This window comes from Streptomyces sp. NPDC006261 (genome assembly GCF_040613515.1).
Taxonomy (GTDB): Bacteria; Actinomycetota; Actinomycetes; order Streptomycetales; family Streptomycetaceae; genus Streptomyces.
Genome location: NZ_JBEXSI010000012.1, coordinates 57360 through 115030, shown reverse-complemented (window position 1 = coordinate 115030; position 57671 = coordinate 57360). Strand labels below are relative to the sequence as shown.

General features: G+C 70.9%; 44 protein-coding genes, 2 tRNA genes and 2 pseudogenes (2 of these 48 cut by a window edge). 20 read left to right on the top strand and 28 right to left on the bottom strand.

Annotated elements, in window-relative coordinates; translation table 11 throughout:
- Positions 1–731: the end of a heavy metal translocating P-type ATPase gene (locus ABZ154_RS10320; protein ID WP_356830916.1), read on the top strand. Its footprint begins 1252 nt before the window's first position; the window shows 731 of its 1983 coding nt (coding positions 1253–1983); the start codon falls outside the window, past its left edge; it ends in the stop codon at positions 729–731.
- 203 nt (positions 732–934) lie between these two features.
- On the opposite strand, the gene ABZ154_RS10315 is transcribed toward ABZ154_RS10320, so the two are convergent.
- The gene (locus ABZ154_RS10315) at positions 935–1462 is read right to left on the bottom strand and encodes a MarR family transcriptional regulator (protein WP_356830914.1); all 528 of its coding nucleotides are present in this window, start codon (positions 1460–1462) and stop codon (positions 935–937) included.
- A gap of 132 nt (positions 1463–1594) precedes the next feature.
- Between ABZ154_RS10315 and ABZ154_RS10310 the strand changes: the two genes are divergently transcribed.
- Both ABZ154_RS10310 and ABZ154_RS10305 read left to right on the top strand, forming a co-directional pair.
- A complete protein-coding gene (locus tag ABZ154_RS10310; RefSeq protein ID WP_356830912.1) occupies positions 1595–2584 on the top strand; it encodes an ABC transporter ATP-binding protein in 990 nt (329 codons plus the stop codon).
- The gene (locus ABZ154_RS10305; RefSeq protein WP_356830910.1) at positions 2581–4233 is read left to right on the top strand and encodes an ABC transporter permease; all 1653 of its coding nucleotides are present in this window, start codon (positions 2581–2583) and stop codon (positions 4231–4233) included. Before ABZ154_RS10310 ends, ABZ154_RS10305 begins: the two co-directional genes overlap by 4 nt.
- Positions 4234–4526: 293 nt before the next feature.
- Here the strand turns inward: ABZ154_RS10305 and ABZ154_RS10300 are convergent.
- The 7 genes from ABZ154_RS10300 to galU all read right to left on the bottom strand — a co-directional run bounded on the left by ABZ154_RS10300 (position 4527) and on the right by galU (position 10077).
- Positions 4527–4600 (bottom strand) — tRNA-Ala (locus ABZ154_RS10300).
- An 87-nt stretch (positions 4601–4687) separates the two neighbouring features.
- Positions 4688–5923 carry a gephyrin-like molybdotransferase receptor GlpR gene (gene glpR / locus ABZ154_RS10295; RefSeq protein WP_356830908.1) on the bottom strand — a complete coding sequence of 412 codons (1236 nt, stop codon included), beginning with the start codon at positions 5921–5923 and terminating at the stop codon, positions 4688–4690.
- A gap of 124 nt (positions 5924–6047) precedes the next feature.
- Positions 6048–6695 carry a GNAT family protein gene (locus tag ABZ154_RS10290; protein ID WP_356830906.1) on the bottom strand — a complete coding sequence of 216 codons (648 nt, stop codon included), beginning with the start codon at positions 6693–6695 and terminating at the stop codon, positions 6048–6050.
- 17 nt (positions 6696–6712) lie between these two features.
- A complete protein-coding gene (locus tag ABZ154_RS10285) occupies positions 6713–7264 on the bottom strand; it encodes a MogA/MoaB family molybdenum cofactor biosynthesis protein (protein WP_356830904.1) in 552 nt (183 codons plus the stop codon).
- Positions 7261–7761: a cyclic pyranopterin monophosphate synthase MoaC gene (moaC, locus tag ABZ154_RS10280; RefSeq protein WP_356830902.1), complete on the bottom strand. Its 501-nt coding sequence runs from the start codon at positions 7759–7761 to the stop codon at positions 7261–7263. The genes ABZ154_RS10285 and moaC overlap by 4 nt, the downstream gene beginning before the upstream one ends.
- A gap of 98 nt (positions 7762–7859) precedes the next feature.
- A complete protein-coding gene (glp, locus tag ABZ154_RS10275; RefSeq protein WP_356830900.1) occupies positions 7860–9170 on the bottom strand; it encodes a gephyrin-like molybdotransferase Glp in 1311 nt (436 codons plus the stop codon).
- A 4-nt stretch (positions 9171–9174) separates the two neighbouring features.
- Entirely contained in the window at positions 9175–10077 is a 903-nt protein-coding gene (gene galU / locus ABZ154_RS10270) for a UTP--glucose-1-phosphate uridylyltransferase GalU (protein ID WP_356830899.1), read from the bottom strand.
- A gap of 94 nt (positions 10078–10171) precedes the next feature.
- Between galU and ABZ154_RS10265 the strand changes: the two genes are divergently transcribed.
- The gene (locus tag ABZ154_RS10265; protein WP_356831006.1) at positions 10172–10789 is read left to right on the top strand and encodes a 5-formyltetrahydrofolate cyclo-ligase; all 618 of its coding nucleotides are present in this window, start codon (positions 10172–10174) and stop codon (positions 10787–10789) included.
- 36 nt (positions 10790–10825) lie between these two features.
- Here ABZ154_RS10265 and ABZ154_RS10260 read toward each other — a convergent pair whose 3' ends face one another.
- The gene (locus tag ABZ154_RS10260; RefSeq protein ID WP_356830898.1) at positions 10826–13576 is read right to left on the bottom strand and encodes a penicillin acylase family protein; all 2751 of its coding nucleotides are present in this window, start codon (positions 13574–13576) and stop codon (positions 10826–10828) included.
- Between the two features lie 297 nt (positions 13577–13873).
- On the opposite strand from ABZ154_RS10260, the gene ABZ154_RS10255 reads away from it, so the two are divergent.
- The 6 genes from ABZ154_RS10255 to ABZ154_RS10230 all read left to right on the top strand — a co-directional run bounded on the left by ABZ154_RS10255 (position 13874) and on the right by ABZ154_RS10230 (position 19967).
- Positions 13874–15448, top strand: coding sequence for a potassium/proton antiporter (locus ABZ154_RS10255; RefSeq protein WP_356830896.1), 1575 nt, complete (start codon positions 13874–13876; stop codon positions 15446–15448).
- Between the two features lie 318 nt (positions 15449–15766).
- On the top strand, positions 15767–17047 hold the full coding sequence (locus tag ABZ154_RS10250) for an MFS transporter (RefSeq protein WP_356830894.1): 1281 nt from the start codon (positions 15767–15769) through the stop codon (positions 17045–17047).
- A gap of 66 nt (positions 17048–17113) precedes the next feature.
- Positions 17114–17479, top strand: a complete 366-nt coding sequence (locus ABZ154_RS10245; protein ID WP_356830892.1) for an FmdB family zinc ribbon protein — start codon at positions 17114–17116, stop codon at positions 17477–17479.
- 140 nt (positions 17480–17619) lie between these two features.
- On the top strand, positions 17620–18504 hold the full coding sequence (locus ABZ154_RS10240) for an S-methyl-5'-thioadenosine phosphorylase (RefSeq protein ID WP_356830891.1): 885 nt from the start codon (positions 17620–17622) through the stop codon (positions 18502–18504).
- A 198-nt stretch (positions 18505–18702) separates the two neighbouring features.
- Positions 18703–19314, top strand: coding sequence for a hypothetical protein (locus ABZ154_RS10235; RefSeq protein WP_356830889.1), 612 nt, complete (start codon positions 18703–18705; stop codon positions 19312–19314).
- A gap of 113 nt (positions 19315–19427) precedes the next feature.
- Positions 19428–19967 carry an MscL family protein gene (locus ABZ154_RS10230; protein ID WP_356830887.1) on the top strand — a complete coding sequence of 180 codons (540 nt, stop codon included), beginning with the start codon at positions 19428–19430 and terminating at the stop codon, positions 19965–19967.
- A gap of 16 nt (positions 19968–19983) precedes the next feature.
- Here the strand turns inward: ABZ154_RS10230 and ABZ154_RS10225 are convergent, their stop codons facing one another.
- The 6 genes from ABZ154_RS10225 to ABZ154_RS10200 form a co-directional block, all read right to left on the bottom strand.
- Entirely contained in the window at positions 19984–20208 is a 225-nt protein-coding gene (locus ABZ154_RS10225) for a hypothetical protein (protein WP_356830885.1), read from the bottom strand.
- Positions 20209–20332: 124 nt separating this feature from the next.
- The gene (locus ABZ154_RS10220; RefSeq protein ID WP_356830883.1) at positions 20333–20728 is read right to left on the bottom strand and encodes a hypothetical protein; all 396 of its coding nucleotides are present in this window, start codon (positions 20726–20728) and stop codon (positions 20333–20335) included.
- Positions 20725–21441 (bottom strand): Rieske (2Fe-2S) protein, encoded by a 717-nt coding sequence (locus ABZ154_RS10215; protein WP_356830882.1) that lies wholly within the window; start codon positions 21439–21441, stop codon positions 20725–20727. The genes ABZ154_RS10220 and ABZ154_RS10215 overlap by 4 nt, the downstream gene beginning before the upstream one ends.
- Complete coding sequence (locus ABZ154_RS10210; protein ID WP_356830880.1) at positions 21438–22040, bottom strand: 4Fe-4S dicluster domain-containing protein; 603 nt, start codon at positions 22038–22040, stop codon at positions 21438–21440. Before ABZ154_RS10210 ends, ABZ154_RS10215 begins: the two co-directional genes overlap by 4 nt.
- A 7-nt stretch (positions 22041–22047) precedes the next feature.
- Positions 22048–24375, bottom strand: coding sequence for a molybdopterin oxidoreductase family protein (locus ABZ154_RS10205; protein ID WP_356830878.1), 2328 nt, complete (start codon positions 24373–24375; stop codon positions 22048–22050).
- On the bottom strand, positions 24372–25514 hold the full coding sequence (locus ABZ154_RS10200) for an MFS transporter (RefSeq protein ID WP_356830876.1): 1143 nt from the start codon (positions 25512–25514) through the stop codon (positions 24372–24374). The genes ABZ154_RS10205 and ABZ154_RS10200 overlap by 4 nt, the downstream gene beginning before the upstream one ends.
- A 391-nt stretch (positions 25515–25905) precedes the next feature.
- Here ABZ154_RS10200 and ABZ154_RS10195 point away from each other — a divergent pair, with 391 nt between their 5' ends.
- Together ABZ154_RS10195 and ABZ154_RS10190 are read left to right on the top strand one after the other, a co-directional pair.
- Positions 25906–27036: a P1 family peptidase gene (locus ABZ154_RS10195; protein WP_356830875.1), complete on the top strand. Its 1131-nt coding sequence runs from the start codon at positions 25906–25908 to the stop codon at positions 27034–27036.
- 220 nt (positions 27037–27256) lie between these two features.
- Positions 27257–28003: a DUF6227 family protein gene (locus ABZ154_RS10190; RefSeq protein WP_356830874.1), complete on the top strand. Its 747-nt coding sequence runs from the start codon at positions 27257–27259 to the stop codon at positions 28001–28003.
- 164 nt (positions 28004–28167) lie between these two features.
- On the opposite strand, the gene ABZ154_RS10185 is transcribed toward ABZ154_RS10190, so the two are convergent.
- Positions 28168–29715, bottom strand: a complete 1548-nt coding sequence (locus ABZ154_RS10185) for an MFS transporter (protein ID WP_356830872.1) — start codon at positions 29713–29715, stop codon at positions 28168–28170.
- Positions 29716–29777: 62 nt separating this feature from the next.
- Here ABZ154_RS10185 and ABZ154_RS10180 point away from each other — a divergent pair, with 62 nt between their 5' ends.
- Entirely contained in the window at positions 29778–30791 is a 1014-nt protein-coding gene (locus ABZ154_RS10180; protein ID WP_356830870.1) for a YafY family protein, read from the top strand.
- A 199-nt stretch (positions 30792–30990) separates the two neighbouring features.
- On the opposite strand, the gene ABZ154_RS10175 is transcribed toward ABZ154_RS10180, so the two are convergent.
- Positions 30991–31992: a sigma-70 family RNA polymerase sigma factor gene (locus tag ABZ154_RS10175; protein WP_356830868.1), complete on the bottom strand. Its 1002-nt coding sequence runs from the start codon at positions 31990–31992 to the stop codon at positions 30991–30993.
- 588 nt (positions 31993–32580) lie between these two features.
- Here ABZ154_RS10175 and ABZ154_RS10170 point away from each other — a divergent pair.
- Positions 32581–33047 (top strand): annotated as a pseudogene (locus tag ABZ154_RS10170) (hypothetical protein); the annotation flags it as partial.
- Positions 33048–33083: 36 nt separating this feature from the next.
- Here ABZ154_RS10170 and ABZ154_RS10165 read toward each other — a convergent pair.
- On the bottom strand, positions 33084–33866 hold the full coding sequence (locus ABZ154_RS10165) for a class III extradiol ring-cleavage dioxygenase (RefSeq protein ID WP_356830866.1): 783 nt from the start codon (positions 33864–33866) through the stop codon (positions 33084–33086).
- 200 nt (positions 33867–34066) lie between these two features.
- Here ABZ154_RS10165 and ABZ154_RS10160 point away from each other — a divergent pair, with 200 nt between their 5' ends.
- Positions 34067–34588 carry a MarR family transcriptional regulator gene (locus tag ABZ154_RS10160; protein WP_356830864.1) on the top strand — a complete coding sequence of 174 codons (522 nt, stop codon included), beginning with the start codon at positions 34067–34069 and terminating at the stop codon, positions 34586–34588.
- Between the two features lie 53 nt (positions 34589–34641).
- Here the strand turns inward: ABZ154_RS10160 and ABZ154_RS10155 are convergent, their stop codons facing one another.
- Together ABZ154_RS10155 and ABZ154_RS10150 are read right to left on the bottom strand one after the other, a co-directional pair.
- Positions 34642–36198 (bottom strand): MFS transporter, encoded by a 1557-nt coding sequence (locus tag ABZ154_RS10155; RefSeq protein WP_356830862.1) that lies wholly within the window; start codon positions 36196–36198, stop codon positions 34642–34644.
- A 149-nt stretch (positions 36199–36347) separates the two neighbouring features.
- Positions 36348–37013, bottom strand: a complete 666-nt coding sequence (locus ABZ154_RS10150; protein WP_356830860.1) for a helix-turn-helix domain-containing protein — start codon at positions 37011–37013, stop codon at positions 36348–36350.
- Between the two features lie 300 nt (positions 37014–37313).
- Between ABZ154_RS10150 and ABZ154_RS10145 the strand changes: the two genes are divergently transcribed.
- A complete protein-coding gene (locus tag ABZ154_RS10145; RefSeq protein ID WP_356830858.1) occupies positions 37314–38591 on the top strand; it encodes a M6 family metalloprotease domain-containing protein in 1278 nt (425 codons plus the stop codon).
- Here the strand turns inward: ABZ154_RS10145 and ABZ154_RS10140 are convergent.
- Positions 38578–40323 carry a class I adenylate-forming enzyme family protein gene (locus tag ABZ154_RS10140; RefSeq protein WP_356830856.1) on the bottom strand — a complete coding sequence of 582 codons (1746 nt, stop codon included), beginning with the start codon at positions 40321–40323 and terminating at the stop codon, positions 38578–38580. The genes ABZ154_RS10145 and ABZ154_RS10140 overlap by 14 nt on opposite strands.
- A 598-nt stretch (positions 40324–40921) precedes the next feature.
- Between ABZ154_RS10140 and ABZ154_RS10135 the strand changes: the two genes are divergently transcribed.
- Together ABZ154_RS10135 and ABZ154_RS10130 are read left to right on the top strand one after the other, a co-directional pair.
- The gene (locus ABZ154_RS10135; protein ID WP_356830854.1) at positions 40922–42370 is read left to right on the top strand and encodes an alanine/glycine:cation symporter family protein; all 1449 of its coding nucleotides are present in this window, start codon (positions 40922–40924) and stop codon (positions 42368–42370) included.
- Positions 42371–42703: 333 nt separating this feature from the next.
- Positions 42704–42776 (top strand) — tRNA-Arg (locus ABZ154_RS10130).
- A gap of 384 nt (positions 42777–43160) precedes the next feature.
- On the opposite strand, the gene ABZ154_RS10125 is transcribed toward ABZ154_RS10130, so the two are convergent.
- Both ABZ154_RS10125 and ABZ154_RS10120 read right to left on the bottom strand, forming a co-directional pair.
- A complete protein-coding gene (locus ABZ154_RS10125) occupies positions 43161–43904 on the bottom strand; it encodes a hypothetical protein (protein WP_356830852.1) in 744 nt (247 codons plus the stop codon).
- Positions 43901–48016 (bottom strand): CHAT domain-containing protein, encoded by a 4116-nt coding sequence (locus ABZ154_RS10120; RefSeq protein WP_356830850.1) that lies wholly within the window; start codon positions 48014–48016, stop codon positions 43901–43903. The genes ABZ154_RS10125 and ABZ154_RS10120 overlap by 4 nt, the downstream gene beginning before the upstream one ends.
- Positions 48017–48348: 332 nt before the next feature.
- Here ABZ154_RS10120 and ABZ154_RS10115 point away from each other — a divergent pair, with 332 nt between their 5' ends.
- Positions 48349–48915 carry a Uma2 family endonuclease gene (locus tag ABZ154_RS10115; protein ID WP_356830848.1) on the top strand — a complete coding sequence of 189 codons (567 nt, stop codon included), beginning with the start codon at positions 48349–48351 and terminating at the stop codon, positions 48913–48915.
- Positions 48916–49394: 479 nt separating this feature from the next.
- Here ABZ154_RS10115 and ABZ154_RS10110 read toward each other — a convergent pair whose 3' ends face one another.
- The 5 genes and pseudogenes from ABZ154_RS10110 to ABZ154_RS10090 form a co-directional block, all read right to left on the bottom strand.
- Positions 49395–50975, bottom strand: coding sequence for an alpha/beta hydrolase (locus ABZ154_RS10110; RefSeq protein WP_356830846.1), 1581 nt, complete (start codon positions 50973–50975; stop codon positions 49395–49397).
- Between the two features lie 172 nt (positions 50976–51147).
- Positions 51148–51438, bottom strand: a pseudogene (locus ABZ154_RS10105) (phosphotransferase); the annotation flags it as partial.
- A 27-nt stretch (positions 51439–51465) separates the two neighbouring features.
- Positions 51466–52407 (bottom strand): adhesin, encoded by a 942-nt coding sequence (locus ABZ154_RS10100; protein ID WP_356830845.1) that lies wholly within the window; start codon positions 52405–52407, stop codon positions 51466–51468.
- Positions 52408–52547: 140 nt separating this feature from the next.
- Positions 52548–54443 (bottom strand): MFS transporter, encoded by a 1896-nt coding sequence (locus tag ABZ154_RS10095; protein ID WP_356830843.1) that lies wholly within the window; start codon positions 54441–54443, stop codon positions 52548–52550.
- A 231-nt stretch (positions 54444–54674) separates the two neighbouring features.
- Positions 54675–57266 carry a serine hydrolase gene (locus tag ABZ154_RS10090; protein ID WP_356830841.1) on the bottom strand — a complete coding sequence of 864 codons (2592 nt, stop codon included), beginning with the start codon at positions 57264–57266 and terminating at the stop codon, positions 54675–54677.
- A 193-nt stretch (positions 57267–57459) separates the two neighbouring features.
- Here ABZ154_RS10090 and ABZ154_RS10085 point away from each other — a divergent pair, with 193 nt between their 5' ends.
- Positions 57460–57671, top strand: the 5' portion of a protein-coding gene (locus ABZ154_RS10085; RefSeq protein ID WP_015609174.1) for a GPP34 family phosphoprotein. 508 nt of this gene lie beyond the right edge of the window; the window shows 212 of its 720 coding nt (coding positions 1–212); its start codon is at positions 57460–57462; the stop codon falls past the right edge of the window.

Genomic DNA, 57671 nt, shown 5'->3' with positions numbered 1-57671 from the left:
TCGACGGGCACACCATCGCGGTCGGCACCCCCGCCCGCCTCCTGAGCGGGACCGGGGCCGCCTGCGCCAAAGCCGCGGCCTTGGCCGAAACCCTGGAAAGCGACGGCCGCACCGCCGTCCTCGTCCAGCGTGACGGCACACCCGTCGGCGTCCTGGGCATCGCCGACCGGCTGCGCCCCGACGCCACCGCCACCGTCGCCGCCCTCACCGCCCTGACCGGACGTGCGCCGATACTGCTGACCGGCGACAACGCGCGGGCCGCCGCCCGCGTGGCCGAAGAGGTGGGCATCAGCGACGTCCGAGCCTCGCTGCTGCCCAGGGACAAGGTCACGGCCGTCCGAGAAGAGGCGAGTAGCGGCCGCAAGGTGCTGGTCATCGGCGACGGTGTCAACGATGCCCCGGCACTCGCCGCCGCCCACACCGGCATCGCCATGGGACGGGTCGGTTCCGACCTCGCTCTGGAAACGGCCGACGCCGTCATCGTCCGGGACGAACTCGCCACCGTTCCCGCAGCGGTGAACCTGTCGAGGGCCGCCCGGCGCCTGGTGGCGCAGAACCTGGTGATCGCAGGCGTGTTCATCTCCGTTCTGGTCATCTGGGACCTGGCCGGGCACCTGCCCCTGCCGCTCGGCGTCCTCGGCCACGAAGGCTCCACCGTCATCGTCGGCCTCAACGGCCTGCGCCTGCTGCGCGAAGGGGCCTGGAACCGCGCAACCCTGGCCCGGCGGTGAACCCCGGCCCGGCGGTGAGCACTGGACCGGCGGTGAGCACTGGACCGGCGGTGAACCCCGGCCCGGCCGGGGCCGTCCCAGCAGCTGCGTCGACGCGGCCGCCCGCCGTCATCGTCCGCCGCGGCTGCCGCAGCAGCAGGCCCGCCGAGGGACAGCGGCCGAACAGGACACGGGCAGCGGTCCCCCGAGACGAGGGCGTGGGGTCAGCGGCCGAGATGCTGGGCCCTGTGCGTGGCCCAGCGTTCCATCAGCGACCCCAACTCCTTCTCCAGGAACTGGAAGAACTCCAGCGTCTCGTTGAGCCTGCGCCCCTGAGGGGTCTCGAGCCCGAAGTGGCTCACGCCCTCCCGCAACGTCGCCTGCCAGCTTCTCAGCGTGGCGTCGCGCTCCGTCAGAGCGCTGTACCACTGATCACCCTGTACGCGGTAACGCTCACGCCGCGAACCCGGCTCCCTCTCACGGCTGACCATGTTGACCTGGGCGAGATAGCGGACGGCTCCTGATACGGCTGCCGGGCTGATCTTGAGTTGTTCGCCCAGTTCGGCGGAGGTCAGGTCCCCCCGCTCGGAGGAGAGCAACGCCGCGAAGACCCTGGCCGGCATGCGGGTCATCCCGGCTTCGACGAGCTGGGCGGCAAAGCGCTCGATGAACCGTGAGGCGGTGGCCTCGCCCTCGGTGGCCTCCTCTCGACCGCCGTCCGCACGGCCGCCTTCCCTCCGCCGCTCACTCATGCCCTGACCTCAGTTCTTGTGATTCGGCGCCCCGACGCCCCTGACGCCTCCGACGCCCCGCAGAAGCCTATCGAGTGATTCATACGGTTCCTTAACTTCACAGACTTCTGAAGAAAGTGTACGTTCGGCATCATGAAGAAGGCAATCACTGTGGCCGGACTCCACAAGTCGTTCGGCCGGACACACGCCCTCGACGGCCTGGACCTCTCCGTCGACGCCGGCGAGGTCCACGGCTTCCTCGGTCCCAACGGCGCAGGCAAGTCCACCACCATCCGTGTCCTGCTCGGGCTGCTGCGCGGCGACTCCGGCTCCGCACAACTCCTGGGCAAGGACCCGTGGAAGGACGCCGTCGAGCTGCACCGGCGGCTCGCCTACGTACCCGGCGACGTCGAACTGTGGCCGAACCTCACCGGCGGGGAAGCCATCGACCTGCTCTCGAAGCTGCGCGGCGGCCTCGACCGGCAGCGGCGCGACGAGCTCGTCGAGCGGTTCGACCTGGACCCGACCAAGAAGGGCCGCGCCTACTCCAAGGGCAACCGGCAGAAGGTCGCCATCGTCGCCGCGCTCGCCTCCGACGCCGAACTGCTGCTCCTGGACGAGCCCACGGCGGGCCTCGACCCGCTCATGGAGGTCGTCTTCCAGGACGTCATCCTTCAGGCGAAGGCCGCGGGCAGGACCGTGCTGCTCTCCAGCCACATCCTGGCCCAGGTCGAGAAGCTCTGCGACCGCGTGAGCATCATCCGGCAGGGCCGCAACGTGCAGTCGGGCACGCTGAGCGAGATGCGCCACCTGACGCGCACGACCGTGGAGGCCGAGACCGAGCGCCCGGCCACCGGACTCGACAGCCTGCCCGGCGTCCACGGGGTCCGGGTGAAGGAGCATCGGGTGAACTTCGCCGTCGACGGAACACACCTCGACGCCGCCATCCGCAGGCTCGGCGAGTTCGGCATCCGCAGCCTGATCAGCCATCCGCCGACGCTGGAGGAGCTGATGCTGCGTCACTACGGCGATGAGCTCGCCGCCAACGGCGGTCAGGGGTACACCGAAGGCTCCGCCGTCTCAGGGGACACAGGCTCCGGCGCGATCACTCCGGTCCACGGCGGCGACGGGGCGGCCCGATGACCACCACCGAGGCAGCCCCCGGGGTCCGCAGCGCGTCAGGACCCGGTCCAGGTGCCTTCACGGGCACCGCGACCCTCATCCGGTTCGCCCTGCGCAGGGACCGTGTCCGTCTCCCGGTCTGGCTGCTCGCGCTCGTCCTGGGCACGGTCGCCACAGCGAGCGAATACGCGACCCTGTACGCCACCGCCGAGAAGCGGGCCGGGGTCGCCGCCACCATGGACAGTCCCGCCGCGCTCGCCATGACCGGCCCGCGCCGCTATCTCTCCGACTACGACGTCGGCGCGATGCTCGGTCATCAGATGCTCGGCTTCATGGCCGTCCTGGTCGGCCTGATGAGCGTCCTGATCGTCACCCGGCACACGCGGAACGAGGAGGAGACCGGCCGGGCCGAGCTGGTGCGCTCCACCGTCGTCGGGCACCATGCCCAACTGGCCTCCGCGCTGGCGGTCGCCGCCGTCGCCAACATCGCCCTCGCCGTCCTCGTGGCCCTGGCCCTCGTCTCGACCCGCATCGACGGCATCGGCACCGGCGAAGCACTGCTGTACGGGCTCACGCACACCGTGATCGGCCTGGTCTTCGCCGGCGTCGCCGCCGTCACCGCGCAGGTGACCGCCCATGCGCGCGGCGCCTCCGGCATGGCGCTCGCACTGATCGGTGTCGCCTACGTGCTGCGCGCCTCCGGCGATGTCGGCAACGACGCCCTGTCCTGGCTCAGCCCGATCGGCTGGATCCAGCGCACCTACGTCTTCGTCGACAACCGATGGTGGCCCCTGCTGCTCTGCCTGGCGACGGCCGCACTCACCGCCGCCATCGGCTTCGTGCTGAGCACCCGGCGTGATGTCGGCGCCGGCCTGCGCCCTGCCCGGCTCGGCCGCCGTACCGCGTCCGAAGCCCTCACCCGGCCCTTCGGCTTCGCCCTGCGGCTGCACCGGGCGACCCTGGTGGGCTTCGGCGCCGGGCTGTTCCTGATGGGCGTCATGTACGGCTCCATCCTCGGCGACGCCGCCGACATGGTGAAGGACATCGAGCAGGTCCAGGAGGCGCTGGCCGAGATCGGCGGCAGCTCCGTCGCCGAGTCGTTCGCGTCGATGGTGATGGTCGTCATCGCGGTCGTCGCCGCTGTGTACGTGGTGATGGCCTCCCTGCGACCGCGAGCCGAGGAGAGCGCCGGCCGCGCCGAACCGCTGTTGGCCACCGGTCTCTCGCGCCATCGCTGGCTGGGCAGCCATGTCGCCGTAGCACTGGCCGGCGGCACGGCGCTGCTGCTGGCGGCCGGGCTGGGCTTCGGTCTCGCGGGCGCCGCGTCCACCGGTGACACCGCCCTCGTGGGGGAGCTGCTCGGGGCCGCTGTCGCGTACGCGCCCGCACTGTGGGTGACCGTGGGCGTGGCAGTCGTGCTCTTCGGCTGGTGCCCTCGCGCCGGTTCGGCGGCCTGGGTCGTACCCGTGTACGCGTTCGTTGTCGGGTACCTCGGGGCGATCCTCCGCTTCCCCGACTGGATGAACAGCCTCTCGCCCTTCGGCCACGTTCCCCGCCTTCCGGCCGCCCAGATGAGCTGGACTCCCGTGCTCGTCCTCACCACCGTCGCGGCCGGACTGATCCTGCTGGGGCTGGCGGGCTTTCGCCGACGGGATCTGGAGACGAAGTGACGGGCAGGTGACCGGACCTGCCCCGAGGAGCGAGCCTTACTCATCCGGTGGCACGCACCGCTTTGTCGGGCCGGTCATCCGGCACCACGAGCGCCGGTCCACAGCCCGGGAGTTGGGCGCGGCCCAGCGGTCGTGGGGCCGGCTCCGCTCACCGTGCCCACGGCGCCGAACCGGGCTTCCCCGAGCGGCATCCGCGTCGTACCAAGCCTGAGAACCACGAAATCCCGCCCAGTTGAAGTAACTGGACGGGATTTCATGAACCGATCCCGAGCTAACTCGTGAACGGCCCGTTGTGGACCTGTGGGGATTTGAACCCCAGACCCCCTCGATGCGAACGAGGTGCGCTACCAGACTGCGCCACAGGCCCTTGCAACGAGTGAAACTCTAGCACCCTCACCCGGGTGCTTGGAAATCCGTTCCTCCGCTGGTCAGCGGTGTCGGAGTTCCGCCGGTCTCACTCGTTGGCCGCGCGCGGCCGGTCCTCGTCGTCGTACTGGTCGAAGAGGGGGGTGCGACCCCGGTCGCGGCTGCGGCGGGACTGGCTGGTGCGCTGGCGCGGCGCCGCGTCCGCCGCGGGGGTGGTGGGGTGCGACGTGCCGGTCTGGGTGGGTTCGGCGCTACTGGAGCGGGCAGCGCTCCAGGTCTCCGGGTCACCGACCTCGACACCACCCGTTGCCCGGGGGGCGACGGGGGCGGTGACATAGGTGGGGAGCGGTACGGGGACGGGCTCCCAGCTGTCGCCCTGGACCCGGCCTCGTTCGCGCTGCTGGTCCACCCACTCCGCGTGGTCCGTCTGCTCGACGAGGGCGCGGCGGCCGGCCTCCTGCGGGGAGACCGTGGGGGCGGGTTCCGGCTCCGGGTGGTGGGCTTCGGAGTCGTCGTCCTGCTCGGCGGGGGCGGAGGTCGCGGGCTGGTGCCTGCGGGGGCGGTTCTCGCGCAGCCGCTGCGCGGCGACCTCGGCCCGGCGGCGGTCCATGGTGAACGCGAACCGGCGCCGTTCCTGGGCGCGCAGATGCACGATGTACGTGCTCAGCAGGACAGCGGGGGCGGCCGGCGCCCAGAGGAAGCCGAGTCCGCCGACCGCGGCCACGACCGTGCCGAGGGTGAAGGCCAGGAAGAGGACGACCGTCGTCCGCCTGCGCCGGGCCAGGACCTGGGAGCGCTGGGCGCGCCGGGCCCGCTCGGCGTCGCCGGCTTCGGAGCGCGGGCGGCGCTGACCCGGGGGGCCGCCGGCTGTCGCGGGGCGCTCGCCTGGTCGGCGGTCGTACGCCTGGCGGTCCGGTGACTGATGTGCCGGTCGTCTGTCGTACGCCTGACGGTCGGAGGCCTGGGGAGCCGGAGCGCGCTCCGGGTCGTGCACCCTGGCTTCCGTATGCGCCGGAGGCGCGGCAAAGGCCCGGACGTCGACGGAATCCATACGGTCCGTTTCGGCGTCCGGGTCGACGTCGGGCCCCGCCTCCTCGGCGTCGCGCTCCCGCAGCTCCCTGGCGTACCGGCGCTCCATCGCCGCCCGTCCGGACAGCAGCCGGATGGCGGTGCTGAAGCGTTCCGTAGGACGGGCTTCGTTGAGCTCGTCCTGCCTGCGGAGCCACATCGGCACCAAGTAGGCGGCCCAGGCCCCGACGATGACTGCGTAGATGAGGCCGCTGCTGCTCACGCTCACACCGTAGAGGGGTTTACGCGGAGGCATCCGCCAATTGGCCCGGTGTGTCGCACGATCCGGCTGATATCACGGACTTTTTTTGTGATTGATCGGATCAGCAGTCACCGATAGTGCGACCCATTGCTGCCATCTGCCGATCAGATTCGAACACTTATTTTATTTTACCGCCCGGCCGGGACTCTCCGGACTCTCCCGGGCTCCGCGGCGTCACCGACCGCGTGCGGCGCCAGCGCCGGAGCATGCCGTCGGGCACCTCCTCCGCCGTCAGCGCGAAGATCAGGTGGTCCCGCCAGGCGCCGTCGATGTGCAGATAGCGCGGGCGCACGCCCTCGGAGCGGAACCCGAGCTTCTCCACCACCCGGCGGCTCGGCGCGTTCTCCGGGCGGATGCAGACCTCGACGCGGTGCAGCCCCACCGAGCGGAAACAGTGGTCGACGGCGAGCGCCACGGCCGTCGGCATCACTCCGCGCCCGGCGACGCCCTGGTCGACCCAGTAGCCGATGTGTCCCGAGCACATCGAACCCCAGGTGATCCCCGCGACGGTGAGCTGGCCGACGAGCCGGCCCTCGTACTCGATGGCGAACGGCAGCATCCGCCCGGCGTGCGCCTCGGCGCGCAGGTGGCGGACCATCTGCCGGTACGTGGGCCGCTGTGCGACCGGGCCGCCGGGCGCGGGCGGCGGGACGGTGGCCTCCCAGGGGCGCAGCCACTCGCGGTTGCGCCGGTTGACCTCACGCCACACCCGCTGGTCGCGCATCTTTATCGGGCGCAGGACGATCTCGCCGTCGGTCAGCGTCACCGGCCAGGTCGCGATGTTCAGCTCGGGCTCCCCGGTCGGGGATGGTCGCCGCCGCGGAGCTGGTCGACGGCGTGCACCAGGAGCCGGGCGAGGACCGCGAGGCCGTCGCGGACCCCGCCGGTGGAGCCGGGAAGGTTGACGATCAGGGTGCGGGAGGCGACGCCGGCCAAGCCCCGGGAGAGCGCGGCGGTCGGGACCTTGGCGAGACCCTCCGCCCGGATCGCCTCGGGGATGCCGGGGATCTCGTGGTCCAGGACGCGGCGGGTGGCCTCGGGCGTGGCGTCGGTGGGCGAGATGCCCGTACCGCCGGTGGTGACGATCACGTCGTACCCGGCGGCCACTGCGGCGCGCAGGGCCGCCTCGACCGGGTCGCCGTCGGGGACGACCTGCGGTCCGTCGACCGTGAAGCCGAGGGCGGTGAGCCCTTGGGCGATCAGGGGGCCGCCCTTGTCCGCGTACACCCCCGCGGAGGCGCGGTTGGAGGCGGTGACGACCAGGGCGCGGTACGCGGGGGCGGACGCCTGCGCGGGCTCTTCGTGGCCGGGGGCTCCGGACTCGGGCGGCGTCACGCGTCCGGTCCCGCCGACGCGGTGCGCCGGTAGTCACCGGACTTGCCGCCCGACTTCGCCTCGACCCGTACATCGGTGATGACGGCGCTCTTGTCGACGGCCTTGACCATGTCGATCACGGTCAGGGCCGCCACCGACACGGCGGTCAGGGCCTCCATCTCGACGCCCGTGCGGTCGGTCGTCTTCACGGTGGCCGTGATCTCCACCGCGTCGTCGGCCACGCTCAGGTCGACGTTCACGCCGGAGACGGCCAGCGGATGGCAGAGGGGGATGAGGTCGGGCGTGCGCTTGGCCCCCATGATGCCGGCGATCCTCGCGGTGGCGAGGGCGTCGCCCTTTGGGACTCCCCTGCCCCGGAGCAGCTCGATGACGCGCGGCGAGACGAGGACCCGGCCGCTGGCGCGGGCGACGCGCGTGGTGACGTCCTTCTCGGACACGTCGACCATGCGGGCCGCACCCGCCTCATCGATGTGCGTCAGCCTGTTCTGCGTACTCAACTCACTCCGCCTAGCGGTAGGGGCGCCGATCGGCCCGGGCCCGGAGGGGGTCCTCCGGAAGGCACGGCGGCAGATACCGTACCGCCACCGGACGGCGGTCAGCGGAGCAGGATCACGTCCGTCTCCGTGCCGGGCTCGGCGGAGATGGTGTCCTCGGGCAGCACGATCAGCGCGTCCGCCTGGGCGAGAGCGGCGATCAGGTGCGATCCGGAGCCCCCGACGGGGGTGACGGTGCCCGCCTCCTCGTCGTACGTACCGCGCAGGAACTGGCGGCGGCCGGCGGGCGAGGTGAGGGCCTTTTCGACGCTCAGCACGGCCCGGACGGTGGGGCGGTGGAGGTCGGTCAGGCCCATCAGAGCGCGGATGGCGGGGCGGACGAACAGCTCGAAGGATACGTAGCTGGAGACCGGGTTGCCGGGCAGGGCCAGCAGCGGGGTGTGGTCGGGGCCGATCGAGCCGAAGCCCTGCGGCTTGCCCGGCTGCATGGCGAGCTTGCGGAAGTCGATCCCGCTGCCCGGTTCGTCCTCGTCGCCGACGGAGGAGAGCGCCTCCTTGACGACGTCGTACGCGCCGACGCTGACGCCGCCGGTGGTGACGATGACGTCCGCACGGATCAGCTGGTCCTCGATCGTGGCGCGCAGCGTCTCGGCGTCGTCGGTCACCGCGCCGACCCGGTAGGCGATGGCTCCGGCGTCGCGGGCGGCGGCCGTGAGCGCGTAGCTGTTGGAGTCGTAGATCTGGCCGCCCGTCAGCTCCTCGCCCGGCTGGACCAGTTCGCTGCCGGTGGAGAGGACGACGACGCGCGGGCGGGGCCGCACGACGACGGTGGAGCGGCCGATCGCGGCGAGCAGCCCGATCTGCGGCGGACCGACGATCGATCCGGCGCGCAGGGCCAGATCGCCCGGCTTGACGTCACTCCCGCGCTCGCGGACATGGGCTCCGGCCTCGACGGGCCGGTGGACGCGGACCTCACCGGTGGCGCCCTCCGGTGCGTCGGAGTGGGCGCGCATGGTGGCGGCCGGACCTCCGCCCGTACCGCCGTCCGTCCATTCGACCGGAACCACGGCCTCCGCACCGGCGGGCAGCGGGGCGCCCGTCATGATCCGGGCGGCCTGTCCCGGCCCCACCACCTGGTCGTCGGCGAGCCCGGCGCTGCCCGCGGCGACGTCACCGATGACCGTGAGGACGGCGGGGAACTCCACGCTCGCCCCCTCGACATCGGCGGTCCGCACCGCGTAACCGTCCATCGAGCTGTTGTCGAAGGGCGGCAGGGCCACCTCCACGACGACGTCCTTCACCAGGACACAGCCCTGGGCGTCGGGCAGCTGCAGCTCGATGGGTTCGAGCGGCCTCACCGTGGTGAGGATGTCGTCCAGGTGCTCGTCCACCGACCAGATCGTGCTGCTCACGGGGTCACATCTCCTCGGTGACGTACTTACGCAGCCAGGTCCGGAAGTCCGGTCCCAGGTCCTCACGTTCGCACGCCAGTCTGACAATGGCACGCAGATAGTCGCTCCGGTCACCGGTGTCATAGCGGCGGCCCTTGAAGACGACGCCGTGCACGGGCCCGCCGATCTTCTCGTCGGCGGCGAGCAGCTGGAGGGCGTCGGTGAGCTGGATCTCGCCGCCGCGGCCCGGCTCGGTGTGTCGCAGTATGCCGAAGACGGCGGGGTCCAGGACGTACCGGCCGATGACCGCGAGATTGCTCGGCGCATCGGCCGGCTCCGGCTTCTCGACCAGGCCGGTGACGCGGACGACGTCGCTGTCGACGGTGGTGTCCGCGGCCGCGCAGCCGTAGAGGTGGACCTGGGAGGGGTCGACCTCCATCAGCGCGACGACACTGCCGCCCTCACGCTCCTGGATCTCCACCATGCGGGCCAGCAGGGGGTCGCGCGGGTCGATCAGGTCGTCACCCAGCAGGACCGCGAAGGGCTGGTCACCCACGTGCGGAGCGGCGCACAGCACCGCGTGGCCGAGGCCGCGCGGGTCACCCTGGCGCACGTAGTGCATGGTGGCCAAATCGCTGGACTCCTGGACCTTGGAGAGGCGTTCGGCATCTCCCTTACGGGTGAGCGCGGACTCCAGTTCGTAGTTGCGGTCGAAGTGGTCCTCCAGGGGACGCTTGTTCCGCCCGGTGATCATCAGTACGTCGGAGAGGCCCGCCGCGACGGCTTCCTCGACGACATACTGGATGGCCGGCTTGTCGACGACAGGCAGCATCTCTTTGGGAGTGGCCTTCGTGGCGGGGAGGAAGCGGGTTCCGAGACCTGCTGCCGGGATGACGGCCTTGCTGATCCTGGAGGGCGACTGAGTCATGCGCTGCACCTTAACGGGTGCACACACCCAGAAGGTGAGCTTCCGGTTAACTTTGCCCTTAAATATGCCCATACGAGAACCGCGCGAGGCTCTATTGAACCCCGACAAGTCCGGAAAGGTATCTGTGAAGGTGCCCGCAAAAGCCTCTCTGAGGCGCGAACTCCTCGCCGCACGCGCCCTCTTGACCGACGAGGACGTCAAGGAGGCCGCAGCCGTTCTCGCGGCCGGCGCCTTGGCGCTCCCCGAACTGGCTGACGCCCGAACGGTCGCCGCCTATGTCTCCGTGGGGCGCGAACCGGGGACTCGCGCCCTGCTGGACGCGTTGCGCGAGCGGGGCGTACGGGTGCTGCTTCCGGTGCTCCTGGCCGACAACGACCTGGACTGGGCGGCGTACGAGGGCATGGAGCACCTGCTGCCGGCCGGGCGCGGGCTCCTGGAGCCGGACGGCCCCCGGCTCGGCCCCGCCGCCGTGGTGGAGGCCGACGCGGTCCTGCTGCCCGGGCTGGCCGTGGACGGCGCGGGCATGCGGCTGGGGCGCGGCGGCGGCAGCTACGACCGGGTGCTGGCCCGGCTCTCGGCGGCCGGGGCGGACCCGGCGCTCCTCGTGCTCCTGTATGCGAACGAGGTGGTCGCGCGGGTCCCTGTGGAACCGCACGACCACCCCGTGGACGCCGTGGTCACCCCGGCCGGAGCGCGGCGCTTCACCGTCTGACGGCGGATCAAGCGCCGCGAAGGCCTCTACGGGCCTCTACGGCTTGAGCGTCAGCGTGTCGACGGTCGACTCGCCTACGGCCTCCGTTCCGAAGGACCAGTCGAGCAGTTCACCGCCCGCCCACTTGTCGGTCTGGTCGGCGTAGTGCGCGTTGAACGCGTGCCCGGAGGCGCCCGTGAGGTTGATCCAGCGGGACTTGTCCCAGTCCCCCACGTTGACGACCATCCGCATCGAAGGCACCCAGATCACCTCGTAGCCGCTCGCCGCGTTCCAGCCGGTGGCGTTGACCGTCGCCTCGCCGCCGCCGAGGTTCCAGGGGCCGCGGTTGAGCGCCCGCTGGAGCAGATCGGGCCCTTCGGTACCCAGGGTCTGGTTCTTCAGCATCAGCCGGTGCAGCCGGCCCCAGCTCCAGGTGGAGATGTTCTTGCCGAGCTTGGAGGTCAGCTCCCAGCGCGCGTCCTCCATCGCCCGGGCGAAGAGGTCGTCCCGGTTCTCCAGCGCGGCCTCGCGGCCCCTGGCGGGCGCCTTCCACCACTCGTTGTCCTGGTCCTCGACGATGTCGCGGACCACCTGGAACCAGCGGTCCCCGCCGTCCGGCTGCGCGGAGTCGCCGTCGCGCTGGCCGCACTCGCGCACGAGCTTCTTCTGCTGGTCGGCCGGGCCGCTGTTCTTGGCCGGCGGCACGTTGATGCAGTCGCCCTTGACCCGCAGCTCCTTGGGCAGCTTGTTGCCGAAGGCGAGCTTGAGGATGTTGCGCCAGACGCCGTTGAAGTACGCGGCGGCGGCGGAGTCGGGCTCCTGGGTGTAGTCCCAGCCCTCCAGCAGCTTCTGCGCCTCACGCACGCTCGGGTCGGAGACGTTGATCTTCAGCAGCTCGGGCACCAGCAGCGCGGCGATCTCGCTGGTGTTGTCCATCTGCAGCTTCTGCATGTCGTCGGTCGAGACCTTCTCGCCGCCCTTGATCTTCTGGGCGAGGAGGTCGTTGATCCGCTGGCTGCGGGCGCCGTAGCCCCAGTCCTTGGTCAGCAGGTGCGGGTACTTGCTCTCGTCGATCACGGCCTGGTTGGCGGTGACGATGTAGCCGCGCTTCGGGTTGTACTCGTAGGGCAGCTCGTCGAAGGGGACGGCCTCCTTCGCCCAGCCGTACGCCGGGTCCCAGCCGGGGCTGGGCAGCGTGCCGTCGCCCTTGAGGCGGACCGGGATCGTGCCGGGCGCCTGGTAGCCGATGTTGCCCTGGGTGTCGGCGTAGATGAGGTTCTGCGAGGGGACCTCGAAGTTCTTGGCAGCCGCCCGGAAGGTGTCGAAGTCCTTGGCCCGGTTGATCGCGAAGACCGCGTCCATGGACTTGCCCGGCCGCAGGGCGGTCCACTTCAGCGCGACCGCGTACCCGTCGGCACGGTCGGGGGCGGCGTTGGAGACGGGCGCCTTCTGGCCGACCTTGTCCAGTTCCCTGCTGCGGTCGGAGACCAGAGGCCCGTTGTTCGTCTCACGGACGGTGATCTTCCGGTCCTTGCCGCCCGCGACCTTGATCGTCTCCTCGCGGGTGATGAACGGCTTCACCTTGTTGTCGTACAGGTAGCCGTCGCCGGAGACCTTCTCCAGGAAGAGGTCGGTGACGTCCGCGCCGAGATTGGTGAGACCCCAGGCGATGTCCTGGTTGTGGCCGATGATCACACCGGGCATGCCGGAGAAGGTGTAGCCAGCGGTGTCGTACTGGCAGGTCTTCGAGAGCTGCCGGCAGTGCAGGCCCATCTGGTACCAGAGGGAGGGCAGCATCGGCGCCAGGTGCGGGTCGTTGGCGAGCAGCGCCTTGCCGGTCGTCGTGTGGGTGCCCCGGACGACCCAGGAGTTCGATCCGATGCCGTTGCCGTTCGGGCCGAGCAGCGCGGGGATCTTGTCGAGGGTGTCGGAGAGCGCGGAGAGCTGGGTGTTCAGGCCCTCGGTGGCACCCTGCACGGTCTGGGACCCGTTGCCGTCGGACGGGACGGCGTCGAGGTCGTACTTCCCGGTGACTGTGGAGACGGCTCCCCGGTCGACGATCGGCTTGTGGGTGCCGTACGGGTAGTCCGGGTACAGGTCCTGGATCTGGTCGATGTCGAGCCGGCTGGTCAGCAGTGAGCGGTCGATCTCGTCCTGCATGTTGCCGCGCAGGTCCCAGGCCATGGCCTTGAGCCAGGCGACCGAGTCGACCGGGGTCCACTCGCCGGGCTTGTAGTCGTTGGTCAGCCCCAGCGCCGCGTACTCGACCGAGATGTCCCGGCCTTCCTTACCCTTCAGGTAGGCGTTGACGCCGTCCGCGTACGACTGGAGGTTCTTCTTGGTGTCCTCGTCCAGGACCTCCTCGTACTCCTGTTGCGCGACCTTCCGCCAGCCGAGCGTGCGCAGGAAGGAGTCGGTCTCGACCTGCCCGGAGCCGAACATCTCGGAGAGCCGGCCCGCCGTCATGTGGCGCCGGACGTCCATCTCCCAGAAGCGGTCCTGGGCCTGGACGAAGCCCTGGGCGCGGAAGAGGTCGGCGTCGGAGTCCGCGTAGATCTGCGGGATGCCGTAGGAGTCCCGTTTGACCTCGACGTCACCGGAGAGGCCTTCCAGGGTGATCGTTCCGGTGGTCTGCGGGTACGAGGCCCGCACGGTGGAGACGGACCAGTAGGCGCCGAACCCGACACCCGCGACGAGCGCCAGCACCAGGACGAACAGAAGGAGGCGGACGCGACGCCCCTTCTTCTTCCTGCCGGGCTTCTTCGCGTCGTCGGAAGGACCGGAAGAGTCGGTTGTATTGGCGGGCATCGCTGTCCTTCGAGGGGCAGGGTGGTCCTGGGAGTGCAGGAGCAACCATAGGCGCAGCCGAGAAGCCACTCGGACGCGGTATAGGGATGCATCCATTTGCGTATCCCTCGTACGAACGCGCGCAGCTCTTCAGCGAACGCGGAAGCCGTCAAGGAAACGTTAAAGATTAGGTAAGGTAACGAAGTAACTGGCTGCCGGAGGTCGATCCGGCAGGCGCACGCAGGGAAGGAACGGACCCTGACTGTCCACGCGCTCAACGAACTCCTGCTCGTCTGCTCGCTCGTCCTGCTCGTCGCCGTGGCGGCGGTACGGATCTCCTCGCGCAGCGGGCTCCCCAGCCTGCTCCTGTATCTCGGGATCGGGATCGCCCTGGGGCAGGACGGCATCTTCGACGTCAAGTTCGACAACGCCGAGCTGACCCAGGTGATCGGCTACGCCGCCCTGGTCGTCATCCTGGCCGAGGGCGGACTCGGGGCGAAGTGGAAAGAGGTCCGGCCGGTCCTGCCCGCCGCCGCGGTGGTCTCCACCGTCGGCGTCGGCATCAGCGTGGGCATCACGGCCGCGGCCGCGCACTACCTCGTCGGCCTGGAATGGCGCCAGGCCCTCATCATCGGCGCGGTCGTCTCCTCCACCGATGCCGCGGCCGTCTTCTCCGTGCTGCGCAGAGTGCCGCTGCCGCCCCGGATCACCGGTGTACTGGAGGCCGAGTCCGGCTTCAACGACGCCCCCGTGGTCATCCTCGTCGTCGTGTTCTCCGCCGTCGGCCCGGTGGAGCACTGGTATCTCCTGATCGGCGAGATCGCCCTGGAGCTGGCCATCGGCGCCGCCATCGGCGTCGCGGTGGGCTGGATGGGGTCCCTGGGGCTGCGGCACGTCGCCCTGCCCGCCTCCGGCCTCTACCCGATCGCCGTGATGGCCATCGCCGTGATGGCGTACGCGTCGGGGGCCATGGCCCACGGCAGCGGGTTCCTCGCGGTCTACCTGGCGGCCATGATCCTCGGCAACTCCAAGCTGCCGCACTGGCCCGCCACCCGTGGCTTCGCCGACGGGCTGGGCTGGCTGGCCCAGATCGGCATGTTCGTGCTGCTCGGCCTGCTGGTCACCCCGCACGACCTGGTCGACGACTTCTGGCCCGCCGTCGTGGTGGGTCTGGTACTGACCATGGTGGCCCGGCCGCTGTCGGTCTTCCTCAGCCTGGCGCCGTTCCGGCTGCCGGCCCGCGAGAAGATCCTGATGTCATGGGCCGGGCTGCGCGGGGCCGTGCCCATCATCCTGGCGACCATTCCGGTGGTCTCCGGGGTGGAGGGCAGCACCAGGATCTTCAACATCGTCTTCGTCCTCGTCGTCGTCTACACGCTGATCCAGGGCCCGACCCTGCCCTGGGTGGCGGACAAGCTGAAGATCGCCGATCACGAGGCCGAGGCCGACGACCTGGGCGTCGAGTCCGCCCCGCTGGAGCGGCTGCACGGTCACCTGCTGTCGGTCGACATCCCCGAGAAGTCCAAGATGCACGGCGTCGAGGTCGGCGAGCTCCGGCTCCCGGCCGGGGCCGCCGTCACGCTGGTGGTCCGCCAGGAGGAGAGCTTCGTGCCCTCCCCCACCACGGTCCTGCGCCGGGGCGACGAGCTGCTCGTGGTGGCGACCGACCCGGTGCGCGACAAGGCCGAGGCCCGGCTCCGGGCGGTCGGTGAGGGCGGCAAACTGGCCGGCTGGCTGGGGACGGGCGGAGCGTCCGGTACGCCGGGCAATCCCAGGTCCCCGAAAGCCTCGGGGACGGGCGGATCCGCCGTCCGCCAGGCTGTGAAGCCGGTCAGGCCCGTCAAGAAGCTCGGACCGGCCGACGACGCCCCCCGTAGGAACGCGCGTCGCTAGCAGTACGCTCGCGCGTCACCCATAGGGCGCGGATCACAGGCCTACCAGGAAGCTCTGTGCGCATTCACAGGCGCACAGAGCTTCCTGCCTGTACGATAAAGGGCACACTGATCGACCAACTCTGTCTGATGCAGAGCTGGCGCGACCGTATGGCGGTCGTGGTGTCTCTTCGCCCGGCGTTTCTTCGCCGATGGCAGCGAGTCACCCGGCATCTACCGCAGTTCCGCGCGAAGAGGACAGCTCTCGGCCGCTTCCGTCCGGCCCGCCCCACAAGGGCGCCGGGAAGCACTGCCACCAGACGGCAGAAAGGCAAGGACCGTGGCAACCACGGTCACCGACCGCCCCGGATACGGGCAACTGCTCCGCACCCCCGGTGCATGGACCTTCCTCCTTCCGGGCTTCGCCGCACGGCAGCCCTTCGCGATGCTGACCATCGGCATCGTGCTGCTGGTGCAGCACACCACCGGCTCCTACGGAACCGCGGGCGCCGTGGCGGCCGTCGCCGGCGTCTCCATGGCGCTGGTGGCCCCGCAGGGCGGCAAACTCGCCGACCGGTTCGGCCAGCGGGCCGTCCTGCTGCCCGGCGTCCTGCTGCACACCGCCTCCGTCAGCGCCCTGACCGCGCTGGCGCTGGCGGACGCGCCCCTGTGGGCGCTGTTCGCCGCCGCAGTGCCCACCGGCGCCTCGGTCCCGCAGATCGGCCCGATGGTGCGCGCCCGCTGGGCCGCGATGCTGGGAGCCACCCCGGACCGGCCCGCCTCCCCGCTGATGTCCACCGCCGCCGCCTTCGAGTCGGTGACGGACGAGTTCACCTTCGTCCTCGGACCGGTCATCGCGACCGCGCTGTGCACCGGCGTGCACCCGGCTGCCGGGCTGATCACCGAGGCCGCCCTCACTCTCATCGGCGGCCTGCTCTTCGCCGCGCAGCGAGCCACCCAGCCCGCCCCCCGCCCCGCCGCAGCGGCGGACCGGCCGCACACCTCGGCCCTGTCCGTCCCCGGCGTCCGGGTGCTCGTCGTCGCCTTCCTGGGCATCGGCGCGGTCTTCGGCGGCATGCAGGTCTCGCTGACGGCGTTCTCCGAGGAGATCGGCCACCCCGGCGTGAACGGTCTGCTGTACGGGATCTTCGCGGCGGGCAACATGTTGGCCGGCATCGTCTGCGGCGCCATCGCCTGGAAGAGCAGCCCGCAGCGCCGCCTCGTCGTCGGCTACGTGGCCCTGACCCTCATGGCGTCCGGCCTCTGGGCCGTGCACTCCGTACCGCTGCTGGCCGGGCTCGGCCTGCTGGTCGGCCTCTGCATCGCGCCGGCACTGATCAGCGGTTACACGCTGGTCGAGTCGCTGGTCCCCGCCGGCGCCCGCACCGAGGCCTTCACCTGGCTCACGGGCGCGGTGGCACTGGGCCAGGCGGCCGCCGTGACCGTGGCGGGACAGCTCGCCGACGCCCACGGCGCGAGCACCGGCTTCCTGGTCCCGCTGGCCGGTACCGTACTGGCGCTGGCGACCCTGCTGGCCCTGCGCTCGCGGCTGGCACCGAGGTCCGCGGGCCGGACCGTCGCACGTGGGATCGGTCACCGCGAGCCGGTCATGGTGGACTGATCGCGCGGAATACGTCAGTATGGACCGTCGTTAGCACTCATTGAGTGAGAGTGCCAGGAGGAGCAAGTGCCGACCTATCAGTACCAGTGCACCGAGTGCGGCGAGGGCCTCGAGGCGGTGCAGAAGTTCACCGATGATGCCCTGACCGTGTGCCCGAGCTGCGACGGACGCCTGAAGAAGGTGTTCTCTGCGGTCGGCATCGTCTTCAAGGGTTCCGGTTTCTACCGGAACGACAGCCGCGGCTCCTCGTCGAGCAGCACGCCGGCGACGACGGCCTCGAAGTCGTCCGACTCCGGTTCGTCGTCCTCGTCGACGTCGACGGGTTCCGACGCGAAGTCGAGCGCTTCGTCGTCGTCCTCGTCCTCCGCTTCCTCCTCGTCGTCGGCGCCCGCGCCGGCCTCGTCGTCGAGCGGTACGTCGTCGGCTGCCTGAGCCCACGTACGCCCCACACGCAGCACCGGACCCCGCCGATCCAGTCGGCGGGGTCCGTGCGTTTCCGGGTGCCTGGGTTTCCCGGGTGCCTGCTGTTTCCCGCGCGCAACACGTGGCGCTCCCCCGGATACGGTGACCGCATGGTGAACGCACATACGGACACGAGCTCCGGAACAGACATCGCGGGTACGGCGCCGGGGGCGGAGATCGGGGTCATCGGCGGCTCGGGCTTCTACTCCTTCCTGGAGGACGTCACCGAGGTCTCCGTGGACACCCCTTACGGGAAGCCCAGCGACTCCGTCTTCCTGGGCGAGATCGGCGGTCGCCGGGTGGCCTTCCTGCCCCGCCACGGCCGCGGTCACCACCTGCCGCCCCACCGCATCAACTACCGGGCCAACCTCTGGGCCCTGCGCTCCGTCGGGGTGCGCCAGGTGCTTGGCCCCTGTGCCGTCGGCGGGCTGCGCCCGGAGTTCGGCCCCGGCACCCTGCTCGTCCCGGACCAGATGGTGGACCGGACCAAGGCCCGCGTGCAGACCTATTACGACGGTGAGACCCGGGCCGACGGGACCGTACCCGATGTCGTGCACCTGGGCTTCGCCGATCCCTACTGCCCCGAGGGCCGGAAGGCCGCGCTCGCCGCGGCGCGCGGACGCGGCTGGGAGCCGGTGGACGGCGGGACCCTGGTGGTGGTCGAGGGCCCGCGCTTCTCCACCCGCGCGGAATCCCGCTGGCACGCGGCGATGGGCTGGTCGGTGGTCGGGATGACCGGGCATCCGGAAGCCGTACTCGCCCGGGAACTGGGGCTCTGCTACACGACGATGACCCTCGTGACCGACCTGGACGCGGGCGCCGAGGCAGGTGAGGGCGTCTCCCACGAGGAGGTGCTCCAGGTGTTCGCGGCCAACGTGGACCGGCTCCGGTCGGTGCTGTTCGACGCGGTGGGCGGGCTGCCGGCGACGGGGACCCGCAACTGCGCCTGCGCGCACGCGCTGGACGGGATCGAAACGGGGGTCGCGCTGCCGTAGCGGCACCGCGCGCGCAGGTGCGTAGGGCCACTGCGCGGCGGTCGGGGGCACCGGATCGGGTGACGAAGTTATCCACAATCCGGGTGTTGTCCACAGGCCTCAGCGGGATCCGCGCGGCCCGTGGATCGTGAGGGGAGTTCGGCCGGGACCTCCGGTCGGGCTCCCCTCGTCCGTGTGCATCCGATTGCAGGTGACGCCATGTCCTCGCCCCCGTCCCCTTTCGCCGCCCGGCCCCCTGCACCGCCGCCCGCCCCCGGCGGGGTGGGGCCCTTCGCGCCGCTGCGGGTGCGGGGCGGCGGGGCGTACCGGCTGCGGCGGACACTGCGCAGACAGCGGCGTGCGATCGCCGCGGGGATCGCGCTGGCGGGTGCCGCTCTGGCCACGACGGGGCTGGGCAGCGCCGCGTCCGACCCCGCCGCCTCGGACAGCGCCGCCGTATCCGGTACGGCGGCATCGGATACGGCGGCGGGGTCCGGGCGTCCTTCGGGGCGCCTCGTCTCGGCGCCGGTGCGGATCGCGGACGCGGCGACGGTTCGGCTGTTGCGTCCGGGTGACCGTGTCGACGTGATCGCGGTCGGCGAGGCGGGCGACGACGCCCGTCCGGTGGCACGCGGGGTGCGGGTGGCACGGGTTCCGGAACGGATCGCCGATGCCGGCGGCCTCGGGAGCGGCGGTGAGAGGGTGACCGGCTGGGGCGCGGCGCCGGAGGGGGCTCTGGTGATGCTGTCCGTGGAGCGCTCCACCGCTACGGCGCTGCTGGGCGCGGGCGCTTCGGGGCGGCTGGCGGTGGCGGTGTCCGATGCGAACTGACGCGCCCTCAAGTCACTCGTGGGCCTTACCGGATTGGACAGTGTCGCCTTCTCCCGCCTTAGGTGGCGAAGCAGTTTGCTCCCGTCACCGCACATGCGAAAGAAGGCTCACCTGTGAGCGAGAAGAAGGTCAGTCTGCTGGAGGGCTTCAAAGCCTTCCTGACGCGCGGCAATGTGATCGACCTTGCGGTGGCTGTCGTCATCGGGGCGGCGTTCACGAACATCGTGAACGCCGTCGTCAAGGGCATCATCAACCCCCTGGTCGGTGCGTTCGGTACGCAGGACCTGGACAACTACAGCTCCTGCCTCCAGGGCCCCTGCACCACGGACCCGGCCACCGGCCAGATGGACGGGATCGAGATCCTGTGGGGCTCGGTGCTCAGCGCCACCCTCAGCTTCCTGATCACCGCCGCCGTCGTGTACTTCCTGATGGTGCTGCCGATGGCGAAGTATCTGGCCCGGCGGGCGGAGATGCAGGCCGCCAAGGAGGGCGTGCAGGAGACGCTGGAGGTGAGCGAGCTGGAGGTGCTCAAGGAGATCCGCGACGCCCTGGTCGCGCAGCGTGGTGGTGGCGCGGCGGGTGCCGGTGGGTTCGGAGCCGGTGGGCCGGGCGAGGGCGGAGGGGCGCTGCCGGGCCCGGACGGGGAGCGGTAGCCCGCCGATCAGCGGTTCAGATGTGGTGGGGCGGCTTCTCGTCGAGGAAGCGCGCGAGGTCTGCGGCACCGGAGCCGCCGGAGGGCCGCTCGCCCCATCCCCGGTCCGTATCGTCCGCGGACTGCTGGTCCAGCGGATCGTCGAAGATCAGAACCGGCTTGGGCTTCGGCTTCGGTTCCTGCGGCGGCTGTGCCTGCGGCTGCTTCGCGTCTCGCGGACCGGGGGCGGGGGCGGCACTCATGCCTCCAGGGTACGGCGGCCGGCGGCGGGGTGCGGGCCTCCGCCTGGCGGGGCGGCTCCGGCGGCGGAGCGCGGCCGGCTTCCGGGTCCGGCGGACGTCAGCGGTACGCAGGGCCCGGCGGACGTCAGCGGTCTCTCGGGTCCATCAGCCACAGGCCGAGCACCACGAGGAACGACAGGCAGAGGAAACCGGCCCCCCACCAGGCCGTGCCGGTGTTGCCCTCCATCCACTCGTCGATCAGCACGGTCAGGCCCCAGAGCTGGCCCACGACCACGGTCATCGCCAGGACGAGGCGGGCGGTCAGCTTCGAGGAGCGCTCGGGTTCCTGGTCGGTGCCCGCGCCGGGACCGGGCCCGGTGTGGCGGACGCGCGGGTCTCCGTAGCCACTGGTGGGACGGATCTGCGGATACCGCTGATGGACGGGCCGGTTCAGCGCCGGGTCGGCGCTGCCGGGGTGGTACGTCGGGTAGTGGCTGCCCGGGGGCGGCAGCGGCTGCTCGGGGTGCGGGGAATCGGTCATGCCCGCCCGCCGGGGGTCTCGGTGGTGGCATCGGAGGTGGCGGAGGCGCCGGGCCCCGGGGCCCGGGGCGGGGATTCGGCACCGCCGCCGATGTCGGGGCAGCCGATACGGGCGGCGAGGTCGGGGCGTTCGCCGCCGAGCTGGCGGCAGAGGCCCGCCTCGACGCTCTCGCCGGAGCGGGTGGTCCCGACGGCCCAGATACTGCCGTCGGTCTCCTCGATGACCACGACCTTCGGCAGTCCGCGCGGCGGCGGCCCGGCGGTCACCTCACCGGACCTGGCGTCGAAGACGCCTTCGTGGCAGGGGCAGTACAGCTCGCCCTCCCGGCCCCTGTCCTTGCGCCAGAGCACGGCGCAGGCGAGGTGGGTGCAGACGGCGGAGTAGCCGACGAGGGTGCCGTCGTCGAGGCGGACGGCGACGGCCCGGTCCCCCTCGCCCGGGTAGCGGAAGGCGATGGACTCGCCGGGCGGAAGCCGCTGGGCGATGCGTTTCGCCCCAGGTGCCTTGCCCTCATCGCCGTCGCCGTGGCGGTGCAGGATGCCCGCGGCCACCGCGATGCCGCCGACGGCGAGTCCGCCGGAGACGGTGGTGACGATCCGGAGGTAGTCGCGCCGGGAGGTGAGGGAGTCCGCGGCGATCCGGTCCTGGAGCGCCTCGCGTGGGTCTCCCCCGGCCGGGTGGTCCCCGCCCTGCTGCTGTTCGGCGACGCTCATCGGCGGACGTCCTTCCCGTTGATCTCGACGACGGGCAGGCCGCCGGGGACCGGCCACTGCACCTTCTCGGCGGGAACGACCATGGCCACGCCGGTGCGGACCTCGGTCTCGCCGAAGACGAAGGTGTCGGCGACCTGGACGCCGGGGCGCTCAGCCTGGAGCTCCTCGAGCGTCCCGTAGAAGAGCGCTCCGGTCGGGCAGACGGTGGCGCACATGGGGGCGAGGCCGTAGGCGGTGCGGTCGTAGCAGAGGTTGCACTTCAGCTGGAGCTTGGCTCCGAGGTCGATCTTCGGTACGCCGAAGGGGCAGGCGTTGACGCAGTTGGCGCAGCCGATGCAGCGGGTGGTGTCGGCCTGCTGCACCACACCGTCGGCGGTCACCAGGATCGCGTCGGCGGGGCAGACCTCGGCACACGGGGCGACCGGGTCCTCGCAGTGCATGCAGACGGTGGGGAGGGAGGCGACGGAGCGGCCCTCGTCGGTGTAGTCGAGGTGGATCATCGACGTGCCGCGGTGCGAGTCGCATTCGCGGCAGGCGGAGACACAGGCCTGGCAGCCGATGCAGCGCCCCGGGTCGATGAAGATCGTTCTGCCCATCATGGGGGGCTCAGCTCCTCTCCGAGGTGCCACGGCCCTGGGGGGCCGTGGGAGGCAGCGGGTCGGTACGGGAGACCTGGGTCTCCGGGTAGGCGACATGGCCGGGGGCGGCCGGGGGTGCGGGGACCTCGTCGATCCGGTCGGCGTGCTCGATGCGGCAGGCGCAGACCTTGTATTCGGGGATCTTGGAGCGGGGATCGAGGGCGTCGATGGTGAGGGCGTTGGCCGCGGTGGGGACGGGCCAGTGGTAGGGGATGAACACGGTGTCCGGGCGAATCGCCTCGGTGACCAGGGCGGGAAAGACCTCGCTGCCGCGCCGGGTGACGATCCGTACGGGCTCGCCGTTGCGGAAGCCGTGGGAGGGGTGGATCTCGGCCCAGGGGCGCGGGGTCTGCTCCACGAGGGCGCCGAGCCTGCGGGTCTGGTTGCCGGAGAGGAAGTGGGCCACGGTCCGGCCGGTGGTGAGGGACATGGGGTGCTCGTCGTCGTACGGGTCCATCGGCGGGTGCCACTCGACGGCCTGGAGGTGGATCTTGCCGTCGGGGTGGTAGGTCCTGCCGTCCTCGAAGAGGCGCGGGGTGCCGGGGTGGTCGGTGGAGGGACAGGGCCAGGCGATGCCGCCGGTCTCCTCGAGCCGTTCGTAGGTGATGCCGTAGTAGTCGTTGACGGTGCCGGCGGAGGCGAGGCGCAGCTCGTCGAAGACCGACCGGGAGTCGGGGAAGTCGAACTTGTCCCCGGCACCCAGGCGGCGGGCGAGCTCGCACATCACCCAGGTGTCGGTCCGGACACCTGGTGGCGGGTCCTGGGCCTTGTTGTGCTTGACCACGCGGGCCTCGGCGTTGGCCATCACCCCTTCGTCCTCCGCCCAGGTGGTGACGGGGAAGACGACATGGGCGTTGGCGGCGGTCTCGGAGAGGAAGAAGTCGAATTGGGCGTGGAACTCGGTGGCGTCGTACCCCTCCTTGACCACCCGGTAGTTGGGCAGGGAGACGAAGGGGTTGTTGCAGATGCCGATCAGACCGCGGATCTCGCGGCGCTGCATCTGCCAGACCATTTCCATCATGGAGGTCCCGGCGGGCGGGAGTTCGGAATCCTCGATGCCCCAGATCTCGCAGATCTGACGGCGGTGCTCCTCGTTCATGATGGAACGGCCGCCGGGGAGGAGGTCGGACTTCTGGCCGTGCTCGCGGCCGCCCTGCCCGTTGCCCTGGCCGGTGAGGGTGCCGTATCCGGCGCCGGGCTTGCCGATGTGGCCGGTGGCGGCGCAGAGGCTGATCACGGAGAGGCAGTTCTCGACGCCCTGCGAGTGGTGTTCGATGCCCCGGGCATGCCAGGCCATGGCCCTGGGCGCGCGGGCGAAGGTCCGGGCGACCTGGGCGATCTGCTCGGCGGGGATGCCGCAGATCGCGGCGGCGCGGGACGGCGGGTACTCGGCCGCCTTGGCCTTCACCTCTTCCCAGCCGGTGGTGTGGGCAGCAAGGTAGTTCTCGTCGGTGAGCCCTTCCTCGATGACGACGTTCAGTACGGAGGTGAAGAAGGCGGAATCGGTGCCGGGCTTGAGGGCGACGTGGATGTCGGCGGTCCGGGCGATGGCGGTCTCTCGCGGGTCGATGACGATGAGGCTCGCCCCGCGGTCCCGGGCTCCCCAGACGTACTGGGTCATCACGGGGAAGCACTCGCCGACGTTGGAGCCCGCGATGAGCAGGCAGTCGGTGAGGAGGATGTCGGAGAAGGGGTTGCCGGCCCGGTCGATGCCGAAGGCGAGCTTGTTGGCGCCCGCCGCGCTGACCATGCAGAGGCGGCCGTTGTAGTCGACGTGCCGGGACTTGAGGGCGACCCGGGCGAACTTGCCGACCAGATACGTCTTCTCGGAGAACAGGCTGGCTCCGCCGAGCAGCCCGAAGGCGTCGTTGCCGTAGGTCTGCTGGATACGCTTGACCTCGGAGACGGTGAAGTCGAGCGCCTCCTCCCAGGAGACCTCCTGGAACTCCTCGTCGCGGGAGCGGCGCATCAGCGGGGCGGTGAGCCGGTCGGGGTGGTTGACCTGCTGGTAGGCGTTGATGCCCTTGGGGCAGAGCCGCATGCGGTTGATGTCGTGGTTGCGGGGTTCGACGCCGAAGACCTTGCCTCCTCGGTCCACGCGCAGATACATCCCGCACTGGACACCGCAGAAGCAGCAGTGGGTCGGCACGAGCGTCTCGCCGTTCTGGTCGGCGTGCCACTGGTCGGCCGGGATGGAGCCCGCGTCCCGGAAGGCGCGGGTGCCGGGCGGGGTGAGGGAGGGATCGAGGGGGATGAAGGTGCGGCGGCCGGCGGCAGCTCGCGGTTCCGCGGTCACTTGAAGCCCTTCTTCACATGGGAGAGGTAGGCGCTGCCGCGCAGCACCCGCTTGCAGCGCGGGCAGTACTCGGTCCAGGCGTCGAAGTCGAGCCGGAGGTCACGCATGGTGCCCCGCAGGTTCTCGACGTACGGGCCGGTGTCGATGGGTTGCTCGCAGCGGCGGCAGGCGAAGACCTTGTCGTCCTGGCGGCCCGTGTACTTGAACAGCTGCATGCCGACCGCGGCCGGGCGCTGGACGATGTGGAAGAACTTGCCGAACGGGATGTAGATGAGGGTGAAGACCACCGAGACCATGTGGAGGATCGCCAGGAACTGGTAGCCGCCGCCGTGCAGGAAGATCGAGGAGAAGGTGAGCAGCAGCCCGGTCACGGAGATGACGATCAGCGCGATCAGCGGCACCAGGTCGTAGGCGAAGCGCTGGCCGGTCGAGGCTCCGCGGTCCTTCATCCGGCGCCACAGGAAGTACGAGGCACCCGGGATGACGAGGACGGCGGCGATGTCGAGGCCGTGGAACATAAGCCAGCCGAGGAGGGAGAGCGAGTCGAAGCCGAGGATCTTGATGCCCCAGATCCGCATCTCGTAGCCGGGCCCCGAGCCGCTGCCGGAGGTGAAGGTGAACCAGCCCCAGGTGAGCGGGAAGGTGATCAGGGCGGCGAGGATGCAGCCCCAGAAGATCAGCTGGTGGGCGGCCCAGCGGGCGTGTGACCGGGCGCCGAGGAACTTCTGGAAGCCCAGGTAGGTGGCGATCATCTTCGGCAGGGCGGTGGGGGCCTGGCGGAAGTTCTCCATGGAGAAGAGGCTGCGCCAGCCCTGTTCGAAGAGGCGCCGGGCGCCAGGCGCGGAGATCCAGACCGTGTAGCGGTAGGCCACGCCGAAGGCGAGGAACACCGTGGCCACCGCGTACGGGAGGAGCGCCGAGTCGAAGTTGCGCAGCATACGGCTGCCGAGCACGATCGCGAGGATCAGCAGGGCGGAGACCACCACTCCGGCCAGGGTCGCCCGGGCGGTGACCGACCGTGGGCCGGTGGCGGCGGGGGACGCGGCGGCGGAGTCGCCGGGGACCGTGCCCGCGGAGCCCCTGGGCGGATCCGGCTCGGTTGCGGCGGGGGCTGCGGAGGGTTCTGGCGGCTCGGTCACTCGGCCACCGTAGGACCGTTTAGGGCAATTGGACCCGTTTTGGACCGTACGGGGGTGAGCGGGTCGCCCGGACAGGCGCAGGGAGGCCGGAGCGGGGGGCGGCTGCCGGTCCGGGACACGGGGGCGCGCCGGCTCAGGGCCGGAACGCCGGCCCGGGTGCGAGCAGGCGAGGACAAGGCCTGGCAGGCGGACCAGGGCGAGCAGGCGAGCGCAGGGGCGGGGCGTGCACCCGGGGTCACGCAGGCAAGTGCAGGGCCCCGGGTGCACGCCCCGGGCCGAACAGGCGGGTGCAGGGGGGACCGGGCGGACAGGGGCGGGGCCCGCCGGTACGTTCGGAGCCTACGAACACGAGCCTGCGCCTGCTCACGGGCGCCGACCCGAGGAGTGCCCGATGACCGCCGAGGACTCGCGCCCGCCGCTGCCCGACGCTCCGTCACCGCCGAGAGAGGGTGCCCGGTTGCTGGACGCGCTGACCGATGTGGCCGGCATCCGGGTCGGGCACGCGCAGGTGTCCGGGGCCGGGGCGCTGAGCGGGACGACCGTGGTCCTGGCGCCGGAGGGCGGGGCTGTGGCCGCCGTGGACGTGCGGGGTGGCGGGCCGGGGACCCGGGAGACGGACGCGCTGGACCCGCGCAACCTGGTGCAGCGGGTCGACGCGATCGCCCTCACGGGCGGCAGCGCGTACGGGCTCGACGCCGCGTCCGGCGTGATGGCCTGGCTGGAGGAGCGGGGCCGGGGCGTCCGCGTCGGTGCCGGACCCACCCAGGTGGTCCCGGTCGTTCCGGCCGCGGCCCTCTTCGACCTCGGCCGGGGCGGTGACTGGCATGCCCGCCCGGACGCGTCGACCGGGCGGGCCGCCGTGGAGGCGGCGGCCGCTTCCGGCCCCGGGGCGCCGGTCGCCGAGGGGAACGTGGGTGCGGGTACGGGGGCGGTGGCCGGGCAGCTCAAGGGCGGCATCGGCACGGCGAGCGTGCGGCTCGCCTCCGGGGTCACCGTCGCCGCCCTGGTCGCCGTGAACGCGGCGGGGTCGGTGCTCGATCCGCGTACCGGGGTGCTGTTCGGGGAGTACGGGGCCGAGGAGCCGCCCGCACATCCGGCGCCCGCGACGCATGCGGCGGCGGTACGGCGACTGGCGCGGGAGCGGGAGGCAGCGCAGGCGGCCGGGGGCGGGGCGCCGCCGTTCAACACCACGATCGCGGTCGTCGCGACCGACGCGGGTCTCGTCAGGGCCCAGGCGCAGAAGCTGGCGGGCACCGCCCACGACGGCATGGCCCGTGCGGTGCGCCCGGTCCATCTGCTGACCGACGGGGACACCGTGTTCGCGCTGGCCACGGGGCGGGTGCGGGTGGAGCCGGAGAATCCGGGCGCGGTCAACGAGATCCTCGCGGCGGGTGCCGACGTACTGGCCCGCGCGATCGTGAAGGCCGTGCGCGCGGCCAGGTACGTCCAGGGGCCGGGCGGTGCGTTCCTCGCTTACGCCGACCTGTACGGGGAGGGGCCGGACGGCCGGCTCGAAGCGTAGGCCGCCGGGGGCGCGCGGCACGGGTGCAGGGGCGCGCGGACGCCCGACTCGCAACCACGGCAAGGGAGTTCACCCCCAACCGCCCGAAATGTGCCGGGACCAGACGGGGAACTTATCTCGGGCGCCTTACGTTTTTACGAACCCCGGTCACGATGTCAGACCCAGGGACTACGTTGAGCACGCATCAAGTAACACGCGGCGACGGCCTGGAGACAGCACCTTGAGCGATCCGTACGAGACAACCGAGCAGCACCTCGACCGACTCCTGCGACGCGCCCTCAACTCTTTCGAACTTCCCGACAGCACGGTCGACCTGCTCGGTTCGGCGCTGGCGCACAGCAGTTCACTGCACTCGTCGCACCACAGCCCCGTCCTGCACCGGGAGACCTACCGCCACACCTACCTCCTCACCGACGGTTCCGACCTGACCCTGTGGGAGCTGGTGCACAGCGGCGGCCGGGACGAACAGGTCCCCCGCCGCCACGAGCTCTACGCCGACGAGAGCGACGCCCATGTCGCCGCGGCCCGGCTCGCCGGGAGCTTCTCGGACACCCCCGCCTTCGGCGACGAGGCCGGCCGGGGGGACCTGGAGATCCTGACGGTCCTGATGTCCGCTCCCCCGGCCCCGGCACCCCGGACGTACGCCCCCGACAATTCGGCCGACCACGCCCGCCGGGTCCTGCGCCGCGCGGAGAACGACGACCGCCCGGACGAGGCGAAGGCGCGGCTGCTCCGGTCCGCCTTCGCCCACCACATCACCCAGATCTTCGGGCGCCAGTGCCAAGTGGACGGACAGGAGGCCGGGTTCACGCTCTACGAGCACGCCTTCCTGCTGCTGGACGGCAGCGAGACGAGCCTGTGGGAGGTCGAGCACACGGCGACCCCCGACGGCCGCCACATGTGCGAGGTCTACGAGGACGAGCACACCGCCCGTACGGCGATGGAGATCCGCACCAGGATCTGCTGAGGCCGCGCCCCGCGTGTGCGGAGGCGCCTGCGGGCAGAGCTCCGCGCGTACGCGGATGTCCGCCCGTCCCCCGTCAGGGGCGGGCGGGCATCCGTACGGGACCGGCCAGGGAGCACCTGGCCGTTCGGCCGCTCAGCTCTCCGACCGCTCAGCTCTTCAGCCGCTCAGTCCTTCAACGCCGGCACCTTGACGAGCGGACCGTCGCCGGCCGCTTCGCCCTCCACGTGCGCCTTCGGCCGGGCCGGCAGCGCGAACATCAGCAGGAAGATCACCGCGAACACTCCGGCCACCCACCACAGCGACTGCTGGAACGCGTCCACGAAGGCCGGGCCCACCTCCTGCGGTGCCGTCGGGTCACCGACCGCGCCGAAGAAGACCACCGACACCAGGCCGAGGCCGAGCGCGGTGCCCATCTGCTGCACGGTGTTGATCAGCCCCGACGCCGAGCCCGCGTGCTCCTTGGGGACCTCGGAGAGGATCGCGTCGGTCAGCGGTGCCACGATCAGGCCCATCCCGACGCCCATGACGACCAGCGGCACCGCCATCTGCCAGGAGGTGATGGCCATGCCGTAGTGCTGGGCCTCCCAGAGGTAGATCAGCAACCCGGCGACCATCAGGAGCGCACCCGACTGGAGGACCTTGCGGCCGAAGCGGGGCACCAGCTTCTGTACGGAGATCCCGGCGGCCACCGAGACGGCGACGGAGAAGGGGATGCCCGTCGTACCGGCCGCCAGGACGCTCCAACCCAGGCCCATCTGCATGTACAGGGTCCAGACGAGGAAGAAGATGCCCAGGCCGACGCCGAAGGTGAGCTGCACGGCGATGCCCGCCGCGAAGCTCTTGAACCGGAACAGGGACAGCTCGATCAGCGGTGAGCCGTCGATGATGGCCTTCTGCCGCTGGTGCCGGACGAGGAGCCCGAAGACGAACAGGCTGCCCACCATCGAGACATGGCCCCAGAGCGGCCAGTCCAGCTCGTGCCCGCGGGTGAGCGGGTAGATGAGCATCAGCATGGCGAGGGTGACCAGGCCGACGCCCACCAGGTCCAGCCGCATGGCCTTGGGTGCCTTGGACTCGGTGATGAACTTGGCGCCGAGGATCAGGCCGGCGATACCGACGGGCAGGTTGATCAGGAAGATCGGCCGCCATTCGAGCCCGAAGAGGTTCCACTCCGTGAGCAGCGCGCCCAGCAGCGGGCCGGAGACCGCGCCGAGGCCGACGATCGCGCCGAAGAGGCCGAAGACCTTGCCGCGTTCGTGCGCCGGGAAGGTGGCGTGCACGATCGAGAGCACCTGGGGCACCATCAGGGCCGCCGTCGCACCCTGGAGGATGCGAGCGGCGACCAGTATGTCGGAGTCGGCCGCGAGGCCGCAGAGGGCCGAGGCCACCGTGAACCCGGCGATGCCGATGAGGAAGAGCCGCTTGCGCCCGTAGATGTCGCCGAGCCGGCCACCCGTGATCAGTCCGGCCGCGAACGCGAGCGCGTACCCGGCGGTGATCCACTGGATCGCGGAGACGGAGGCATCCATGTCCTGGCTGATGCTCGGGATGGCGATGTTGACGATCGTGACGTCCACCAGGTCCATGAAGGCCGCGGTCATCACGATGGCGAGGGCGAACCAACGGCGCCGGTCGGCGGGGGCGGGCAGGGGCGGAGCGGTGCTCGATGCGGTGTTGTGTGCCGGGTCCGGCAGCGCTGCGGAAGAAGACATGAGAAGAAGGTATGGCCCCATTAGGTCTGATCATGACCTGATGGGGGCGCATCCTGGATCCCATGACCGACACCCCGGCACGACTGCTGAAGCTGCTGTCGCTCCTCCAGACCCCGCGCGAATGGCCCGGCGGGGAGCTGGCCGAACGGCTCGACGTCAGCCCGCGCACGGTCCGCCGCGACATCGACCGGCTGCGCGAACTGGGCTATCCCGTGGAGGCCTCGCGCGGTGCGCTGGGCGGCTACCGCCTGGTGGCGGGCGCCGCCATGCCGCCTCTCGTGCTGGACGACGAGGAAGCGGTCGCCATCGCGGTGGGGCTACGGGCCGGAGCAGGGCACGCCATCGAGGGCGTCGACGAGGCCTCCGTACGGGCGCTGGCGAAGCTGGAGCAGGTGCTGCCGTCGCGGTTGCGGCACCGGGTCTCGGCGCTGCAGAACGCCACGGTGCCGCTGACCCGGGGCGACGGGGCCACCATCGATCCGCAGACCCTGACGACGCTGGCCTCGGCGGCCACCGGGCAGGAGCGGCTGAGGTTCTCGTACCGCAGCGGCGACGGTACGGAGACGAAGCGGCAGGTCGAGCCGTACCGGCTGGTGAGCACGGGGCGGCGGTGGTACCTGGTGGCCTACGACCTGCTGCGGGAGGACTGGCGGACGTTCCGGGTGGACCGGGTCTCCGAGCCGTTCGGGACGGGCGCCCGGTTCACGCCCCGGCCGCTCCCCGTGGAGGAGGGCGGGAGCGCGGAGTCGGGGGACGCGGCGCGATACTTCGCCCGTTCGATGGCGGGGGTGCAGCCGGAGCTCCGGCTCGATGTCCGGTTCCGGGCGCCGGCGGAGTTCGTGGTGGCGCGGCTGCCGTCGACGCTCGGGGTGCCGGAGCCGGACGGGGAGGACGGCTGCCGGCTGCGGTCCTCGTCGACGGACTCGTTGGAGTGGGTGGCGCTGCGCCTGGCGCTGGTGGACTGCGAGTTCGCGGTGCAGGGGCCGCCGCAGCTGGTGGCGCACCTGGAGAGCCTGGGCGCCCGGCTCACCCGCGCTGCCGCGGCCGGACGTGGAGCGCGGAGGCCCGGGCCTTGAGGAGGAGCCGGGGGGAGGCACGGGAGCTTGAGCAGTGGCCCGGACAGGGGCCCGGACATGGATGAGCCCCGGCGCCGGGGGGGGGTGGGCGCCGGGACTCAGTTCCGGGGACCGGTCGGAGAAACCGGTCGGGTGACCGGCATGTCCGGTCGGTCAGCCGGTGCGAACCGGCTTGATGGGGAGGTTACGGGTTATTGGCTCACGCCGCAGCGTCAAAGCCCGTGTCGTGAGCCATTCGCTTCAATTCGAGTAGTGCGTGCTTCTCGATCTGGCGGATCCGCTCCCGTGTCAGGCCGTGTTGCTTGCCCACTTCGGTCAGCGTCCGCTCGCGCCCGTCCTCGATGCCGTACCTCATCTTGATGATGGAGGCGGTCCTGTTGTCGAGCTTGCCGATCAGGTCCTCCAGCTCCTCGCTGCGCAGGAGGGTCATCACCGACTGCTCGGGCGAGACGGCGGAGGTGTCCTCCAGCAGGTCGCCGAACTGGGTGTCACCGTTGTCGTCCACCGACATGTTGAGGCTGACCGGGTCGCGGGCCCAGTCCAGGACGTTGCCCACACGCTCGGCGTTGGAGTCGAGCTCGGCGGCGATCTCCGCGTGCTCGGGATCGCGCCCGTTCTCCCGGTTGAACTCGCGCTGGACCCGGCGGATCCTGCCGAGCTCCTCCACCAGGTGGACGGGGAGCCGGATCGTGCGGGACTGGTCGGCTATGGACCGGGTGATGGCCTGCCGGATCCACCACGTCGCGTACGTGGAGAACTTGAATCCCTTGGCGTAGTCGAACTTCTCGACCGCGCGCACCAGGCCCGCGTTGCCCTCCTGGATCAGGTCGAGCAGGGGCAGCCCCGCACGCGGGTAGCGACGGGCCACGGCAACGACGAGGCGGAGGTTGGAACGGATGAATATGTCCTTGGCGCGCTCGCCCTCGGCGACCAGCGCCTCCAGCTCTTCACGCGTCGCGCCGCGGGCGTCGCTCTCCACCTCGCCGTCGAGGAGCTGCTGGGCGTAGACGCCCGCCTCGATGGACTGGGAGAGGTCGACTTCCTTGGCGGCGTCGAGCAGCGGTGTACGAGCGATCTCGTCCAGGTACATGCCGACCAGGTCGCGATCGGCGATTTCCCCGCCCACGGCGCGAACACTGCTTGCCCGGTCGGTCCCACCGGAGGTGGTGGACGAACGACGGGCGACGGCACGGGTTGCCATGCGTGCTCCCTTGCTGAGTAGGTCGCGACACCTTTTCGGGTGCCCTGCATCCGATGGAAACAACGACTGGAATCCGGACAGAATTCCCATGCCGACCGTTCATTTTCGCGATCATCCAGTACCCTGTCCGGCGCCGACCGCAGGAAACCCCGCGCGGATACCCACGTAAGCGCAGGTCAGCCAGGGCGCCGAGGGGCACCGGCAGCCCTTGCGGGGAGTCGGCGACTCCGTTTCGGTGAGGCCGCGCTGACAGGAGGCCACACCCATGGGCCACGCCCGCCCACGACCGCGCATGCTTCTCGCCTCTACGGAACTACGAACGTCTCCCACAGCTCCGAACGTTCCGGACCTCCGAACGACGTTTCCGGCCTCCGAACGTCTCGAGTCGTTCCCGACCTCGCGTCTACCCCGGAAGACGGCCCGTATCGCCTCAAGGTTGCTCGCGATGTCCGCCGCCGATGGCGATCGAGGCCCTCATGCGGCACGGACAGGCGCCGGCCGCCATCGCTGGCTGGGCAACCGGCCCAAGCTGGCGGACATGCCCGGTTCCGCCGCTTCCCCGGCGGGCCCGGCCAGGCCCCCGCAGAGCCGGAGGCGGCGCGCGCCGCGACCAAGGAGCCCGTAGGGGCCGCCACCCACCGCTACGCGACCCATGGCCACGCCGCACGGATCATGCTCGTCCACGCGGCGACCGCGTCCGACGCGGTCCTGCACACACTGCCCGCGCTCCCCCGTAACCTGTGGCTGCGCACCCACAGGCTGCGCTCCCCCGCACTCTCTGGGCGTCCAGCCTGCACGCGGCCTGGGCGGCGAGCGCCGCGGTGACCGCCGCCTACGGGCCCCGCGAGGCGCTGCCGGTCGCGGAACACCCGACGGCGGCACAGGACGCACGGGGTTCACAGGGCTCACCGGACGCGCACGAGGTGTTCGAGCGGGCCACGGCACACGGGGACGACCACACGATCAAGTTCGCCGGCACTGCACTGGACGCAGGTGACGCGGCCGCCCTCGTCGCCATCGACCGCGCGATCGAGCTGAACACGCCGGCCTGGTGAAACGCCCTCGGCCGAAAGCCGAAAGCCCGAACTTCCTCATCCGAACTGCACCGACCGCTTGGCCAGCCCCATCCAGAAGCCGTCGATGACGCTCCGCCCCCGGTCCAGCTCCTCCTCGGCGGCGCCCAGCGTCACGAAGAGCGGGGCGAAGTGCTCGGTGCGCGGGTGGGCCAGCTTTCCGGCGGGTGACGTGTGCTCGAAGTCGAGCAGGGCGTCGACGTCCTGGGCCCGCAGCGCGCGGTCACCCCAGTCGTCGAACTCCGTCGACCAGCCCGGGACCCCGCCGCCCGGGTGCCGCAGGGCGGCCAGGTTGTGGGTGAAGAAGCCGCTGCCGACGATCAGCACGCCCTCGTCGCGCAGCGGGGCGAGCCTGCGCCCGATGGCCATAAGTCTCTGCGGGTCGAGTGTCGGCATGGAGATCTGGAGTACGGGGATGTCGGCGTCCGGGAACATCTCCACCAGCGGCACGTAGGCCCCGTGGTCGAGCCCCCGGTCCGGCATGTCCTGGACCGGCGTACCGGCGCCGCGCAGCAGCTTGCGGACGCTGTCGGCGAGCTGTGGGGCCCCGGGGGCGCCGTACCGCACCCGGTAGTAGTGCTCGGGGAATCCCCAGAAGTCGTAGACCAGTGGGACCGGCTCGACGGCACCGAGCGCGAGCGGGGCCTCCTCCCAGTGGGCGGAGACCATCAGGATCGCGCGGGGGCGCGGCAGCGTGGCGGACCAGGCGGCGAGCTGGCCGGGCCAGACCGGGTCGTCGGCGAGCGGCGGGGCGCCGTGCGAGAGGTAGAGAGCGGGCATGCGCTCCGCGGTGACAGTCATGGCACTCCCCGTCCACTGGACACTGATCATGGTCCCTGAACCCCGTTCCCGGACCCTGGTGCGGGGAACGGTTCTACAAGGGTCCTGCGAAATCTCTGAAGAGTCCGCGGAATTCCGTCGGCAAGGTCCTTGAATCTTCAAGTTCCTACCTCCAGAGACCTTAGCCCTATCTAGTTAAACTTTCAAGGAAAGGTCGTACAGTGGAGTACATGACCACGGCACCCACGGCATCCACCGGCACGACTCGCTGGCTCACCGACGAGGAGCAGCAGGTCTGGCGCGCCTATCTGCATGCCACGACGCTGCTGGAGGATCACCTCGACCGCCAGTTGCAGCGGGACGCTGGCATGCCCCACATCTACTACGGGTTGCTCGTCCAGCTCTCCCAGGCCCCCCGGCGCCGGATGCGGATGACCGAGCTCGCCAGGAACGTGAAGATCACCCGTTCCCGGCTCTCGCACGCCATCGCCCGGCTGGAGAAGAGCGGCTGGGTGCGGCGCGAGGAGTGCCCCTCCGACAAGCGCGGCCAGAACGCGGTGCTCACCGACGACGGCTACGCGATGCTCGGCCGTTCGGCCCCCGGCCATGTCGACGCCGTACGGCAGGCGCTGTTCGACCGGCTCACGCCCGAGCAGGTGCACAGCCTCGGCGACATCATGCGCGTGCTCGCCTCCGGGCTCGAACCGGAGGGTACGGACGCGGATCTGCCCTGGCTCCGCTGAGCGGCGGAACCAGGGCAGATCTTCGACCGGGGCAGACCTCAAGGGCGGTGGCCTCAGTGGGCGACGACCGGGATCCGGATCTCGTCCTCGGCGCCCTCGGCGTCCCCGCCGGACGCGCTGCCGCTCCCGTCGGGACCCGTTCCCGGGCGGCCGGTGTTGATCAGTACGACCGCGATCGCGGAGGCGACGACGAGGATGCCGACGGCCCACCAGATCGCGCTGGCGAAGCCGCTGACCATGGCCTGGAGCTCCAGGAGCTTCGGGTCCGTGACGCGGGCCGCGTTGTCGGCGATGTAGGCGGTGGTGGCACCCGCCGCGATGGTGTTCAGCAGAGCGGTGCCGATGGCGCCGCCGACCTGCTGCGAGGTGTTGACCATCGCGGAGGCGACCCCCGCGTCACGCGGCTCGATGCCGTGCGTGGCCAGGGACATGGCCGGCATGAACGCCGTACCCATACCGAGGCCGAGCAGCAGCATCCCGGGCAGGATGACGGCGGCGTAGCTGGTGTTCAGGTCCAGCTGGGTGAGGAGCAGCATGCCGAGGGCGGCGACCAAGAAGCCGGGGCCCATCAGTAGCCGCGGCGGGACCCGGGTCATCAGCCGGGTACCGATCTGGGTGGAGCCGGTGATCATGCCCGCGATCATCGGGAGGAAGGCGAAGCCGGTCCTGACCGGGGAGTAGCCCTTCACGATCTGCAGGTAGTAGGTCAGGAAGAGAAACAGCCCGAACATCGCGATGATGGCGAGCCCCAGCGAGAGGTAGACCCCGCCGCGGTTGCGCTCGGTCAGTACGCGCAGCGGCAGCAACGGCGACTTCACGCGCGACTCGGTGACGACGAAGGCCAGCAGCAGCGCGGCGGCCGCGATGAACATGGTGACCGTCAGGCCGTCCGACCAGCCGGCCGACTCGGCGCGGGTGAAGCCGTAGACCAGGGCGACCAGGCCGAGCGTGGAGAGCACGACGCCGGGGATGTCGAGGGGCGAGCGGTTACGGGAGCCGGAGGGCTCACGGATGACGAAGTACGCGCCCGCGGCGGCGACCACGGCGAACGGGATGTTGACGAAGAACGTCCAGCGCCAGTTCAGGTACTCGGTGAGGAAGCCGCCGAGGATCAGCCCGACCGCGCCACCGCCACCGGCGATGGCCCCGTAGATGCCGAAGGCCTTGGCGCGCTCCTTGGCGTCGGTGAACATCACGGCGAGCAGGGAGAGTGCCGCCGGGGCGAGCAGGGCGCCGAAGGCACCTTGCAGGGCCCGGGAGCCGAACATCATCGCCTCGTTCTGGGCGGCTCCGCCGAGCGCGGAGGCCAGGGCGAAGCCGATCAGCCCGACGACGAAGGTGCGCTTGCGCCCCCAGAGGTCGGCGATCCGGCCGCCGAAGAGGAGCAGGCCACCGAAGGCGAGCGCGTAGGCGGTGATGACCCACTGCTTGTTGCCCTCGGAGATGCCGAGGTCGTTCTGGGCGGAGGGCAGGGCGATGTTCACGATGGTCGCGTCGAGCACGACCATCAGCTGGGCGAGCGCGATGAAGGCCAGAGCCTTCCAGCGGCTGGGATCGGGAAGCCCGGTGCCGGCCGTTCTCGACAGCGGGGTGTCAGCGGTTTTTGCCATGGGAGTAGCCACCTAGGGACATGAGGGGGCGCCGAGGACGTCGCGAGGCGAGTCGCCGTACGTGCTGGCGTACGCGTGATGGGAGTACGTGAGTGCGTGAACGTAAAAGGACGTTGATTTACGGGCCGAGGCGATTTACGGGGCAGGCGTCAGCTGTCGCGGCGCCTCAGGTTCCCCAGGGTTGCCGCCGATCCGGGCAGTACGGAACGGGCCGGGGCTTCCAGTCCGTCGAGGAAAAGCTGCAGATGGCGATGGGTGAAGCGGTCGATGTCCAGGCAGGCGGTGCCGGGCAGCGGCCGGGTGAGCTGGGAGAGGGCGACGAGTACGTCACCGACGGCGATGTCGGTACGCAGCCGCCCCGCGGACATGGCGCGCGACACGAGCCCCTCGACAGCCGCTTCGAGGCGGTCGCGCTCCGCCAGCAGGTCGGGGTGGTCCTTGTCGAAGACGCCGGAGAGCATCGGGCACAGGGCGCCGATCCGTTCGTCGGCGGCCGCGTGCACGAAGCGGCTGAGCGCGGCGAAGGGGTCGGCCTCCGCCGCAACGGCCTCTTCGGCCCTCTCGGTGGTGCGGGAGGTGACCGCGAGCACGACCTCATGGGTCAGCGCCGCACGGTCGGGGAAGTTCCGGTAGAGCGTGGCGTTCCCGACGCCCGCCCGCCGTGCGACGTCGTCGAGCGGCACATCCGGCCCGAACTCGACGAACAGCTCACGGGCGGCCGTGACGATCCGCTCGCGGTTGCGCAGCGCGTCGGCCCGCGGGCGGGGCGTACGGCGCTCAGCTGCCGGTGCGGTGGTGTCGGCGGCGGTCTCCACTGCTGCGGACCTTCCCTCTTTCTGATCGGACGCCGATCGAATGCCGACCGGGCGTCGAGTAGCTGGCCGACCCCCACACGTAAGCGGGGACCAGGTCCCCGTTTCAGGGGGACACCGGTGTAAACGGGGAGAGCCTCCCCGGTTATTTCCACTCCCCACCGTGACCTGCGTCACACTGCATGGCGGCGAAAACCCTCCGATCGGCGCACCCCAGCGAGCGCCCGCCGACCGCCCGGCACAGGCTGATCGCCAGAGCGCAGTCAGGGTCGGCCGGCTGCCGCGGACCCCGAAGGCGCCTCTATGCAGCAGCCCCGCCACCGGATACGCAGTCACCGCCGCCCCATCGCCCTCGCGGGAGCGACCGCCCTGGTCATAGCCGCCATGGCGTCGGCGAGCACCACGCTCCCGGGGGCGGGCAGGGCCACGGCGGGCCCGGCAGCCACCGCCCAGGACCCCGCACTCGCCCCCTGCCGGATCTCGGCGGCCATGGGCGTGCAGATGTCGGAGGGCATGCCGACCCCGCCCGGCTACGCCCGCTCCACCGGCGAGGTCAGATCGCTCAACCTGATGATCGACTTCCCGGACGCGGAGGCCACGGAACCGGCGGCGGACCGGTTCGCGGAGTTCTTCCCGCAGACCTCCGACTGGTTCACGACCAGCTCCTACGGCCGCCTCGACTACCGCCCCGAGGCCCCCGTCAAGGAGTGGCTGCGGATGCCGATGCCGTTCGCGGAGTACGGGATAGAGCGCGGCTCACCGTTCGAACCGGGCTACCGCCAACTGGTCGAGGACCTCGTCGCGGCCGCGGACCCGCTGGTGGACTTCTCGGCGTACGACCTGGTCAACGTCCTGGTCACCCCGAACGCCGGCCCCTCCGCCCTGGACACCGTGCTATCGGTCACCTTCTCCGGCAACGACGACGCCCCGTCCGCGGACGGGGTACCGCTCTCGAACACGTCCTTCGTCTACAGCCGCCAGGACGACGGCTCGGGGTCGTACGCGCAGACGGGCTACCGCGTCCTGCCGCACGAGAACGGCCATGTCTTCGGCCTGCCCGACCTCTACACGACGGAGGGCGGCGGCTCTGTGGGGCACTGGGACATCATGTCCGAGGACTGGGGCGCCAACAACGACTTCCTGGGCTGGCACAAGTGGAAGCTCGGCTGGCTCGACAACGAGCAGATCAGCTGTGCCTCCCAGCCCGGCGTCAGCGAACACACACTCGGCCCGCTGGCCGACTCGGGCGGCACCAAGCTCGCCTTCGTCCCGGTCAGCGCCCAGTCCGGCTACGCCGTGGAGGTCCGTACGGCGGCGGGCAACGACGAGGCGGTCTGCCGGCCCGGGGTGCTGATCTACAAGGTCAGCTCCGACGTGGACACCGGCCAGGGCCCGGTCTCCGTCGCCGACGCCACCCAGGACAGCGGCGGCTGCACCCGGCGCCCCAACGTGCACGCGGAACTCTCGGACGCGCCGTTCCGGCCCGGCCAGACGTTCACGGACCGGGCCAACGGCGTACGGATAGCGGTGCTGGACGAGGACGGAGAGGGCAACTACCGGGTCCGGGTCACCCGGCCGTGAGCGGCGCGGGGCCCTCATCGCGCGCGGGGAACCGCTCCCGGAGTTCGCGCTTGAGGACCTTCCCGGTGGCGTTGCGCGGGAGCGGCTCGTCGGTGAGCAGCAGCCGGGCCGGCACCTTGAACCGGGCGAGGGACCGGCCGACGTGCTCGCGCAGGACGTCGGCGGTGACCCCTGCGCCGGTACGCGGCAGGACGACGGCCACGACCTCCTCCCCCAGCACCGGGTGCGGGATACCGAGGACGGCGGCGTCGCTCACCTCTGGGTGGTCGTGCAGGACGCCCTCCACCTCGACGCAGTACACGTTCTCGCCGCCCCGGACCACCATGTCCGTGATCCGGTCGACGACCGCGACCCGCCCCTCACGCTCCACGGCGAGGTCCCCCGTACGGAACCAGCCGTCCCGGAACGCCTCCTCGGTCGCGGCCGGATCGCGCCAGTAGCCGCGGAACAGCGACTGCCCACGCAACCACAGCTCCCCCACCTCCCCCTCGGGCAACTCCTCACCCGCCGCTCCCGCGATCCGTGTCTCGGTCACGGGGGTCGGGCGGCCGACGGCACCGGGGTGGGCCCGGTACTCGGCGCCGAAGTTCGCGAGGACGCCGCCGCTGGTCTCGGTGAGGCCGTAGCCGTTGCGGGGCTCGACGCGTTCGCCGTACCGGGCGGTGAGGCGGGCGACCAGGCGGGGCGGGGCGGCGGCGCCACCGGTGCTGAACAGGGTGAGGCTCGCCGGCGCGTCCCCCGCACGCTCGGCGGCGTCCAGCAGCTGGAGGGCGGTCGTCGGCACCCCCGCGAAGTGCGTGACGCCGTGGGCGCGGATGAGCCGGAGGGCCTCGTCCGCGTCCCACTTGTCCATCAGGACGAGGGTGCCGCCCGCCGCGATCACCCCGTAGAAGCTGGTGAACGCGGCGACGTGGAAGAACGGGAACGTCATCAGGGAGACCGGGGCGGGCCCCATCCCCGGGATCGCCCCCCTCCCCAGCGCGGAGGCAGCCGCCTGGTAGCGGGGGTTGAGCGCGGCCCCGGCCTGGGCGAGATGGGTGGCCACCGCCCCCTTGGGCCGGCCGGTGGTGCCGGAGGTGTAGAGGATCGTGGCGTCGTCCTCGGGCCGGGGCTCCACGTCGGGGGGTGCGGCCAGGGGGTCGGGCGCGGGAAGGTCCTCGTACCGCTCGACCCGTACCCCGTCCGGAAGCAGCCCCTCCCCGTGGCGGCCCTGGAAAAGGACAACGCGCGCCCCGGCCCGCCGAGCCCACCCCGCGACCCGCTCCAGCCGCTCACCGTCGACGAGCAGCACGCCGGGCTCGCAGTCGTCGAGGGCGTGACGGAACTCGTCCTCGGTCCACCAGGAGTTGAGCGGTACGGCGATGAGCCCGGCCAGCTGGACGGCCCAGAAGGCGATCTGCCACTCGGGCCGGTTCCGCATCGCGACCACGGCCCGGTCACCGGGGCGCAGCCCGTACCGCTCGCTCAGCCGGACGGCCAGGGCGGACGCCGCGGCGAAGAACTCCCCGTACGAGTAACGGCGTTCACCGGCGATCAGGAACGGCGCGTCACCGTAGGCCCAGGCCGTCTCCACGAACTCCCGGAGCGTGCGCGGCCCGTCGGCGTACTCCAACGCCCCCTGCTCACCCCGGACCACGGCGAACGGGGCGCCGGGGGCGGTGAGCAGGGAGTGGACCCGTTCGGCGCGCTCGGAGTCCTGGGGCCCGGTCGGGGGCAGGTCGGTGTGCGGCACGGGCTGCGGCCTTTCTCGCGCTGGCTCGGTAGGGGTGAACGGTATGCGGGCGGCACGGGGGCGCCAAGGCCGCGGGGTGCCCACGCCCCATGGTCACATCGACGGGGACAGCCAGTCCCAGCACTCCCGCCTGCGACGGGAGCGGCCCGCGACCAGTGCGCGGCCCTGGACGGCGGTACGCCTCGACGTCCTCCGCAGTCCACTACCGCGGGCACGTCACGTCGGACAGAACAGACCGGCGCACCATGCCCACACGGTCCGCGATCGGCCTCTTCCCCGGCAGACGGCTCCGCCGCTGCCGCGCCCAGCCCGTTCTCGTGGACAAAGCCGGCATCGGTGACCGACGGCGGAGCAGGCGTCAGCGACCAGCCCTGACGACGGCCGCAGCCAGGACTTTCACACACATATCGGGCTTATATGAGATACGCCACTTCGGGGGCCATAGGCAGGGGCAGTCACCCCGGCCTACAGTCCTGTTCGTTTGCGGAGTGTTCGGCTCCGCGCCGTCCGGCCCAGCCCTCCGCTCCGTACACGACCTGTACGCGCACGCAGAGATCCGGGCCGATTCCCCGACTCACAAGGAACCGGGAACATCCGCATGGGCACATTGGAAACCTGGGTCGTCGAGCTCAACGACATCTTCTGGACATACCTGCTGATTCCGCTGGTCGCCATCGCCGGCGTCTGGTTCACGCTGCGCTCCAAGGGCGTGCAGATCCGCCTGATCCCGGAGATGTTCCGGGTCTTCAGGGACAAGCCGCAGTCCGGCGTCAGCCCCTTCGGCGCCTTCACCATCTCCGCCGCCGCGCGGATCGGCACCGGCAACATCGCCGGTGTGGCCACCGCGATCACCATGGGCGGCCCCGGAGCCGTCTTCTGGATGTGGATGATGGCCCTGATCGGCGGTGCCTCGGCGTTCGTCGAGTCGGTCCTGGCCCAGCTGTACAAGGTGCGCGACACGGAGCCCGGTACGTACCGAGGCGGCCCGGCCTACTACATGCAGAAGGCGCTCGGAATGCGCTGGCTCGGCGTGATCTTCGCCGTTCTGATCACGCTGACGTTCGGGTTCGTGCTGACCGCGGTGCAGTCCAACACGATCACGGTGGCCACGAAGGGCTCCTTCGGCTCGGACGCCTCCTGGTTCAATCCCGTCCTCGGCATCGCGCTCGCCGCGCTGCTCGCGCTCGCGGTGTTCTTCGGCGTGAAGCGCCTGACGGCCGTCACCAAGGTCATCATCCCGGTGATGGCCGCGCTCTACCTGCTGACCGGCCTGGTCATCGTGCTCCTCAACCTCGGCAACGTGCCGGGCATACTCGGCGACATCATCGGCGGCGCCTTCGGCTTCCGCGAGGTCGCGGGCGGCGCCGTGGGTACGGCGATCCTGCAGGGCGTGCGGCGCGGCATGTTCTCCAACGAGGCCGGCATGGGCTCCGCCCCGAACGCAGCCGCGGCCGCGGAGACCACGCACCCGGTCAAGCAGGGTCTGGTCCAGACCCTCGGCGTCTACTTCGACACCTTGGTCATCTGCACCATGACCGCCTTGGTGATCCTCTCCGCCAACCCGACCCTCGGTGAGCGCGGCGGCGCGGACGTCACACAGGCCGCCTTCACCAGCGCGCTCGGCGACTGGGCCGGTCACCTGCTGACCCTGGTGGTCTTCACGCTCGCCTTCAGTTCCATGATCGGTAACTACTACTACGGCGAGTCCAACATCCAGTTCATCACCCGCAGCAAGCGCGTGATGAGCACGTACCGTGCGGTGGTCATCGCCTGCGCCGTCCTCGGCGCGATCGGCTCCGTCCCGCTGGTCTGGAGCCTCGCGGACGTCACGATGGGCGCGATGGCCCTGATCAACCTGGTCGCGATCATCCCCCTCAGTGCGGTCGCCTTCCGCCTCCTCGACGACTACCTGACCCAGCGCCGCCAAGGCCTCGACCCGGTCTTCCGCAAGGACCAGGTTCCGGGCCTGCGCGGCGAGGTGGAATGCTGGGGCGCATCGGACCAGGGCGCCACACCGCAGGAGCGGATGCCGGTCGGCTCGCTCTGACACGGAGCCGCCCCCGCGCGACCGTACGCATCGAAGGGCGGCATCCCGGGAGGGGTGCCGCCCTCGGGCTCTTCGAGGTCGGGCCCGAATCCCAGGTACCGTGTCGAACCGCGGCGCGAAGGTACTGCGGCGCACAGCGGCAACGGGGGCGACCTCCGCAATCCCTATCCGCTAGGCTGTCAGCGGTCAGTCGACGTCCAGTGCGCCTGCTCGGGAAAGCGTCCTTCCGGACCCCTACCGCGGCACGCCACAGAGTCGCATGACCAGGGCGTTTGCCTAACTCCGCCCGGCATTCCCCACTGGGGTCTCCGGCAAGGTTTTCGGCAAGCCCCCGCCTTCGTAGCTCAGGGGATAGAGCACCGCTCTCCTAAAGCGGGTGTCGCAGGTTCGAATCCTGCCGGGGGCACAACGCATGACCGCCCTGACCCGGGGTTTCTCCTCCCAGGGCGGCGCTTTGACCGGCCTCGGACCCCTCGTCCGAGGCCGTTTGCGTGAGCGGATCTCACTTCAGCAGCCGCTGCCACCGCAGCAAGAGCCCCTCGCAAACGCTGTGGGCGGAGCCTCCTCGCTCTCCTCTGGCACGGAGCAAGCGGCTCGGTGACGCCAACGGCCGCGGAGGGCATCTCGCCGGCGACCGCGTGGGGCGGGAGGATCTCGGCGTCCGTGCATTCAACGGCTTCCCGCCCAGGTCAGTCCTCAGCGAAAAGAGAAGGGCCGGCGATGCTCCACTTCCCCACGATCAGCAGTGCGTCCGGCCTTTCCCGGGGAGCCACAGGTTGTCCTCTCTGCGTCAAGCACTGCTCCCAGGCAAGGCAGCCGTTGTGTTTCGGTCTCGCCGGTCGGTCCGACGACGCAGATCGATGGTCCGCAATGTGGCAGGGAGATCTGCCCGGTAGGGAATCAGACCGAATCGCCGATGCTTGATGGTGGCCGCCACCGTCACCCGGGCCTGGACGGAAGCACCGGCGGTGGCCTTGACGATCAGCGTGAAGGTCTCGTCACCGATCAGGGGGTGACGACTGGTCGCCTGGATGCGCCATTCCGGGTCGCTGTCCCTTTCGCCCATTCCGATGACGAGAAGATCCTCCCGGCCTTGGCCGGGGGTGAGTTCGAGAGTGGATTCGACGATCGCGAGATTGGCGCTGAGTCCGATGGTCGCTGTCCTCTCCACCGGGTGGGAACGCTTCTTGGGAGAGATCGACCAAGCGATCGGCTGTCGGTCCGCAGGCTCGTCAGGGGACTCCAGGAGAACGCCGACGGCAGCGTCGGCGAAAGGATCACCGTTCGCCGGTGGGCGGAAGGCGCACGTGAGGCTGAGGAGGAAATAGTCGCTGTGCGACGCCTCCGCGGTCAGGAAGCCGAGCCATTCCGCATCGCCCGCGGCTGCCTCCTCCGCCCTCAGTGGGTGGACGACGGCGGTACTGAGCGATACGCGCCCTTCGATGCGGTGCTGCGGGGCGGGCGACTGCAGCCGGGGCACCTCCACCAGGTCGATCTCGTGGAGCGGGGTCAGGGGCAGTTCCAGAGGGGTCATGAGACAGCTCCTTGGTTCGCATCCGAATGGCGCCAGTCGCCGATGAAGCAGAAAGAGCCCCAGTCCCGGAATGCCGGACGGCGGCCGCGGACGGCCGACTGCGCTGCGCGGAAAGCAGCCCGCCGGTCCGGTGTCCGAAAGAGGCACTCGTAGAACGTCCCGAAGAAGTCGGTGGCCACCTGTGGGTGGACCGGCCATAGGCATCCGATGACCGCCGAGGCGCCGGCGGACAGGAACGCGGCGGGCAGGCCGCGCAGATTGTCATTGACGTCGAACCTGCCCAGGGCGGATTCGCAGGAACTCATCGTCACGACTTCGACGCCCCGCAGGTCGGCCTGGAGAACGTCGTGGGCGAAGACACGACCGTCGTTGTCCGCATCCGGCGACAGGTACAGGCACTGGTACCACGACGCCCACTCGTTGTGTGCCCCGTGCGCGGCCACGTGGACGTAACGGGCGCCGGCGAGTTCTCCGAGCAGCCGCCGCGGTGTCGCCGCGGCCCCCAGCACCGCATGACCGCCCATGGCCACAGCGACCTGGGTGGCGTGTGTTTCCAGGGCGTCCTGAGCGTGGAGACCGTGCTGGGTGGCCCCGGCCGCGGACGCGAAGGCGACGAGTCCACGCCCGGGCGGACGGTGAAGACCGGGCGCCTGCGTGCGGAGGAAGCCCAGGCTCGGCACCTGAGTGACGGTCCAGTCCTCGGCGAGGGGACGGCCATCGACCTCCAGCAGGTGGTAAGGGAGGTAATGCAGTGGGCCGTGGGGCCAGATACACAAATGCCGCTTTCCCTGGGCCCGCCAGCCGTCCAGCGCCGCGGTGAAGCCCGCCAGATGGAGGACACTGTCCTCCCTGAGCTTCCGTTGTGCCTCACGGCTGACAGGCCGGTACAGCGGGTCCGCGACGACGGCCTGCCGTAGGGCGGCGACGTGAAATGCCACCGGGTGGGCGAAAAGCCTGTGCGTCGCGCGCGTGAAGCGGGTGAGCCCGGCTTCAAGATTCGGCAGGAGCATGGTGTGGTGCTCCATTTCGTCGCGAGTCACCGCCAGGCCGGACAGAGAGGTCACCGGCGCCTCGGTTCCGTCCCGGCGTGCGTGGCCGAGATACAGCGAGAGCAGCACCGTGTCCTCGGTGAGGAGTGCCTGCAACTCGTCAGGGAACATCATCGGTATGCGGTCCATGCGGCCGGCGGCGAGGAGTTCCTGACTGATCCACCGGTCCGCGGCACGCTGTTTGTTGCGGTGCTCCGTTTCGGCATCGCTTCCGAGTTCGGACTCGCCGGTGCCCACGTAGAAGAGCATGGCCTCTTCGGAGCTCGGCAGTTCGGGCCCGCTCAGCGGTCCGGTCAGCTGCGACTCGTCCGCCCTGATGCGGGCCAGTAGTCGAGAGAGTCGTGCGGAGGGTGCGAACGGGCCGGGCAGTCCGGCGATGACCGTGAAGTCGATTCCTTTGGCAGCTTGATGGGTCGCCATCATCAGGCCGTAGGAGACGGTGGGGCCGCTGAGTTTGAGGATCAACTGTTGGTACAGATCCCGGAGCTTCCAGCCGATGACTTCGTCGACGCCGCCCCGGAGCCAAACGGCGGCGGGGATCAGGGCCGCCACAGCCGCGCCGGCGCTGCTCTCGTCGGCTGCCAGCGCATTCCTCAATGCGGCATCGAGGCTGTTCAGCGCCATATCGGTCTGGCCGCACAGGGCGTAGGCGGCGAGGGCGTCGGCGAAGTGACGTGCGGCGAGGGCCTCCTGCCCTGTCCCCGACATGCGCAGCCCCATGTCGTACGAGAGTGTGCCGTCGAGGTATTCCAATGCGGGACCGCACCGGCGGCACAGTTCCGGAGCCAGCTCCCGCGCCTCCGCTGTCAGAGCGCGGCCGAGGTGCTCCTCCTCGTTCCCCCGGGCGTGGGCGGCGAGGTGGATGAGGGTCGCCGCGCGTTCCTCGGGGGACCAGCCCTCTTCGTCCGCGCGGGTGCGGAGCCGACCCGCGGCTTCCTCCACTCGGATCAGTCCTGCGAAGCATCCCAGCCGATTGTCCGCCAGACAGTGCACCTCGCTGGCCCAGCGGCGACGACGGTAGGAAGCCCCGGGCAAGTCCGGCAGTTCTCGGTCAGCGACCTCGATCAGTTGGAACTCCAGGTCGGGCCGACGCGCCTCCTCCGCGAGCGTGAGCGCCTCGGCGAAGACGCTCGCGGCCTCCCGCATCCCCCGCCGGTCCCGGACGGCGGCCAGCGGCAGGGGCAGCATGTCCTGAAGATCACTGGGCAGCGAGAGCTCGCCGAGCAAGCACAGGATTCTCAGCAGGTACAGATGGGTGAGGGGATCCCGGACCGGGTCCAGCAAGTCGAACGCCTCACGGGCAGCCGCCCGGATCTCATCGTCGCGCGGCTCCTGTTTGAGACCGGCGAGCATGGACAGGGCTTCGGCCAACGCCTTGAGGACACGCCCCCGCTCGTGCTCGCGCGACAGGTCGGCGGCCTCGCGCAGATACCGGACCGCTTCCTCGGCGGCGACCAGGGGAGGAGGCATCTCCGCGGTTTCCGATGCGACGGAATCGTCGGCATGGACCGCGTTGTGCCGAACCTGGCGGTCGCGCCACAGATGATGAGCCGACTCGAAGGAGAGTCCCGACATGTTCCCCAGATAGGGGCTGACGCGAAGCAGCCCCGCGGCGAACAGCGTCTCCGCGAGTTCGGCGACGTCCTCGGCACGACCGCCGTCACGCAGAACGGCGATCTGTTCGTCCGCCACGGCACAGGCACGGCCGAAGAGAATCCCATCGGCCCCATCGATCAGCGCAAGCCGTCCCGCTTCGACGTAGGCATCGGCGGCCCACCACCATGGCGTTCCCTGTCCGGCACCCCAACGGGAGCGGGCGGCCTCCAGAGCGAGGGTCAGTGCCGGCACCGCTTCGCGCGGCGTACCGGTCCGTACGAGACGTAAGGCCCCGAGCACCACGGAGCCCACGGCGGCCCCCGACAGGTCGAGCGACTGGTCCCTCACTCGGCATCTGGCCTCGCTCTCGGTCACCACTCGCGCCGAGAGCTGCCCAGCGAGACCGAGCAAGGCCTCGGCCTGGCGCCGGACCGCGGGATCTTCCGCATGGGCCGCTCGGTCCTCCTCGGCCGCAACAGCGTCGTCGAACAGCAGAAACCCCCTGGCCGTCCTGACACGGGACGTTCGCTCGAGAAGAAGCCTCATGACTCTGCGCAGGTTGGCCAGGTATGCCTCGCGCCCGGCGCCGTTCGTCAGGTCGACCGCGCGGCGCAGCCACCTGGCCGCTTCCCGCAGCACCGGTACGACGCCGTCCTCGTCACTGACTGCCGTGTCCGCTGCTTCCGCGCGACGGCCGAGAGCCGAACCGAGTCCGGCCGCCGCACGCGCATACGCAGAGGCGTCCCCGGCAGCGTCCGCGAGAGCATCCCTGTAGGCCCTCTCGGCTCGGGTGAGATCCGCACTGCTCCCTGCGACCTCGAAGCGTCGGACGAGGGCATCGGCGAAGGACACCCGGCGGCTCACGCGCCGTCGGGCGGACGGCTCCGGGAGCGCGGCCACACTGCCGAGCAGTTCCACCGCGCCATCTGCGTCGGCGCTCCGTTCCACCGCAGGGCGGCCGGGTAAAGCCGCGCGGTGGTGGAGCGCAAGGCCGTGGACGGTGTCCCGGTATGAGTTGTCATCGCTGTCGGCGATGGTCTTGATCAAGCTGACGGCCTGGTTGAGGGCAGCTACGTCGCCCTTCCCCTCACCGTCGACGACCAGGTCTGCCGCATGTTCCAGCGGGTCGCTCCACGGGTCGTATCCGGTCTCATCGGCGAGCCGCGGCCACAACTCACGCGGCACACGTCGGTGATCGACCAGGTAAAGCAGGCCGAACACACCGATCGCCGTCTCAAGGTCCCGTGCGGCGAGGGCGCCGCCCTTGTGCGCCAGGGAGCGGGCCCAGTAGAACGCGGCAATGGTGTGAAGGACATCGGGGGCGGCCTCTTCGGGTCGCCCGCCCACCGACGCGAAGAGTTCCGCCGCGACAGCCAAGGCGTCGTCTTCGAGCACGCGGCGCGGGTCTCCGCCGTCGCCGAACTCACGTACGCGAGCGGCCAGCTCGCCCAGAAGCGCATCCTCCACGAATCCCCCGTCCGTTGGGGTACTCATCGTAGTAAAAGCGACACGAGCAGCCCGGAGGAATTGTCGATCTGCGCGAGGGCGGCTCACAGCCCCTCTGAGAGCCGAGCCGCGACTCAACGGCGATGTCATCGGTCCCGTCCCGGCCGCGGCGTTCTCACTCCCCTGGTGACGAGTCCGCCGTGCCGGTTCCTCACTCGTCGTGGGCTCGCCGGTCGGATGCCTGCCGCCGGGGAGGGGCATGAGCGAGATCAGCGTGCCGGACGGATGGCAGGCAGACAGTACCCTGAGCCCAGTGGGATCGGGTCCGCAGCACAGCGTCCAGGAGGTGCTTCATGGCGGCCGAGATGGTGGCCCCGGCGTGGATGCATGAGCAGATCACGGCAGAGGAGTACGAGTCCTGGTCCGAGGAGCAGTGCGCCGGCATTGAGATCGTGGACGGGATGGTCGTCGTGAGTCCGAGTGCGTCCAAGCGGCACAACCGGCTGGCCCGCATTCTGGCGAACGCCCTGGATGCCGCCGCGGGCCCGGAGTGGAATGCCGACACCGACTTCGACGTCCGGCTTCAGGACGTTCCGCTCACCAATCGCCGCCCGGACGTCGTCGTGTACCGCGCAGAGACGATCGACATCACCCCCACCCGCCCTGAGCACGTGCTGCTGGTCGCGGAGGTGGTGTCGCCGGGCTCGGAGACCACCGACCGGATCGTGAAGGTCGACCAGTACGCCAAGGCAGGCATCGGCTTCTACTGGCGGATCGAGCAGGCCGCGACAGGCGTCCCTCTCGTGTACACCTACGTCTTCGACCCCGCGACGAAGACCTACCGGGATGGAGACGTGTTCACCGGCGTCCTCAAGGCAGCGGCCCCCTTCCCGGTGGAGATCGACCTCGGGCAGGTCTGACCACGCGCTGCTCAGCAGTCGACAGCGCGTGGGCGATGCGTGAGCGGACGGTTCGACAAAGGGCGGCATGAGCCGGATCAAGTGGCTCGCCGTGCCGTTCCGACCAGGGGGAAACAGCACCGCACGGCAGCGCCGGGCATCCCCCGGCAAGGATTCGATCCCACTCCTGAAGCGGGTGTCGCAGGTTCGAATCCTGCCGGGGGCACAGCACAGCAAGCGGCTGACCTGGGGTTTTAGCCTCAGCGAGGCGCTTTGTTCGACCCCGGACCCCCTCGTCCGGGGCCGTTTGCGTGAGCGATGTGTGAGCGGGACGGGGAGCCGCCGTCCCCACTCCGTCCCCACGAATCAGCATGATTCGGCACGGGATCGTCGGTTCCACGGGCTGGGCGCCCGCCACCGGCCCGCTCTCCTTGCAGGAAACGCGCGCTCGCGGCAGGCGCGCTCCGCCCCCCTGGCCGGCGGTCTCTGCCCGCGCCCGCCTACTTCACGCAGACCTCGTCCTTCCCGGGCAGTCTGCCCGTCTCCAGGTACCGGTTGACCTTGGTGTCCACGCACGCGTTCCCGTACTCCCCGTACAGCGCGTGCCGGTTGGCACCCTTGAGGGTGAGGAGCCGGGAGCTGGGGAGCTGGTCGTGCAGGGCGGCGCTGCCCCGGTACGTGGTGCGCGGGTCGCCGGTGGCGGCGACGATCAGGGCCGGGGCGTCGTGGCGTATGCGGGTGGGGTTCTCCCTCGGGGCGTCCCAGAACGCGCACGGGCCGATGTTCTCGGTGAGCGGGCCGAACAGGGGGTGGGCGGCGCGGGCGCGTTCGATGTCGTGCCAGTAGAGCTCGGGGTTGCGTGGGGCCGGTACGTCGCCGCAGATGATCGCCATCTGGACGCTGCCGGAAGCCGAACCCTCGCCGGTCAGCGCGAAGCGGAGCTGCTCCGTGAACCCCGGGGAGAGGGTGGTCTGTTGTCCCTTTGCCGCCTTGGACAGCACGGACACCTGCTCGGCCAGGGACGCCCGCGACGCGTCGGTGTCGTCGGCCACACCCATGAAGAGGAGCGTCGGTATGTGGGTGTCGTCGAGCCGGAAGGTGTCCGGCGCGGTGCCGACCGTCAGGGAGGCGCGCGCCGCCTTCGCCATCACGCGGTCGATGGTGGCCAGCACGGCGGTACGGGTGCGGCCCAGGCCGTACGTCGTGTGGCGGCCGGCCGCCCAGACGGCCCAGGCGGAGAGTGCCTGCTCGTTCTCTTGCACCGCGTCCTTCAGCAGCCGCGGGCCGTAGGCGCGCGGGTCGATCGCTCCGTCCAGGACCACCCGGTCGTAGCGTCCGGGGAACATCTGTGTGTAGACCGTGCCCAGGTATGTACCGTACGAGTAGCCCAGGTAGGAGATCTTCCGTTCGCCCAGCGCTCCCCGGATCACATCCATGTCCCGGGCGGTGTTGCGCGTGGTGACGTGCGGGAGGACCGAGGCGTTGGCGGCGCGGCACTTGGCGGCCAGGCTCTTGCTCAGGGCCACATGGCGGTCGAAGCCCGCGCGGCCCGCCCCGGCCGAGAACCAGGGGAAGCTGACGGGCCAGTCGCAGTCCAGCGGGGTGCTGCGGCCGACGAAGCGCGGGTCGAAGCCGACGATGTCGTAGCGGGCGCCGACCTTCTTCATCGCCGTGCGTATGACCGGTGGGGACTCCACCGCCGGGCCGCCGGGGCCGCCGTTGTTGAGGAGGATGGCGCCGATGCGGTGGCGGGTGTCGGTGGCCTTCAGCCGCGATACCGCGACCGTGACCGTGCGGCCCCGGGGGGCGGCGTAGTCCAGCGGGACGGTGACGTCGGCGCACTGCACGCCCGCCGCGTCCAGGTCCCTGCCCGTCGTGTCGTCGGGGGACTGCACGCACGTGCCCCAGGACGGGCGTTGGTCGTAGTAGCGGTCGAGGCCGCTGTGTGCCTCCGTACCGGCCGCTCTCGTCGCGGGTGTCGCCAGGGCCGGTGACGCGGTGAGGCCTACGGCGAGGGCGAGGCCTGCGGCTGCGGCGCTGCGGGCCGCCGGACTGTGGGTGATCTTCTCTGCGTATCTCACACAACAGACGCTAGGAGTCCCGGCGTTCGCACTCACTACGGCTGGCACCCCACTTCGCAGGGGGGCCAGCTCCTCCTCGGCACACCCCCTGGCGGGTCACCCGGCCAGGAGCTCCCCGATCACCCACCACGCGTTCCGCGCCATCACCGGGTTCGACTCCCGGTAGGCGGCGAGCCCAGGGGAAGCCCTCGGCCGGAACCCCCTGAGCCAGCGGTGCCGGGACCGGTACGGGCAGCTGCGCCGCCGGCAGCGGCAGCCAGCGGTGCTCCGTTGCCACGTCCGCCGCGCTGCTCTCCGTACGCGGCAGCCATACCACCTCGTCACCGCCCAGGCGGTAGACCGCGTTCGCCGTCCCGTTCGCGTCGACCGCCTCCACCGGCAGGTCCGCCCGGCGCGGGAACTGCGCGGCGATCAACGTGCGTACGACAGCGGTGGATTCGGGCTCGCCCGGTGAGTGAACCAGGCGGGTCCGCGGCGGCACGATGTCCCCTCAACGGCAGACCACCCTCATCTGCGCCGCCGCGTGGTGCGCGCCCACCCGGTCCGACGCGCCCCAGTCCCGGCCACGGTCGACGAGCAGCACCGCGAAGGCGTCGCCCTTGACCGGGTAGTTGCCCACCTCGACCGCGCTTCCCCGGTGTTGCGTCTGGCGCACCGCGAACCCGGTGTACGCGGAGTCCGCGTCGGCCGGGTCGGAGAGCACCCGGTAGACGGTCGGGTCGCCTGCCACGTCGCGGGCGCGCCCCTCCGGCACGAACACCGTCAGCGCGCACTCCCGGAAGCCCTCGCCGAGGTGCCAGGACCAGGTCGCGGTGGAGCCGCGGTCCTCGGTGGGGCTGCCGGACATCGGGACGGCGGTGAACCGGCCGTCGCAGCCGCCGCCGGTGAAGCCGCCCGAGGCGACCGCGTACCAGCCGGCCTCGCCCCTCTCGAAGCGGCCGTACTCCCGGTACTCCCCCGCCGTGCAGCCCGGGCCCGCCCACTGTGTGAAGCGGCGGCCGCTCTCATCCGGGGCATGTGGGGAGCCCGGAGAGTCCGGCGGCTCCGGTGCCTCCGACGACGGCTCCTCGGGCGAGGGTGCGCCGGGGGCGTCCTCCCCCGGGCCGATACGGGTGGGGGCCCCGCCGCCGATCCGGTCCGGCAGGGCGCCCGCCCGGCCCGCCGCGTCCGTACGGCTCGTGCCGCCGGCCACGCTTCCGCCGCCCGACAGGAGCAGCGCGGCCACCGTGGCGAGGCCTCCGGCGGCCACCACGGCTCCCGCCGCCAGCAAGGCCTTACGCCGTCGTGGCAGGGTCGAGACGCGGCCCGTCAGGGTCTCGTGCGCGACCCAGGAGCTCTCGCCCGCCGCCGTCCGGGAACGGGCCGATCCGCAGTCGGGGCAGACCATCCCCGGCAGCGCGCCGCGTTGACCACCGCAGTGTTGGCACCTCATGACAGGACACCTTGCCAGGGTGGCGCCCGCAGAGGGAGGGCCCACGACTGATGGCCCGTACAGGGATCGGTTTGAAGCCCGGGCAGGGGCCTGTACAGCCGTCAGTTCCGCAGCGTCCTTGCACAAGAGCCCGGTTCAGCTCAGCTGAGCTCCTCCGGACACGGCGTCCCCGGCTGCAGTTGGTACGGTGCCGCAAGCCGGTACACCCCCGGTTTCGGCGCGAGGAGTTCGGTCCACTCGTCGCCGTACGGGCCCTCGTCCTCGATCTTGTTCAGGCAGCCGTGGAGGTTGTCGAAGGTCTTGGGAGCCGTCTCGTCCTCCTGCGTCCGCAGCTTGGACTCCTCGGTCTCCTGCGGCCGCTCCACGCCCTTGCCCTGCTCGTCGACGACCGCGAGCCAGCGCGAGTACGGGATCCGGATCAGCACCCGGCCCGCCGACTCGACCCGGATCGTCAGCTCGTTCGCGCCCGCCTTCTCCACCGTCGCGGGCGGATCGGCGAGCGGGGTCGGCTCCAGGACCCGGTAGAGCTTCCAGTTCTCGTCGCTCCATATCTCACGGAGGTAGGACAGCCCCTTCCCCACGAGTTCGGTCTCCCGCTCGGCCCCGCCGTCCGGCCTGCCGGTGGGCAGCACCACGTAATGGACCGCCCAGCGATCCAGCCACTGGCGGTAGTTGACGGCGTCCAGGGTGTCGTCGTAGAAGAGCGGGTTGCGCTTCATGTCGGCCTGCCGGTTCCAGCCGCGGGCCAGGTTGTACGTGGCCAGCGCCGAGGCCTCCCGGTGGCTGCTCGCGGGGACCACCTCGACCCTGCCCCGCTCGGCCCCGACCTGCTGGAGCTGATTGACCAGGGGGGCCAGCGAACGGGCCCAGGAGGCATCGGGGGTGGTGCGGACGATGTCGTCGACGCCCTTGAAGCCGATCCAGAAGTTGAGCCCGGCGAACGCGAGGACCAGCGCGTACCAGCGGCGGCTGCGCGGCACCGTGAACGGCAGGGCCGCCAGCAGCACGATCCCGGCGAACAGCATCGCCATGCGGGTCACGTTCGACCCGATCTGCGAGTCGACGAAGTAGGTGAGCACGGTGCCGACCCCGTAGACCGCGGCCGCCGTGCGGACCGTGCTCCAGTCGCGCGGTACGAGGACGAAGACGAGGACCGAGAAGAGGAACGGCAGCGACACCGTCCCCAGCGACATCGGCTGCGTACCGGAGAACGGGAAGAGGAGGGAGGACAGCGCCACCACGGCGACCGGGGCGAGGCCGATCGCGTACGCGCCGGGGCGCCGCTTGTGGAGGAAGAGCGCGGCAGCGACCACCCCGAGGAACAGCCCGGCGACCGGACTCGACGCGGTGGCCAGCCCCGCGAGCGGGGCCGCGACGGCCGCCTTGGCCCACCGCTTGTACCGCCAGCGGTGGGGCCAGCAGAAGACGGCGGCGACGGCACCGACCGCGAACATCATGCCGAGCCCGAACGTCACCCGCCCCGACAGCGCGTTGCACAGGTAGGCGAAGACCCCGGCGAGCGAACAGGCCAGCGGATTGCGCACGGCCCGGACCCGGACCAGGATCAGCGCGGTCAGCCCCGCCGAGACCGTCCCCACGATCATCATCGTGGAGCGGACGCCGAGCACCGACATCAGATACGGCGAGACCACGCTGTACGAGACGGGGTGCATGCCCCCGTACCAGGCGAGGTTGTACGCGGTGCCCGGGTGCCGGCCCACGAACTCGGCCCAGGCGTCCTGCGCCGCGATGTCACCGCCGCTGTTGGCGAAGAAGAGGAACCACAGGACGTGGGTGACGGCCGCGGCCGCCGTGGCGATGGTGACGGGGTGGCGCAGCAGCCGCCGGGCCGGGGCCACGGGGTCGGTGCCGGGCGCCTCGGGGGCGGCGGGCTCCGCGGGTGCTTCCGGCGTCCCGGGCTCCGGCCGCTCCGGCGTACGGGGGGAGGGCAGCAGGACGCGCGGGGCGGCGCTGTCGGCAATCTCCCCGGTGCTGCTGTCCGCCTCGCGGCCGGGTCTCGGCTCCGCGGTGGTCACTACGGCTCTCCCCGTCCTCCGCCGGCCCCGTACGCCTTTCAGGACGCGTCCCTGCGCCCTTCAGTTGTCCGGGGACGCTAACACGTACCTCCGACACATACCCGTGACATGGAGCGGGGTGAGCGATGCCGCTCACCCCGTCCCACGACCGCGCCCGCGTCCGTACCTCTGTCTGCTCAGCCGATCCCGGTCAGCCGACCTGGTCAGGCGATCCGGGTCAGCCGATCCGGGTCAGCCGATCCGGGTCAGCTTGTCGCCGAAGGCCGGCTCCGTCAGGTCGCCCTGCAGCACCACCGGTGCCGTGACCTTTCCGGTACCCGTGCCCACGGTCACCATGCCGACCTCGCTGCCGGCCTTCGCGGAGTGCGCGATGCCCTTGCCGTTGTCGGTGACCTTGAGCTCGACCTCCAGGCCGGGCCAGCCGACCGCCTTGAGGTTCTTCGTCGCTATCACCGGGGTCCGTGCGCCGAAACCGTTGTCCACATACCCGACCACGTCGCCCTTCTTCACCACCGTGGCGGAGGTGGGGGCCTCCTGCGCGTCCTTGATCAGCTTCAGGCTGTTCTGCAGGGACAGCTCCAGGCTGTCGTAGACGCGCCCCGTGCCGGCCTGCTGGCCCATGACCGCTCCGTAGATCCAGAGCATCTTGCCGTCGACCATGGTGTTGGCGGACCAGAGCAGGTTGCCGCCCGCCGGGGTGGAGGAACCGGTCTTGATGCCGCTCACTCCGGGCTGCAGGAGCAGGTTGTTGTTGTTGTAGATCTTGCCGTCTATGCCCTTGATCTCGACCTCGGGCATGTCCACGATCTTCCGGAACACGTCGTTCCTCATGACCGCCTGGGCCAGCTTCAGCTGGTCGGTCGCGGTGGAGACGGTGGTCTTCTCCAGGCCGCTCGGGTCCGTGTACGTCGAGTTGGTCATCCCCAGGTCCTTGGCCGCGTCGTTCATCTTGTCGATGAACTTGTCCTCGCTCCCCGCGTCCCAGCGGGCGAGCAGCCGCGCCGCGTTGTTCCCCGAGGGGATCATCAGCAGCTGGAGCATCTGCCGCTGGGTGAGCTGCTGGCCCTTGGCCAGAGGTGCCGTCGACTCGTCAGGGCGCTTGGACTCGTCCTCCGCCTTCTGGTCGACGGTGATCGTCTCGCCCTCCTCATCACCCTTGAGGGGGTGCGCCTCCAGGATCACGTAGGCGGTCATGACCTTCGCGACGCTGGCGATGGGCGCCGGCTTCTGCGCCCCCTCGGAGCCGAGCGACCCGACGCCGTCCACCATCACGGCGGACTGCCCCTGGCCCGGCCAGGACAGCTTCGTCTCGCCGCCCTCGAAGGTGTACGTCGGCTTCGCCGTGAGCTCCAGGACCGGCTCCGGCAGCGGGCGCATCACCTGCACGATCGCAAAGACGATCAGCAGGAGGAGGACCAGCGGGGTCCAGATCTTGACCCGACGCACCGCCGTACGGACCGGGGTCTCGGCCGGCGGCGGGGTGTTCGTCAGCTCGGCGAGCAGGTCGAGCGGCGGCTTGGGCGGCAGCGGCTGCTGCCTGGTCCGCTCGGCCGCCGCCCACGACGGGGCGACCGGGGTGGGCGGAGTCGGCGTAGTCGCCGGGGCCGCGGAGCCGGTGTCCGGCGTGCCCGTCGGCGCTTCGGTCTCCGGTGCGCGGGGCGCGGGGGCGGGCCGTACGTCGTCGGAGCGCAGGGGCACGAAGGTGCTCGTGCGCTCGACGGCGCTCTCGGGCTCGTCCTGCTCCGGCTTCGCCTCGGCCGGCTTCGACGGAGAGGCACTCCCGGACGCGCCCCGAGCGTTGTCGCCCGCGGCCTTCAGCTTGTTGAGCTCCTGCGGCGAGAGTTTCAGCGCGGTCGTCGGCTGGTCGACCCGCCTGGCGGGCGGCGCGACCGCCTTGAAGACGGCCGTGGGCTGATCGATTCCTCGCAGGTCGGAGTCGGTTTCGGCGGCGGGAGCGGGGGCCTCGCCGTCCTCGTCGGAGCGGACCTCGGAGTCGGAGGGGGCCTCGGAGTCGGAGCGGGCCTCGGAGTCGGAGGGGGCCTCGGAGTCGGAGCGGGCCTCGGAGTCGGCGCGGGAGGCGGAGTCGGAATCCAGAGCGGCCGCGGATTCCGCCTTCTCGGCTTCAGTCGCGGTCGTGGTCTTCGCCTCGGCCTCCGCCTCCTCGGCAGGTTCGGGCTCGTCAGCAGACGTGAGCTCGGGCTCGGCGTCAGCGGCGGGCTCGGCGGCCGACTCGGCGTCAGCAGCCGGCTCAGCGGCGGGCTCGGCGTCAGCAGCCGGCTCGTCAGCGGGCTCGGCGTCAGCGTCCGCATCCGCGGCCGGCTCGCCCTTCACCGGCTCTTCAGCCTCGCCCTCGCCCTCGCCCTCGGCTGCCGCATCGACCCACGCGGCCACCGCCGCGCGCAGCCGTACCTCACCGGGCTCCGGCGCGCCCGCAGCGGCGTCGGCCGTGTCGTCCGCGTCGCCCTCAGGGGCCTGCGCGGCCGCATCAGGGCCCTCGGTCCCCCCGGAGTCCTCTGCGGGCTTCTGGGGCGTTACGGCGCTCTCAGGAGCCTCCGCGGGCTCCTCCTCGCCGGAAGCGGACACCTCGGGGCCGGAAGCGGACACCTCCGGCGCACGCCCGGCCTCGTCCTCCGGGAGACGGGGACGGAAGACGGCCGTAGCCGTGTCCGACGTCACCCCGTCCGGCGTCGCCTCGTCGACAGCCGCATCCTCAGCCACGTCCGCACCGGGTTCGCGGAACACCGCGAAGCGCGGGTCGCGTTCCTCCGCAGCCGTCCCCGACGACTTCCGCTGCTCCGTTTTGTCGGGGGACTCGCCCGCCACCGATGCCTCCTCATGCGCCGCGGGGCAACCCCCGCGCTGTCCGAACCATCTACCAGTGTCCTGTGTGAACCCTTGGCCGAGCTGCTAGACGAGAACGACATACCTACTGGTTCCCGTACAAAGCAGTCAGGCGCTCTCGACAGATGAATGTGAGAGGGGTCACCCTGTCAGACATCCACGCGGGGAGGCATGGATGGGCAGGAGCCGCAGAACAATCCCGGAGGAGCTTCTGTTGCTCGCTCTGGACCCGACCACGGGTACCACAGCGCAGCCGCAGTCGCTCGACCTCGGCCTGGCCGGGGCACAGCTAGTGGAGCTGGCTCTGGCAGGACGGATAGCCCCTGACGGGGATCGTATCGCCGTGGTGATGCCACGGCCGACAGGAGATCCGACACTGGACTCCGC

Coding starts and splice junctions, on each gene's coding strand:
- ABZ154_RS10315 (WP_356830914.1), bottom strand. CDS start 1,462: ATGAGTGAGCGGCGGAGGGAAGGCGGCCGTGCGGACGGCGGTCGAGAG.
- ABZ154_RS10310 (WP_356830912.1), top strand. CDS start 1,595: ATGAAGAAGGCAATCACTGTGGCCGGACTCCACAAGTCGTTCGGCCGG.
- ABZ154_RS10305 (WP_356830910.1), top strand. CDS start 2,581: ATGACCACCACCGAGGCAGCCCCCGGGGTCCGCAGCGCGTCAGGACCC.
- glpR (WP_356830908.1), bottom strand. CDS start 5,923: ATGCCTCCGCGTAAACCCCTCTACGGTGTGAGCGTGAGCAGCAGCGGC.
- galU (WP_356830899.1), bottom strand. CDS start 10,077: ATGACTCAGTCGCCCTCCAGGATCAGCAAGGCCGTCATCCCGGCAGCA.
- ABZ154_RS10260 (WP_356830898.1), bottom strand. CDS start 13,576: ATGCCCGCCAATACAACCGACTCTTCCGGTCCTTCCGACGACGCGAAG.
- ABZ154_RS10240 (WP_356830891.1), top strand. CDS start 17,620: ATGGTGAACGCACATACGGACACGAGCTCCGGAACAGACATCGCGGGT.
- ABZ154_RS10235 (WP_356830889.1), top strand. CDS start 18,703: ATGTCCTCGCCCCCGTCCCCTTTCGCCGCCCGGCCCCCTGCACCGCCG.
- ABZ154_RS10225 (WP_356830885.1), bottom strand. CDS start 20,208: ATGAGTGCCGCCCCCGCCCCCGGTCCGCGAGACGCGAAGCAGCCGCAG.
- ABZ154_RS10220 (WP_356830883.1), bottom strand. CDS start 20,728: ATGACCGATTCCCCGCACCCCGAGCAGCCGCTGCCGCCCCCGGGCAGC.
- ABZ154_RS10215 (WP_356830882.1), bottom strand. CDS start 21,441: ATGAGCGTCGCCGAACAGCAGCAGGGCGGGGACCACCCGGCCGGGGGA.
- ABZ154_RS10210 (WP_356830880.1), bottom strand. CDS start 22,040: ATGATGGGCAGAACGATCTTCATCGACCCGGGGCGCTGCATCGGCTGC.
- ABZ154_RS10195 (WP_356830875.1), top strand. CDS start 25,906: ATGACCGCCGAGGACTCGCGCCCGCCGCTGCCCGACGCTCCGTCACCG.
- ABZ154_RS10185 (WP_356830872.1), bottom strand. CDS start 29,715: ATGTCTTCTTCCGCAGCGCTGCCGGACCCGGCACACAACACCGCATCG.
- ABZ154_RS10180 (WP_356830870.1), top strand. CDS start 29,778: ATGACCGACACCCCGGCACGACTGCTGAAGCTGCTGTCGCTCCTCCAG.
- ABZ154_RS10175 (WP_356830868.1), bottom strand. CDS start 31,992: ATGGCAACCCGTGCCGTCGCCCGTCGTTCGTCCACCACCTCCGGTGGG.
- ABZ154_RS10165 (WP_356830866.1), bottom strand. CDS start 33,866: ATGACTGTCACCGCGGAGCGCATGCCCGCTCTCTACCTCTCGCACGGC.
- ABZ154_RS10155 (WP_356830862.1), bottom strand. CDS start 36,198: ATGGCAAAAACCGCTGACACCCCGCTGTCGAGAACGGCCGGCACCGGG.
- ABZ154_RS10145 (WP_356830858.1), top strand. CDS start 37,314: ATGCAGCAGCCCCGCCACCGGATACGCAGTCACCGCCGCCCCATCGCC.
- ABZ154_RS10135 (WP_356830854.1), top strand. CDS start 40,922: ATGGGCACATTGGAAACCTGGGTCGTCGAGCTCAACGACATCTTCTGG.
- ABZ154_RS10125 (WP_356830852.1), bottom strand. CDS start 43,904: ATGACCCCTCTGGAACTGCCCCTGACCCCGCTCCACGAGATCGACCTG.
- ABZ154_RS10115 (WP_356830848.1), top strand. CDS start 48,349: ATGGCGGCCGAGATGGTGGCCCCGGCGTGGATGCATGAGCAGATCACG.
- ABZ154_RS10100 (WP_356830845.1), bottom strand. CDS start 52,407: ATGAGGTGCCAACACTGCGGTGGTCAACGCGGCGCGCTGCCGGGGATG.